Raw genomic sequence first — 55,303 nt, 5'->3', positions numbered from 1 at the left:
CCGAAGATCATCAGGGCGGCGGCGAAGGCGGTCCAGCCGGAGACCGCGGTGTGTGAGGAAGAACGGGCGGCCGCGCCGGCGTGGTGCCCGGCTCCGACATGAGTGGCCATGTCCAGCTCCTTTGTGAGAATCCCGCGTCGCCGACCTGATGTGCCAGGTCAGGCAGTGATCTCAGCGTGGCACCCCGGCCGTCGGCCGTCTGTGGGTCGTTCGGCCCCGGCGGCCGGGCCACATGGGTGCGCCTGAGCCCTCCCGGCCCGGCGCCCCAATGGGCCCATCAGGCCCTTGCCCCGAGCCGAACAGCCCCTCCCCGGCCCGCGCACCGTACGCGCAGTCTGGAGGCACCAGCAGCCGAGCGACGGTCGCCGGCACGCTGTCCGCGCGGCCGCCCTGGAGGGCACCATGACCACCACCGCACTTCTCGATGTGCTGCCACCGGACGGCCGGGACCGCCTCATGGAGTTCGCCCACGATGTCGCGTTCGAGGCGGGCGCCCGGATCTTCGAGGAGGGCGGCCTCGCCGACCACTTCTGGATCATCCATACCGGCTCGGTCAACCTCGACATCCAGGTGTGCGACCGGCTGCCGGCCCACGTCGGGATGCTGGGACACGGCGACCTGCTGGGGTGGTCGTGGCTGGTCCCGCCGTACACCTGGCAGGTGGGCGCCGAGGCCTCCTCTCCCGTACGCGCCCACGAATTCGACGCGAGGGCGGTACGCGCCCTGTGTGAGGCCGACACCGCGCTCGGTCTCGCGGTGACCCACCGGGTGCTCGACGTGCTCGCCCACCGTCTGCAGGCCACCCGCAGGCATCTGCTCGACCTCTACGGCCCGCCCGGCGCACGCATCATCCCGGCCTCGCCCTGACCCGTCAGCACCCTGACCTGACCCGTCAGCACCCTGACCCGTCCGCGCCGCGGTCACCCGCGGCCAGTCGTGGGCGTGGTCACTCAAGGCCCCCGACGGTCACTCGTGCACGCGTGCACGGTCACTCGTGCGGGACGACCGCGACCGGACACGCGGCGTGATGCACCACCGCCTGCACGACATGGCCGATCCGGGGCGTCAGCAGCCGCCGCTTGTGCCGCCGCCCGACCACCAGCAGCCCGGCGTCCGCGGCGTCGCGCAGCAGCGCCCGCGCGGGGCTCTCCAGCTCCACCCGGTCCACCACCCGCACGTCCGGAAACTTCTCCCGCCAGGGACGCAGCGCCTCGGACAGACCCCGTTGGGCGTCGTCCACCACGTCCTTCGCGATGATCGGATCCACCCCGCCACCACGGTTGTACGCATGCGAGGGAAGCCGCCTGCCGTGCACGGCACACAGGGGGACACCCCGCCGGGCGGCCGTGCCGAACGCGAACGCGAGCAGCGCCTCGCACGGCTCGTGCAGACTCAGCCCCAGCACCACGTCCCCGTCGCCCCTGACCGACGCGGAGTCCTGCCGGGCCCGCACGAGCACCGTCGGCGTCCCGATGTGCGCGATCAGCTGCAGGCCGACCTCGCCCAGTACGTACTTCTCCAACGGGCCGAGGTCGCGCGAGCCGAGGACCAGCAGGCCGGAGGTGCCGGCCGCGTCCTTGAGCGCCTCCAGCGGGTCGAGCGGGACCAGGACCTCCTCCAACGGCAGGTCAGGGTGGTGGGCCCGGACGGCCGCACTGGCCTCTTCCATGATCCGGTGCGGCCAGTAATTCTGGTCCTTCGCACCGGGAGCAGGCGTGGACGTCTCCGGCGCGAGCAGCGCCCATGCGTGCACCAGCCGCAGCCGGTCACCGCGCAGCCGGGCTTCCTGCGCGGCCCACAGCACGGCGGTCACGGACTCGGGAGTGCCGTCCAGGCCGACAGTGATGACGTCGTTCATGCGCTCGCTCCGTTCCTCGGGCGGTCCGAGCGGGTTCCTTTCCAGGATGATCGGTCCCGGGCGGGTTACGGCATGAGCCACCCGGCCCTTCCTGGGAGGAGAACCGGCCGCGCCCCAACGGCGCCACGGGTATCCGCGAAGCCGGTCCCCGTCCCCTCCGCGGACCGACCCTGGTCCCGCCTGACACGGACGCGAGGTCCTAGCGAACCAGCATGCCCCGGATGAAGGCGGCCTGGCCGGCGTGCTGGAGATTGTCGGCGACGACGCTGACGAGGCGGATGCCCAGGGTGACGGGGGGTGACCAGGCCCGGTCGATGACGCGTTTGAGGTCCTTGTCGTCGATTTCGGCGAGGTATTCGACGGTGCGGTCGTGCACGGCGCCGTGGTAGTCGCCGAGCAGCTCCGCGCTCGGTCCGTTGACCGCCGCGACCTCTTCGGGCGAGTGGCCGTATCCGGTGTCGCCGGTGGCGAACGGCAGCGCGAAGCGGTCGAACCAGCCCTGCGCGGTCCAGAGCTGCTCGGTGCCGGCGGCACCGGCGAGGTGATCGTCCTGGATGCGGGTGAGGTGCCAGACGAGCCAGCCGATCGAGTTGGTGTCCTCGTCGAGCCGCTCGGCGAGGTCGTCGGGGCCGAGACCGGCGACGACGTCGTCGACGATCTCCCGGATCCGCCCGAAGGCGTCGCTGAGCAGGTCGGTGCCGGCGGTCATGCCGTCTCCTCGGGCAGTGGTGAGCAGGGCGTGGATCGGCACCAGGCAAGCAGACGAGCGGGCGGTGGGCGGGGTGACACGCAGTTCAACGGCGGACAGCCGCTTCTGGGGAGCGCGCGCCCCTGACTGTCGTCATGGGAAGAGTCGGTCCGCGCCGTCCTGGCACCCTGCCGGGCAATCGTGTGCTGACGCGCGGCCCGGGTCGTGTCGACATCACCGCGGCGCGGGGCTGCCCGCGGTGCGGCGGTGTCAGCGGGTGAGCGCGCCCGCGACGTACGCGCGGGCGCTGCCCTCCAGCCGCGACTGGAGGGTGAAGAACAGGTCCGCGGCGCGGATGCCGATCCAGTCGGGCGGCAGCAGTTCCTGCGGCAGGCCGGGGTCGAGATAGGGCAGTTGCCGCCAGTCGGTGAGCACCTTGACGTAGTCGACGAACGCCTCCCGTTCGCCGGTCCTGGCGCGGCGCGCCCCGCCCTCCAGAACCGTGCCGTGCCGGCGGACGAACTCGCCGTAGAGCTCTTCGAGTTGGTCCAGGTCCCACCACTGGCGCACCTTGTCCGCAAGGCCGCTGAAGGCGAGATGGTCGGCGCGGAACAGGTCCGCGTAACCGTCCAGACCCAGGCGGCGCAGCATCTCGGCGGTGGTGTCGTAGAGATGCGCCGGGGCGATGTAGACCCCCGACGAGGTCGTGCCGAAGCCGAGGCGGTTGAGCCGGGAGCGCAGCAGATGACGCTTGCTGCGCTCGGATTCCGGTACCGAGAAGACCGCGAGCAACCAGCCGTCGGCCAGGGTCGCCCGCTCCTTGCGGAAGATCCGGTGGTCGCCCTCCCGCAACACCGCCAGGCCCTCGTCGGACAGGGCGTAGCCCGCCGTGCCGTCCCGCCGCTCGGAGTGCACGATCCCGCGCCGCTTGAGCCGGGAGATGGAGGAGCGTACGGCCGGTGCGTCGATGCCGAGGTCCGCGAGCAGGCTGATCAGGGACGCCACCGACAGCCAGCCGCCCTCGGTCCTGGAGTACAGGCCGTACACAGTCACGATGAACTGGCGCGGCTGCGCGGAACTCGCGGTCGGTTCACCCTTCGCGGGGTCGTCTGATGCTGCGGCGGTCGTCACGCGGGCAGGGTAGCAACGGCTCCGGGGCGCCCGGCAGGCCGGCGGCCGCCAGGGGCGGGAGGTCCGGACGGCCGGGTGACCGCGGCCCGCGCCTCCGCGTCCGTGCCCCCCTCGCGCATCAGTCGAAGGGCACTGACGAGTCCGGCCCCGCGTCGCCGCGAAAGCCTCAATTCCATTACTGCGAGAGGCAGTTGGGATGAGCTGCCGGTTGGCTCAGGTGTCCGCCGGCGGATTGCGCAGCACATACAGGCCGACGCACACGGCGAGCGCGATGACGCAGCCGGCGAAGGTCAGCCCCGCACCGCGCAGGCCCAGCGACAGGGTGAGCGCCCCCACGCCGACGACCGGCAGCGAAATGCCCAGATAGGCCACGAGGAAGAACGCCGAAATGGTGCCGCCCCGGTGCTCGGGCGGCGCCGCGGCACTCACCGCGGTCAGACCGGCACGGAAGGCCAGCCCCTGGCCGACGCCGCCGCACACCGCACCGATGACCAGCACCGGCAGCGAGGTCACGGCCAGCGACGTGCCCACCAGCAGCAGGCCCACCACCAGCACCAGGCAGCCGCCGGGCAGTGCACGCCGCACCCCCAGCCGTCCGGAAAGCAACTGCCCCAGGGTCGACCCCAGGAACACGGTGAACACGATGGCCCCGGTGACCGCCAGATTGTGCACGTCCAGCGTCTCGGCCACAAAGCTCGGCGCGACCGCCGTGAACAGCCCCAGCAGGGCGAAACCGGCGAACGCGGCGACGGCCGAAGCGGGGAAGACGCCCCGGACCTCCCGCGGCAGGGAAAGCCCCTGGAGCCGCAGCCGGGAGGGGCGCCCCGGCCGCCGGACGGTCTCCGGCAGCAGCCAGGTCACCACGCACGCCACCGCCACCAGCAACAGATGTGCCAGGAACGGCAGCGTCAGGGGAAAGGGGGCGTACTGGGCCAACAGCCCGGAGAGCAGTGGCCCGCACCCCAGGCCGCCCATGTTCGCGGCGGTCGCGGCGAACCCCGCGTGCGCCTCCTGGCCGGGCTTGGCCAGCTCCAGCACGGCGGCCGTCGCGGCACCGCTGAACAACCCTGCGGCGAACCCCGACAGCACCCGGCCCGTCAGCAACAGCGGCAGCCCGCCCTCGAACAGGAAGCACAGCGCGCTGGCCGCGGACAGGCCCAGCGCGCACAGCAGGACCGGGCGCCGGCCCATCTCGTCGGAGAGGTTGCCGGCGAGCAGGAGAACGGTGATGACCCCGAGGGCGTAGGCGGCGAAGACCACCGTCACCACCAGCTCCGAGAACCCGAGCTCGGCCCGGTAGAGCCCGTACAGCGGAGTGGGCAGGGTCGTGCCGGCCATACCGATGGCGAACACTCCGGCCGCCGCCGAATAGCCGAGGCGGTGCGGCGCTCTACTGCTACTGATCATGACAGCAACACTAGGTTCGCGCGCACCGCCCCGGGCCGGTGTCCTCAGGAACTCGCGGTCACCGGCGTGTTGCCCTTGTCGCCCACCGAGTCCTGCACCGCCGACTTCGGTATCGGCCGGTCGGCGCGCAGCGCCTTCCAGACCTTCTCCGAGGCGTTGTGCAGCGGCAGCACCCGGTCGGGGTTCTCGGGGTCGTAGGTGACCGGCATCGTGACCATGTTCATGTGCTGCGGGCTGATGCCCTTGAGGTCCTTGACCAGACTCAGCAGCTTGCCGGTGGACGCCAGACCGGAGTCGGCACTGACGGTCTTGGTCGCGGTGTCGGCGAGGTCGTAGAGCTTGGCGGGGTTCCCGAACAGCCCGATGCTGTCCACCTGGTGGGTCAGGGCCTTGATGAACGCCTGCTGGAGCTGGATCCGGCCCAGGTCGCTGCCGTCTCCCACACCGTGCCGGGTCCGTACGAGGCCGAGCGCCTGCTCACCCTTGAGGTTGTGCTTGCCGGCGGTCAGATCGAGGTGGCTGTTGGGGTCCTTGACCGGCTGACTCGTGATGATGTCGACGCCACCGAGCTGGTCGATCATCTTCTTGAAGCCGGTGAAGTCGACTTCCATGTAGTGGTCCATGCGGACACCGGACATCTTCTCGACGGTCTTCACGGTGCAGCCGGGGCCGCCCACTTGGTATGACTCGTTGAACATCGCCTGGTGCGCGCCGGGTGCACTACCGCCGTGCGGCTTGGGGCACTCGGGCCGCTGGACCATGGTGTCGCGCGGGATGCTCACGACGCTTGCCTTGTCGTGGTTCTTGTTGACGTGCAGCACCATCGTGGTGTCCGACCGGGCGCCGCTGACGCCCTTGCCGTACTTGCCGTGCGTTCCCGCCCGCGAGTCGGAGCCGAGCAGAAGGATGTTCATGGCGCCGTTGTGCGCCTCCTTGGGACGGTCCTTGCCGAGCGCCGCGTCGATGTTCACGCCCTTGAGGTTGCCGTTGAGGTGGGACCAGAGGTAGGCGACGCCCGTTCCTCCGAGCGCCACCACCCCCACGGCGACCCAGGCAGTGATACGCAGTGCCCGGCGCCGCGGGCGCCGCCCCTTGCGCGGTCCGGCACCGGCCGGCAGGGGGCCGGCAGGCTCCGGTGTGTGGTTCCCGCTCTCGTGCGGCATGCGTTATCCGTCCTTATCCGTCCTGTGCGTCGTTGCGCGTGATTCGCTCGCGGACGGCTCAGTAGGCGGAGTCGACGTTGTCGATCGAGCCGTACTTGTCGGCGGCGTAGTTGGCGGCCGCGGTGATGTTGGCGACCGGGTCGGTCAGCTTGTTCGGGGTGCCCTCGACGTGGTTGGCGTCAAAGGTCGGCTGGATGACCTGCAGCAGGCCCTTGGACGGGGTGCCGTTCTGGGCGTTCACGTCCCAGTCGTTCGAGGCATTGGGGTCGCCGCCGGACTCACGAATGATGTTGCGGTGAATGCCCTCGTAGCTGCCGGGGATGCCCTTGGCCTTCATGATGTCGAGCGACTCGCGGATCCAGCCATCCAGGTTGTCCGGATAAGTCTTCTTCTCGGCCTTCTTGGCGGCCGTATCGGCCTGCTTCGCGACACCGGCCGCGGAGACCTGGGCGGACGAGACGCTGTGCGACGCCGGCTTCTCGGCGGCGTGTGCGGGGGAGGGGGCGATGGAGAGAGCCGCGGCGGCCGCGCCGACGGCGGCGATACCGGCGACCGAGAACTTGCGGACGCGGGCGTTGCGGTTCGTGGTGGTGCTGGTGATGGCGGGCATGCGGAAGTACCTCTTCGCTAGGTGATCAAGGGAAATCCACGGGGGCCGGTGATGGCGCAGCGGTACTGCGCGACAGGGGCCGGAGCGGCAGGAGCGGGCGGTGCCCGCCCGGTCCGGCGTTCAGCTCCCCGGGACTGCAGCAATGGTTAGCGCCGTCCGAAGATGTCGGCAATGACCGCATGTACTACCCGCCTACGTAGCGGAGCCCGGGAGCCGCTGCGGACGGGCGACGCACGCTCCCGCCGCGCCTGCCGAGACCGCCTACTACCCGGCTTCGTACATGACGTACGCCCTATGGGCGGGCTCACAGCCACGGCCGGTTCCGCCCGCCCGGACACCCCTCGGAGTCGACACTCCGGTGTCGGCCCCTCACCCTCCGCGACGGCCGGTCCGGTCACGGTTCCGGGGGCCGTCGGGCCTGCCCTGCGGCCGCCGGAAAAGGGGACGACGGGCGCCATTTCCCGCTGCTAGCTTCGAGATCATGGACCCACTCGGCGAGAAAGAACTCCGCGCCTCGTTCGTCAACTGCTCCAAGGGCGAAGCGAGCAGGATCAACCTCCCCAAGCTCGCCGAGCTCCCCTGGGAGGACCTGGACTTCCTGGGCTGGCGGGACCCGGGCGCGCCCGACCGCGCCTATCTGGTCGCCCCGCGCGAGAGCGGCCCGGTCGGCGTCACGCTGCGCGTTCCGCAGAACATCCGCCGCAGCTTCACCAAGACCACCGTCTGCTCGCTGTGTGTCACCGCCCATCCCGGCAGCGGCGTCGCGCTGCTCGCCGCCCGCCGCACCGGCGCGGCCGGCCGCCAGGGCAACACCGTCGGGACGTATATCTGTGCCGACCTGGCCTGTTCCCTCTACCTGCGCGGCCGGAAGACGCCCGAACTGGCGAGCCGCTATGAGGAGCACCTGACGGTGGAGGAACGGCTGGCCCGTATGGCGGGCAACCTCGACACCTTCCTGGGCAACGTCCTCAAGACGTGACTCCGGCCGCCCCGGGTGGCGGGAGTCACGCGCGTCGGGGGCGGCCACGTCGCCGTGCCCGTGGCCGCCCCCGGTCCGTCAGGCGCCCGGAGGCACCCGCGACGGACGGCCCGCGCCCCGTGTGAGGCGGTAGCCGGCGATACCCGCGAGGGCCGCCAGCACCCCTCCCGCGGCGGTCCAGGCCCAGCGGTCGGACCACCGGCCCGAGGACCAGCCGCCGTCCGGCTCGGCCGCCGCCGGCTGCCCGGCGGGCGGGCTCGCCCCGTCCTGCGGCGCCGCGGTGGCCGCGCCCGGCACCAGGGGAGCGGCGAGCGCACCGTCCACGGCCTGCGCGCCACCCGCGTCGGCCACGGCGGCCGTCACCTTGGCGCGCACCGGCAGCCCCAGATCGGCCTGCGGCAGATCGACGACGGTCAGCCGCACGTAGTAGCTGCCCGGCAGCGGATCGTTCGACCAGGGCTCGGCCCAGGAGCGGACCGTGCGCAGCGTGCAGGACACCTCCACGGACGCGGCGTCCTTGGCGGCGGCCCGGGTCTGCGCGCCGTATGTGCATGCCTGACGGCGGCGCAGCCCGTCATACACATCGAGCTGCCAGGTGGCCGCCCCGTGCCGCGCCGCCTCGGGCAGCGTCACCTCGGCCTTGACGGTGGCGCGCTGCCCGGTGTCCACGGGCAGCACCCAGTACAGATAGTCACCGGTGGACGCACCGGCCGTGGCCGGCTGGTCCGGCTTGATGGCGGTCGCCGTACGGAAGGAGGTGCCCGCCTCGGTCGGTCCGGCGTCCTCCGCGTCCGCGCCCGTGCTCGTGCCCGCGCTCGGTGCGGGACTGCCGGCCAGGGCCACCCCCACGCCGCCGAGCAGACTCGCGCCGGCCACCGCGGCAACCGTCAACAGTCGTGCGATCCGCATCAGTTGGTCCTCCAAACAGCCACGCGCCAACGGGAGATCCAGCCCCACACGAGTCCGGCCAGCAGCCCGGTGAGCGCCAGCGCCCCCAGCAGCCACCAGCCACGCCCGAGGCCGAACGAGGCCGCATCGGAGGCGTCGTCGGGCCCGTCCACCAGGTCGACGGTCAGCTCGACGGGCAGACCGGGGTCCGTCTTGACGGAGGCCGGTGCCGAGAAGGAGTTGCTGACCTGGAGGCAGACCGTCTCCGCGCCGGGCGTGTCCTCGTCATCCGCGGACGCGAGCGGCGCCTTCGGATAGCGCAGCCCGGACGAGACAACATCGGTCCGGCCGTCACCCGCCTCCGAGCCGCGCACGATCTCCCGGCCGTGCACGGTCGACGCCCGCAACAGCACCCCGTAGTCGTCGTTGACCGCCCGGTCGGCGCCGATGCTCACCGAAGCGCGCAACTCCTGACCCGGCCGCACGTCGACCCGGTACCAGCGGTGTTCGGCGAACGTCTCCCGGTCGGTGTAGAGACCGGCCTTGAGCTTCGGGGCGTCCAGGCACTGCGCCGCGCCCTTCGTCGCCACCGGCGTCACCACAGGACGCGCCGCCCGGTCCACCAACTGGTGCACCCGGTCCCGGAGTTCGTCGGTGTGCTGCACGGAGGTGTAGGTGCCGCCGGTCGCCTCGGCGATACAGCTCAGCTGATTCCGGGTCTTGGCGTTCGGCAGCAGGCCGAGCGTGTCCACGGTGAGGTGGATGCCCTGCGCGGCGATGTCCCGCGCCACCTGGCAGGGATCGAGCGGCGCACAGGTGTCCTCGCCGTCCGTGATGAGCACGATCCGGCGCGTCGCGTCACCTCCCTGGAGGTCGCGCGCCGCGCCCTGCAGGGCGGGCCCGATGGGCGTCCAGCCGGTGGGGGCGAGCGTCGCCACCGCGGCCTTCGCCTCGGTCCGGTCCAGCGGGCCGACCGGGTAGAGCTGCCGGGTGTCCTTGCAGCCGGTCTTGCGGTCCTCGCCCGGGTAGTTGGCGCCGAGCGTACGGATGCCCAGCCGGACGTCCTCCGGCACGGCGTCCAGCACCTCGTTGAACGCCCGCTTCGCGGCGGCCATCCGGCTCTGCCCGTCGATATCGCGGGCCCGCATCGAGCCGCTGACGTCGAGCGTCAGCTCTACCTTGGGGGACGTGTCGGTGTCCGGTTCATCGGCGGTGGCGGATAGGGGGGAGAGCCCGACGGCCATCGCGGCGAGCAGCCCGCACACCCCGGCCGCCAACCGTTTTCTTATGATCATCGCCGGATCGTATGGAGAAAGCGCCCCACTTCCAAAACGGGGCCGACGGCGCACTCCCCGTGAGCCGGGGCGCGGGAAGGTGTGGCCGCAGTGCCACGACGCGCTCTTGCTGCCCGCCGTTCACCGCTTCGACAATGACGCACCATCACCGCCTGCCGAAACGCGGGCGGTCCGGAGGGGGAGGCGTACGGGGTGAAGCGCAAGAGGCGTGCCGCACTGTCCGTGGGAGCCGTCGTGTTCGCGACGGTGGCGTTGGCCGGGTGCGGCATCGAAGGCAGGATCGGGAACTACGACAGCGTGACCGTGTGGCCGTCCGCGGATCCGCGCGGCCGGGCACCGGTGGGCAAGCTGACGACCCTGACGACGGTGACCGTGGAGTGCCATGAGGCTGCCGACGTGGACGCCAACGGCTATGGATTCGGCGGGAGTTACCAGGTCTCCTACGACGGCGGGTCCGGCTACATCGACGACAACACCGAGATCATGAGCGACGACGGCGCGCTGACCCCGGACCGGGTCGCCGCCTGCTGAGCGTGCGCACCCGTTCCGCCGACGGACCAGCAGGACCGCACCGGTCGAGCTGACAGTGCGACAGGTTCCGCTCCGCGCAACCGATGACGCCGGGGGAGCGCCGGGGAACAGAGCGCGGGCGGCATGCTCCACGGGCCCGCGAACGGGGTATTACTCCAGTGAATCCCCTTCGCGTCTCCCGGAGCCGCACATGATTCACACCCGACCCCAGCCCGGCGACATCGGGCTCACCCAGATATCCGGCACCACGGGCCGGCTGATCCGGCTCGGCCAATGGCTGAACGGCAATGGCTTCGCCGACTACCAGCACGCCTTCCTGGTACTGCCCGACGACCAACTCCTGGAGGCGGAACCGGGTGGCGCCCGCGTCCGCCCGCTCGCCTCCTACGCCGACAGCCGCGTGCTGTACGTGTACCCACCCGAACTCTCACCCGCCATGCGCGCGGACATCTGCGCCGCGTCCGACCGGTACGTCGGAGTCCCCTACAGCTTCCTCGACTACGCGGCGATCGCCACCCACCGCCTCCATCTGACCGTGCCCGGCCTGCGCCGCTACGTCGCCGCCACCGGCCACATGATCTGCTCCCAACTCGTCGACCAGTGCTACCAGGACGCCGGAGTTCACCTCTTCGACGACGGCCGCTGGCCCGGCTATGTGACCCCGGGCGCGCTGCACGGTCTCCTGGCCGAGTGACCGGGTTCCGTCCCGGGCACGCCGCCGCGGAAGAGTGTGGACCGCCGGCGCGCCCCGAGCCTGCTGCGTAAGGGGGCCTGTTTCCCGAGTGCTGGTCACAGCCGTGCGTTGCGGACTGCGACCAGCACCCGGCCCCATGGCGGACGGGCGGACTCGCCGCCTCTCACCGCCCCCCCCGGAGTTCCCGTCCCCCCCCGCCTGCCGATATTCGCGCGACCGCACGGCAGCCGGCGGGCAGGATGCCGCCCATGGACCGTCCAGGCATCAGCGCCATCGCCCACACCGACCACCCCATCGCCGCCCCGCTCGGCGACGACTCGGTACACGCGCTTCTCGACCGGGCGCTCCCGCACGGCGACGCGCGGCTCCTCGACCTCGGATGCGGATCGGGCGCCTGGATGCTGCGCGCACAGACCTCCCGCCCCGACCTCCGCGCCGAAGGCGTCGACAACGCACCCGAAACCCTCGCCGCCGCCCGGCGCGCCCTCACCGACGCGGGATGTGGTGACCGGAGCGTCCTGCACGCCCAGGACGCGGCGGAGTTCACCTCCCCGCACCGCTACGACGTGGTCCTCAGCGTCGGCGCCACACACGCCTTCGGCGGCCTGCTCCCCACCCTGAAGGCCGCCCGCACACACCTCGCCCCGGGCGGCGGCGTCCTCCTCGGGGCATGCTTCTGGGAACGCGAACCCGGCCGGGCGACCCTCGACTCCGGCTTCGCCGCCGAGGACTTCGACGATCTCGCCACGACCGTCGACCGCATCACGGCCGACGGCTGGACCCCCCTCCACGGACATGTCAGCACCCTCCAGGAATGGGACGACTACGAGTGGTCCTGGACCGGATCCCTCTCCCGGTGGGCCCTGGAACACCCTGAGCACCCCGACAGCGGCCAGGCGCTCAAGGCGGCGGCCGACCACCGCGCCGCCTGGCTCCACGGCTACCGGGGCACCCTCGGATTCGTCACCCTGCTCCTGCACCGGACGACCCGGCCCTGAGCCCTGAGCGGGCCGGTGCTCCTTACCCGGTCACGGCCTGCGCTGCGACGAAGGCCGCGGCCGTTCCCGCCGGGACGGGGGCCCCGGAAGCGGCACGGGCCAGATGGACGGTGGCCGACTCCGCCAGGGTGCGGATCGCCGGGTGCCACGGGCGGTCGTGCGGGCCGGTCAGCACGAGGCGGCGCGAGGTCTGGGGGCGGAGCGGCAACAGGATCAGGTCAGGGGGAATCAGCGAGCGGGAGACCTCGGACAGCACGGTCACCCCGATGCCCGCCTGCACCATGCTGATCAGGGTCGCCAGGTCCCGTACCCGGTGGGTGGGGGCGAAGGACAGCCCGGCCAGGCTGTGGATCGTACGGATGCGGGCTTCGCAGCCGTTGGGTGAGATCAGGAACGGGTCGTCCTCCAGATCACGGATGTCCACATGCGGCTCACCCGCCAGGGGGTGGTCCCGGGGCAGCACGGCCCGGTAGCAGTCCGTGGCGAGCAGGGTGCCGGGGCCCGGCCCGGAGAGCCGGCCGGCGGTGGCCGGGGGAGGGTCGATCAGGATGGCGGCATCGGCCGTCCCGTCCTCCAGCCAGGCCGCGACCTCGGCGCTGTCACCCTCGAAGACCCGCACCGTGATCCGCGGCTGGTCCGCGCTCCAGTGCCGGAGCAGGCCGGGGACCAGCCCCTGGCAGACCGTGGGCGTGGCGGCCAGCCGCACGGTGCCGGCCATGCTCTCGGTGGCATCGGCCGCGATCCGCTCCACGGACCGGGCCGCCGACAACGCGATACGGGCGTGCGGCAGGACCCGCTCGCCCAGCCCGGTGGTCCGCACCGGTGTCGCACGGATCAGCAGCGGGCCGGTCATCTCGCGTTCCAGGGAGGCGACGGCGTGCGACACCGCCGACTGGCTCATGCCCAACTCGGCGGCGGCCGCGCTGAAGCCGCCCGCGTCGACGACGGCGAGGAAGGCCCGCAACTGGGGAAGATTCACGGACATGCGTCGGCCTCATATCCCTATGACAGGTATGCGTTGGATCCATCGTGCCAGGTCGGTGACGCTTGCTCCGTACCGCCGACCCCGGCGGGAACACCCCGCGCGTACCGAGGAGAGCCATGCCCTACATCCGGGTCACCGTCCCCGATCCCGACCTGCCGGCCGACGTCCGGCGCGCCCTCGCCGAGGGGCTGACGCGGCTGGCGGTCTCCGCCCTGCACAAGGTCGGCGCGCGCACCATCGTTCAGATCGACCTGATTCCGGCCGGGAGTTACTACATCGACGGCAAGCCGCTGACCGGCGGCCGCGACGCCCACGTCGAAGCCCGCCTCACTCTGGGCACGAACAGCGCCGCGGAGAAGGCCGCCTTCATCGCCGGAGCCGACGAGCTGCTGTCGGACCTCCTCGGCCCGCTTCCGCGTTCCGGCGTCGCGCTGCACGAACTGCCCGCCGAGAGCTACGGATACAACGGAGTGACCCAATTCGACTTCTACCGCCGGGCCGCGCCCCAGCAGTAGGAGCCGCCCCGGCCCGCCCGTCCCGCCGAGTGCTCAGGGGCCGCACCGTTCCTTCCTGGTCCCGAAGGCCCCGAGCACCGGATACCGCATCCGTTCCGTGTGCAGGCATCAGTACGATGCTTCACGACCGGATCACCGACGCCGGCACGGACACTCGGTACTTGTCGTGGCGGAAAGGGAGAGTTCCTCATGGTGCAGGCGGTACAGCGCGCGGTCCGGATCTTGCGAGAGATCGCGGCGGCGGGCCGCCCCACGGGGGTCACCGAGCTTGCCGAGCTGCTGGGGGTGTCCAAGCCGACCGTGCACGCGATGCTGCGCACCCTGGAAGCCGAGGGGCTGGTCGTCCACGACGGTGATTCCCACAAGTACCAACTGGGCCCGGGAACCGTGGCCCTGTCCAACGGCTACCTCCATACCCAGGAGCTGCGTACCCGCTCGCTCACCTGGGCCGAGTTGCTGGCGTCCCAGGCCGGCGAAGCGGTGTGGGTCGGTGTGCTCACCGACGATCACGTCATGGTGGTGCATCACGCCTTCCGGCCCGAAGGGGCCGTACAGGTACTCGAAGTGGGGGCGAGCATCCCGTGGAACACCTGCGCCCTGGGCAAGGCCATCGTGGCGTTCACGCCCGAGGAGGTGCGACGGCGGCTGCTCACCGGTGAACTCGCCGTACTGACCGGCACGAGCATCACCGACCCGGCGAGCCTCGACGAACAGCTCGCGCTGGTACGGGAGGTGGGCTACGCGGTGGAGGAGCAGGAGTCGACGCTCGGCGACGCGAGCATCGCCGCTCCGGTCTTCGATCGCTCGGGAGCGGTGGCCGGCGCCATCGGAGTCGTCGGCCCGGTGGAAAGGCTGCTCCCTGACCTGCCGCGCCGGCAGGAGGTCACCGTGGCGGTCAGGGAAACGGCACGCAATCTGTCGCGCGACCTCGGAGCGCGTCGCGGCACGGCCTGGCGGGCCGCGCTTCGGGGGTGAGGTCAGGCAACGTTGTCGGTGAATGAACGACGTTCGGTGATGCTGAACGCGAATAATGATCTGGCTTTGGCTGGAAAGCCTGCATCAACGACCTGGATTGTCTGCTCCGTCGCGTGAACGCCGCAACCGCCGGGCTGTGTTGACGGTTGACAGCCTCCCGATCACTCCCTAACGTCCGAGCATCGTTCTGCCATGCGGAACGTGGTACCGGGCACATCGCCGCAACGGTAGACAGCGCCGGGCTGCCACGGCTCCGGCGGCAGCCGGCTCCCTCACCACCCGCAGCGCAGGCACACGCACCCCCCACAAGGAGACCTGGTGGACATCACCCTCGCCGAGGCTTGGATCCAGGCAATCGCCACCGCCATCGACAGGCACAAGGACCACCTCACCCAGCTGGACTCGGCCATCGGGGACGCCGACCACGGATTCAATATGCACCGCGGCTTCTCGGCGGCCCGCATCGCGCTCGACGGTCTCGACGCGGCCACCGTCGGGGCGGTTTTCGTCAAGACGGGCATCACGCTGGTCTCCAGTGTCGGCGGCGCCTCCGGCCCGCTGTACGGCACGGTGTTCCGTGGGATGGGGGGTGCGCTGGACGTGCCACGGGCGGACGCCGGGCAGTTCGCGCACGCGCTCGCGGTCGGACTGGAGCGGGTGCAGAAGCTCGGCGCCGCGCAGCCGGGCGACAAGACCATGATCGACGCGTACCTGCCCGCTCTCGCCGACTTCCGTCAACAGGCCGAGCACGGCGCGGACTTCGCCACCGCCGCCGACGCGGCCGCTCGGGCCGCCCTGGACGGCATGGAGGCGACCACACCCCTGCGGGCCCGCAAGGGCCGCGCCTCGTACCTCGGCGCCCGCAGCATCGGCCATCAGGACCCCGGCGCCGCATCGACCGCACTGATCTTCCGCGCACTGGCCGATGTGGTGAGGGCGGCCTGACGACGGCGGCGCCGACGCTCGCTGAGACCCCCGCCCCCGCTCTCCCTTCGGGAGCGGGGGCGGGGGCATGCCTCAGCCGGGCGGACGGGCCCTCGCGGTGGCGTCAGGCCGGGCCGTCGCCCGGCTGGGCCAGCGCCGTGTTGTACGCCGTGTCGTCGCCCGTGACGGAGCGGCTGGTCGTGCCGTCCACCGCCACCGGGGTGTCGCCGGCCAGCGTGATCCGCTGCACCCGGCGCGCCAGGGTTCCGTAGTCGGCGACGGCGTAGTGCTGGGTGGCGCGGTTGTCCCAGAAGGCCACGTCGCCCGGCGCCCAGCGCCAGCGCACGGTGTTCTCCAGCGCCGTGACGTAGGACTGGAAGAGCTTGAACAGCTCGCGGGAGTCGTCCGCGTTCCAGCCGACGAAGCGGCGCACGAACCCGCCCAGCACCAGGGAGCGTTCACCGGTCTCGGGGTGCACCCGCACCACCGGATGCTCCGTGACGTACTCGGTCGAGGTGAAGACCTCACGGTGCCGACGGGCGCCCTCGCTGTCGTCGGACGGCTTGTACGAGGCGTAGTCGTACGCGTTGGAATGCAGCGCCCACAACTGGTCGGCCAGAGCGCGCAGTTCCTTGGGAAGCGCGTCGTACGCCGTCACGGTGTTGGCCCAGACGGTGTCGCCCCCGTACGGGGGCAGATCCACCGCGCGCAGGATCGAGCCGAGCGGCGGGCGCTGTACGAAGGTCACGTCGGTGTGCCAGTTGTTGGCGCGGTTCGTGGTGCGGCCGTAGTCCAGGTCGAGAACGGCGGGGGAACCGTCCAGCGAGGGCACGGTCGGGTGTGCGGCGGTCGGTGTGCCGAAGCGGCGGGCGAAGCGCTCCTGGCTCTCGGCGTCCAGCTCCTGGCCGCGGAAGAAGACGACCTTGTGCGCCAGCAGGGCGGCGCGGATCGCCTCGATGGCGGCTGTCGGCAGGTCCTGGGAGAGGTCGACGCCGCGGATCTCGGCGCCGATGTTCCCGCCGATCCTGACGACGTCGAGGGCGGCGGAGGTGACGGACGCCGGGGACGCCGGGGACGCCGGGGAGAGGTGCGTGGTGGTCATGGGAGAGGTCCTTCCGATAGGGGGGTGCGGGGGCGGGTGGGGAGGCGCAGGGGTGGTGGGCGAGGGGCCCGGGGGGCGTCATGACGGGTCGGTGCGCCAGCGGGAGAAGCGGCGTTCCAGCGTGACCAGGACCTGGTTGAAGACCAGCCCGAGGAGGGCGATGGTCACGATGCCCGCGTACATCTGCGGCACCTCGAAGTTGAACTGGGCGGCATTGATCATGTAGCCGAGGCCGGCTTTCGCGCCGGTCATCTCCGCGGCGACCAGCACCAGGATGGAGGCGGCGCCGGCCAGCCGGATGCCGGTGAAGACCGTCGGCAGTGCCGCCGGCAGCACCACCTTGCGGAACAGCTGCAGCGGTGAAAAGCCCAGTGAGCGGCCCGACTTGACCAGCAGGGCGTCCACACCGCGCACCGCGCTGACGGTGTTGAGCAGGATGGGCCAGGTGGAGGCGTAGACGACCAGGGAGATCTTCGAGCTCTCGCCGAGGCCCAACAGCAGGACGAAGACCGGCAGCAGCGCCAGGGCGGCGGTGTTGCGGAAGAGTTCCAGCAGCGGACCGAGCAGGTCGGCGGCCGTGCGGTACCAGCCGATCAGCACCCCCAGCGGAATCGCGACCAGTACCGCGATCGCCAGGCCGGTCACCGAACGGAGCAGGCTGGCCTGCAGGTTGTCCCAGAGCAGTCCGCTGCCGGCGGCCGTCAGCCAGGCCCCGACGACCTTCGAGAACGGAGGCAGGAACACACTGTCCACCAGGCCCGCCCGGGGAGCCGCCTCCCACAGAACGAGCAGCGCGGCGATGGCCACCGACCGCTTGGCGACGGACCCCGCGAGGCGCAGGACGCGCCGCACCCGGCCCGAACGCGGCGCCGCCGGTGCGGAGACGGGCACCGGCTCGGGTACGCCGGAGGGGAGGGCTTCTCGTGCGCGTGCCAAGGTCTCAGACATGAGCCACGACCTCCGACCCCGCGTGCGCCGCCTGCCGGACCTCGTCCTGGAGCTGCTCCCAGATGCGGTGCCGCAGCGCAGCGAACTCCGGGCTGGAGCGCACATCGCCACTGCGCCGGTCGCCGAGGTCCACGTCGATGACGTCCTTGATGCGTCCCGGGCGTGACGTCAGCACGGCCACCCGTTGGCCCAGATACACGGCCTCCTCGATGCCGTGGGTGATGAAGAGCACCGTCTTGCCGGTCCGCTCCCAGATCCGCAGCAACTCCTCCTGGAGCAGGTCCCGGGTCTGGGCGTCCAGCGCCGCGAACGGTTCGTCCATCAGCAGTACGCCGGGGTCGAAGGCCAGCGAACGGGCGATGGCCACCCGCTGCCGCATCCCGCCCGACAGCTCGTGCGGATAGCGGTCACCGAACCCGGCCAGGCCCACCAGTTCGAGGTATTCCTCGGCCCGCTCGCGGCGCTCCCGGCGCGGGACGCCCTTCGCCTCCAGGCCGAATTCGACGTTGCCGCGCGCATCGCGCCACGGCAGCAGCGCGTACTGCTGGAAGACCACGCCCCGGTCCAGGCCGGGCCCCGTGACCGGCGCACCGTCCACCAGAATCCGGCCGCTGCTGGGTGCGGTCAGGCCGGCCAGCAGATCCAGCAGGGTGGACTTGCCGCACCCGCTCGGTCCGACCACGACGGTGAACTCTCCGGGTGCGATCTCCAGGGAGACGTCCCGGAGGGCGGCCAGCTCGCCGCTCTCCCGCGTCGGAAAGGTCTTGCTGACGTTCTCAAAGACGATGGGGCTGCTCATGCCACTCCTGGGTACGGGTTGAACCGGTTGGTGTAGAGCCGGTCGAGGGGTGCGTCGCGGCGGTCGACGATGCCGCTGTCGGACAGCCGGTCCAGCCATACGGACAGCTCTCGCGGGGTGATCACGCCACCCCGGCGGGCGATGCCGTAGCCCTTCCAGAACTGCAGTGCCGCCGCGTCCTCCGTGCGCTTCCTGGCCCGCACGATCCGCTCGAACCGGTCGATGACCTGCCGGACCGGCCGGGTCTGGCTCCAGGCGATGGCCCGTGCCACTCCGGCGACCACGGTCCGTACGGTGTCGGGGTTGTCGTGGATGAAGTCGTTCCGCATGACCTGGCAGCCGCAGGTGAAGGTGCCCAGGACCTGGTAGTCGTTGAAGACCGGCCGGATGCCGCCGCGTCGCAGTGCGGTGTCACGCAGGACGCCGCCGAGCACGGCCACGTCCAACTGCCCTGACCGCAGGGCCTGTTCGGCGCTCACCGGGGGTACGACCACGATCTGTGCGGACTGCGCCACGTCCTGGCCCAGCCCGGCCGACCGCAGGCGCATCCGCAGTACGTCCTCGGCCTGCCCGCCCAGCGTGTTGGCGCCCACCGTGCGGCCGGCGAGATCGCGCACGGTGCGCACGGGGCTGTCCGTGCGGACGTAATAGCCCGACCACACCTTCGCGTCGATGCCGTAGTAGCCGAACAGCGACGTGATGGGGGCGCCCGCGGCCACCAGGCGGATGATCGCTCCGTTGAACGCCCCGCCGATGTCCGTGTCGCCGGTGACGGTGGCCTGGATGTCCTGCGGACCGCTGGTGCTGTTGCCGATCCACTCCAGCCGGACGTCTGCCAAGTAGCCCAGAGCAGCGGCGAGTTCGAGAGGGGTGACGACGCCTGCGGACCCCTGGTAGCGGATGGTGCGGGTCTGCGGCCGACGGCCGGCCCGCCCCCGGTCCTCCCCGGCCGCGGCGATGCCCGTGGCACCCAGGCCGGCCGCCAGCGCCACCCCGCCGATGCCGGCGGCCAGCGCCCGCCGGGAGAGCGTCACGCCGCCACCCCCGAAGCCGGTACCGGCAGCCCGTAGTGCTCGCGCAGGGTGGTCCCGGTGTACTCCTCGCGGAAGAGGCCGCGCTTGCGCAGCAGCGGCAGGACCTGTTCGACGAAGTCGTCCAGGCCCGAGGGGAGCACCGGCGGCATCACATTGAAACCGTCCGCGGCGCCCTGCCGGAACCACTCCTCGATGAAGTCGGCGATCTGCTCCGGAGTGCCGGCGAACACCTGGTGCCCGCGGCCGCCGCCGAGCCGCCCGATCAGCTGCCGCAGGGTCAGCCCCTCGCGTTCGGCCAGGTCCCTGATCAGCTCGAACCGGCTCTTCGCCCCGTTGACGGCGGTGACGGGCGGCAGTTCGGGCAGGGGCGCGTCCAGCGGATGGTCCGTCAGGTCGACGCCGAGCGTGGTGGAGAGCACGGACACCGCCCGCCGCGGGGTGATCAGTTCGTTCAGCTCCCGGTCCAGCGCCAGCGCCTCCGACTCCGTCGAACCGATCACCGGCACGATGCCCGGCAGCACCTTGATCCCCTCCGGGTCACGCCCGTGACCGGCCGCCTGCCGCTTGAGGTCGCGGAAGAAGTCCTGCGCGTCCGCCAGGGTCTGCTGGGCGGTGAACACCGCCTCCGCGTACCGCGCAGCGAACGCCGTTCCGTCCTTCGACGAACCGGCCTGCACCAGCAGCGGCCTGCCCTGCGGGCTGCGCGGGACGTTCAGCGGACCGCGGACCCGGAAGTGCCGCCCGGCGTGGCCGATCTCGTGCACCTTCGAGGGGTCCGCGTACGCCCCCGACTCCCGGTCCAGCAGGAGTGCGTCCTCCTCCCAGCTGTCCCACAGCGCCCGGGTGACGTCGAGGAACTCCGCGGCCCGTTCGTAGCGTTCGGCGTGCGCCTGGTTGGCGTCCCGGTTGAAGTTCTGGGCGGCCCGGTCGCCGGCGGAGGTGACGATGTTCCAGCCCGCGCGGCCGTGGCTGAGGTGGTCGAGGGAGGCGAACTGCCGCGCCAGGTTGAAGGGTTCGCTGAATCCCGTCGACGCGGTGCCGATCAGCCCGATGCGGGTGGTGACGGCGGCGATCGCGGACAGCAGGGTCAGCGGCTCGAAGTGGTTCACCAGCCCGTACTGGACGGGGCTGCGCACCTCCAGTCCGTCGGCGAGGAACACCGAGTCGAAGGCCGCGTCCTCGGCCGTCCGCGCCAGCGCCTGGAAGTGGGCGATATCGGCCACCCGCGTGGCGTCGGTGCGCGGATGGCGCCAGGCCGCCTCGTGGTGGCCCACGCCCATCAGGAAGAGATTGAGATGGAGCTGCCGTTCGGTTGTGGTCATGAAGGGATTCCTCGGGAGGTACGGGAGGGGAGTACGGAAGGCCCTGGGGGGCGGGGGCCGTTCCGGGTACGCCGCGGCGGCCCCCGCAACGGCCGGGAGGCGCGTACGGCAGGGGCGGGCAGCGGCGCCGTGGGCGGCGCGGGAGGGGGGTGGCGCAGGTCAGCGCGGGCAGTGCGGGTGTCGGCGACGACAACAGCCGGGAGTGGTGACGTGCCCGGCGCGCAGGGGGCGGCGGACACGGGGGTGAACCCCCGCGCGGGCCGGTGCGGCCCGTCGCCGTGCGGCGTTCGCCGCGGCCCTCACTGTCACGTCCATGCCCCGATTCTGTGCGGGCCGGGGGCGCCCGGCAATCATTTGCGACGCCGTGGAAGAAACCCCGGCCGGGAGCCGTGCCGGGATCGCCGTGGCCGCGCCGCGCCCCGGCCGCCGTCGCGCCGTCGCCGGGCTCATGCGGAAGCCGCCGTACGCAGCTCCATCGGGCGCCGGTACACGGCGTCCAGCACCACGGCGCCCGCCGCGACCGCGAGCACCCGCTCACCGAAGCTGGTCGCCACCACCACCTGTTCGGGGTCGGCGCACAGATGGGAGCGCGCGGCCACCTCCTCGTGCAGATCGGCCAGCAGTTCCGGATGCTGCACCAGGGCGGCCTCGGCCACCACCAGCAGCTCCGGGTTGATCACATCGAGCAGCAGCGCCGCCGCCCGGCCCACCAGCCGCAGCCGTTCCCGGAACATCCCGAGCGCCGCCGGGTGCCCGTCCCCGGCCCTGGCCAGCAGCAGCCGGAAATCCGCCGCCTCGATGAGGTCGTCGTCGAACGCCCGCTGCGCGAGGGCGAGTTCGGAGACGGTGGCCTGAAGGCAGCCGGTCCGGCCGCACGCACACCGCGGGCCCGGCACCCCCAGCGGCAGATGCGCGATATCGCCCGCGCCGGAACTGCGGCCGCGCAGCACACCGCCGCCGGTCGCGATGGCCGCGTCCACGACATTGCCGACGAACAACTGGACCAGGTCCGATGCCCCGCTCCCGGCGCCGAACAGCAGCTCCGCCCGCGCCAGCGCCCGCGCATGCCCGTCCACATGCACCGGCAGCCGCGTCACCGGGGCGAGCGCCCGGCGTACCGGCACGTCCCGCCAGCCCAGCAGGGCGTGCTCGACGACCGTGCCGCGTTCGCTGTCCACCCAGCCGCCGGTCACCACGCCGAGCCCCAGTACCGACCGCTGCCCCGACCGGCGGGCCAGGAAGTCCGGCAGATACGACCGGATCCGGCCCAGCACATCGGGTGCCGCCCGACGGTGCCGGATCCGCTCCTGCGCCAGTACCCCGCCCCGGAGGTCCAGCAGCGTGAAGGTGACCTGGTCCATGGCGATGTGCGCCCCGCACACGGCGTGGAAGCCGGTGTCCACCTCCACCGGCATCTGCGGCCGGCCGGCCCGCGGCGGACCGGCGGGTGGCGGCCGCTCCCGCAGCAGTCCCAGCCCGAGGAGTTCGGAGGTGTGCCGGGACACCGCGGCCGGACTGAGCCCGCTGGCCCTCGCCAGCGCCGTGCGGGCCAGCGGGCCGTCACGGAGCACGGCCCGCAGCACCGCGCCGGGACCGTCGCCGGGCACCGCCCGATTCTCGGGTGCCGGATGCGGCGGGGTGGGGGCGATCAGCGGCGGTGGATGTCCCGGGAGGCGGGCCGGTGCGGCAACGGTGGACATGGGCTGGCGGGGCCTCTCGCTGGGTCGGCAGGACGGGGTGCCGGCCACCGACCCGGGGGATCAGCGGCCGCGGTCCGTACAACAGCGTGAGGAGGCCATGCTCAGATGCTCGCAGCGTACGACGCCGCTGGTCAACGGCCTGGTGTTACGGCACCGTGGCAGTCCTGCGAACGGCCCGGAGACCCTGGCGGGCGTCCTGCACGTGCGCATCGGGTGCGCTCTCCCGCGATATCGGACCGCCCGGGACGTGCACCCGCGCGGCTCGCGGACGGCGGGTCCGGTGCGTCGGGCCGGTCCGGGGCTCAGTCCACCGATGCGGGGGGCCCAGGACCCGGGCGGTGTAGGCCTTCAGATCGGCCCGCACGAACACCGCACCGGCAGACCTCTTCCGCCACGGCCTGCGGCTCCTGCTGGACAAGGACATCCCCGCGTGGGTCGACCTGTGGGACGAGAACGGGATCTTCGAGTTCCCCTTCGCGCCGGACGGCCTGCCGACGCGGCTGGAGGGCAAGGCGGCCGTCGCCGCGTACACGCGCGGCTATCCCGACCACATAGACCTTCACGACTTCCCCTACGTCGAGATCCACCGGACCCTCGCCCCGGAGACCATCGTGGTCGAGATGCGCGGGGTGGGCCGCCTGGTGACCACCGACGATCCCTTCGACATGTCCTACATCGCCGTGGTCACCGTCGAAAGCGGCCTCATCACCCACTACCGCGACTACGGGAACCCGCTCGCGGTGCTGCACCCCGCCACCCACTTCGCGAGGAGCAACTGATGACCGAGTCCCAGGAGTTCGCCCTGGTCAGCGGGGCCACCGGGACCACGGGCAGCCGCGTCGCCGCCCGACTGGCCGCCGGGGGCCGGCGGGTCAAGGCCGCAAGCCGACGCGCCACCCCCGTCGAAGGAGCCGGTCCCGTGCGGTTCGACTGGGACGACCCCACGTCCTTCGCGGGCGCCCTCGAAGGAACGGACCGGGTCTCTCTCATCCCCCCGCCCGGCGCTCCGGACCCGGCAGCCGTCATGCTGCCCTTCCTCCGGCAGGCCCGCGGCGCGGAAGTCCGCCGGGCGGTACTGCTCAGCTCGTCGGCGATCCCGGCCGGCGGCCCCGCCGTGGGGCAGGTACACCAGGCCCTGCCCGCCTGTTCTCCGAGTGGGCGGTCCTGCGGCCCTCGTGGTTCATGCAGAACCTCACCGGCGACCACGTGCACGCCCGGACGATCGCCGCGGACGGGACCGTGCGTACGGCAGCCGGATCCGGCCGGGTCGGGTTCGTCGACGCCGACGACATCGCCGCCGTCGCGGCGCATACCCTGACCGAGCCGCAGGCCCCGAACACCGACCTGGTCATCACCGGGCCGCAAGCGCTGAGCCACGACGACATCGCCGCCGTCCTCACCCAGGTCACCGGCCGGACCGTCACCCACCACCGGCTGACCCACGAGCAGATGCGCGACCGCCTGGCCGCCGACATGCCGGCGGAGTTCGCCGTGATGCTCGCCGGCATGGACCGTGCCATCGCCGAAGGCGCCGAGGACCGCACCACGGACACCGTCCGGCGCGTCACCGGCCGCCCACCGCGGACCTTCCGCGCGGTGGCCGAGCGGGAGGCGGCCCGCCTGCGGACCTGACCTCCCACGGTTCCGCCGTGCGTGACCCCCGGGGCGTGCCCAGGCCTCTTCGCGGGCAGCCCGTACCCCTTCACCGGCCGTCAGCATCCGGGTCCACGGTCACGGCGCAACGCCGCGGCACCGGCCGACGCCCTCAGGCGGCACCGCGCAGCGCGTACGCCCGGACATCGGCATCCGGATCGGACGCCATCCCCGCGAGCGCCGCGCCGACCCCCGCCCACCCGTCGTGCGCCAGCAGCGCCCGAACGGCCGCCTTGCGGACATCCGCGTGCCCATCGGCGAGCGACAACAGCAGGGCGGGCACCGCACGTTCGCCCGCGGCGGCCGACAGCGCCGCCGCCGCGCCCGCCCGCACCTGCCATGCCGCATCACCGAGCGCGGCCACCGCCACCGCGTCGAACGGCGGCGGGCAGGTGGTCGCCGCCAACGCGCCGAGGGCGGCGGCCCGTACGAGGAGGTCGTCGTCGTGCACCAGGTCCGCCAGCCCGTCCGGGCCGCCGACCGTGCCCAGGCCGTGCGCCGCCGCCACCCGGACCTCACGCGAGGTATCGGCGGCGGCACGGGCCAGGCCGTCGGCCGCGTCGACGGACACCAGGGCACGTACGGCCTGGATGCGGACCTCCGCGACAGGGTCGGCCAGCGCGGCACCGAACAGGGCGGCATCACCCAGGCGCAGGGCGCGCAGCACCTCCAGCGCAGCCGACCTGACGCGCGGATCGTCCCCGCCGAGGGCGGCGACAAGCGGGTCTCGCAGCGCCGGTTCCGGCGGCAGCACCTCGACCAGTTCGCGCAGGGACGCGGCGGCCGCCGTGCGGACGGCCGGGTCGGGGTCGGCGAGGACCGCGGCCAGCGCCGGGCCGGTGCCGGCCGGCACGCTCTCGGTCAGCGTGCCGACGGCGGCGGCCCGGACCGCCGGGTCCCCGTCGTCGAGATAGGGGCGCAGAGCGGCGAGTTCGGGCTGCTCCTCGGCGAGGGCGAGCACCTCCAGGATGCGCGGGGAGTGGCCGGCGACGGCCTCGCGCGCGTCTCCCGGTCCGTCGCCGGCACCCGGAACGGCGACACCGGCGGGATCCGCGCCGCCGTCCGCGGCCGACCCGACCGGCGGGACATCCCGGCGTCCGGCCGTCGCCACCTGCTCCGGATGGACCTCCCCGATGTGCCGGGAGGCGCCGCCCACCGGGGCGTACTCCTCGATGGGGACGAGATACGGCTCGACCGGCCGGGCGGTGAACTCCATCGTTCCCGCACCGGACTTGCGCAGGTCCAGGTGGTGCAGCCAGTCGGTGTCGTCGCTGTGCGGGTGGTCCGTCCGCTCGTGGTAGAGGCCCCAGCGGGACTCGGTGCGGGCCAGTGAGGAACGGGCGGCCATCTCGGCGCAGTCGCGGATGAAGGTGACCTCGGCGCAGCGCATCAGCTCGTGCGGGGTGCGGGCGCCCATCGCGTCGATGTCGTCCCGCATCCGCTCGAAATGCTCGACGGCCAGCGACAGCCGGGCCCCCGACTTGGGCGGCGCGACGTAGTCGTTGACGAAGCGGCGGAGCTTGTACTCGACCTGCGGCTGGGGCGGGCCCTCGGGATGGCGCAGCGGACGGTAGATCAGCTCGTGTGCGTCGCGCAGCTGCCCGGCCGGCAACTCGCCTTCGTACGCGGTGAACCGTGCGGCGTCCGCCCCCGCCAGATCGCCGAAGACGAACGCGCCGATCATGTAGTTGTGCGGGACGCAGGCCAGGTCGCCCGCCGCGTACAGACCGGGCACGGTGGTGCGTGCGTGCGCGTCGACCCTTACCCCGGAAGCGGAGTGGCCGCCGCACAGCCCGATCTCGGAGATGTGCATCTCGATGTCATGGGTGCGGTAGTCGTGCCCGCGCCCGGCATGGAACGTGCCGCGGGTGGGCCGCTCGGTGGTGTGCAGGATCGTCTCCAGCGCGGCGACGGACTCCTCCGGAAGATGACTCAACTTCAGGTAGACCGGGCCGCGTTCGGAAGCCACCTCGGCGGCGAACTCGGACATCATCCGGCCCGACCAGTAGTCGGAGTCGACGAACCGCTCACCGTGCCGGTTGACCTGATAGCCGCCGAACGGGTTGGCGACATACGCGCAGGCCGGACCGTTGTAGTCCTTGATCAGCGGGTTGATCTGGAAGCACTCGATGCCGGTGAGTTCGGCGCCCGCGTGATAGGCCATGGCATAGCCGTCGCCCGCGTTGGTGGGGTTCTCGTACGTGCCGTAGAGGTAGCCGCTGGCGGGCAGGCCGAGCCGGCCGCAGGCCCCCGTCGCCAGGATCACCGCGCCCGCGCGGACCGTGACGAAGCGGCCGGTGCGGGTGTGGAAGCCCGCCGCGCCGACGGCCCGGCCGCCCGAGGTCAGCACCCGCACCGGCATCACCCGGTTCTCGATGCGGATCCGCTCGCGCATCTCCCGGCGCCGCAGCTGCCGGTAGAGCACCTTCTTGACGTCCTTGCCCTCGGGCATCGGCAGCACGTACGAGCCGGAGCGGTGCACCTGGCGCACCGCGTACTCGCCCCGCTCGTCCTTCTCGAACTTCACGCCGTACGACTCCAGCCGCTGCACCATCGCGAAGCCGCGGGTCGCGGTCTGCCGGACGGTGGACTGGTCGACGATGCCGTCGTTGGCGCGGGTGATCTCCGCGACGTAGTCGTCGGGCTCCGCGCGGCCGGGCACGACAGCGTTGTTGACGCCGTCCATGCCCATCGCCAGCGCGCCCGAATGACGCACATGTGCCTTCTCCAACAGCAGCACGGACGCGCCCTGTTCGGCGGCGGTCAGCGCGGCCATGGTGCCGGCGGTGCCGCCGCCGATGACGAGGACGTCGCAGGACAGTTCCTCGGCATCGTCGAGGGCGGGGATCTCCATGGTCGCGACGGGGTCGGTGGTCTGCATGGCGGTGTCTTACCTTTCCTGTCCGGCCGGTGCGTCCGGTCCGAGCGGTGCGTCGTGCCCGAGCGACGCGAGGATCTCGCGGCGCAGCGCCACCGTCGCGGGGTCGAAGTGCGCCTCCCGGGCGCGGGGCAGCGGGACGTCCAGCACCCTGCCGCTGCCGAGCAACGCCACCCGGTCGCCGAGGAACAGCGCCTCGTCCACGTCGTGCGTCACGAACACGACGGTGGCGTGCGTGCCGCTCAGCGCCGCGACCAGCAACTGCTGCATTCCGGCGCGGGTCTGCGCGTCCAGCGCGCCGAACGGCTCGTCCATCAGGACGGCTCGCGGCTCCCCGGCCAGCGCGCGGGCGAGCTGCGCGCGCTGGCGCTGCCCGCCCGACACCCGGTGCGGCAGCCGCCCGGCGTGCTCGCCCAGCCCGACCCGCTTCAGCCAGTCCCCGGCCCGCGCGCGGCGTTCGGCGCGCGGCATGCCCCGGATGGCCAGCGGGAGTTCGACGTTGGCGCGCAGACTGCGCCAGGGCAGCAGCGCGTCCTCCTGGAAGACCAGGGCCCGCTCGGCGCCGGGGCCCTCGACGGGCACGCCGTCCTGGCTGACCCGTCCCTCCAGCGGGGGCAGCAGCCCCGCCAGGGTGCGCAGCAGCGTCGACTTGCCGCAGCCGGACGGTCCGACGACGCCGAGGATCTCGCCGGGCGCGACCTCCAGATCCAGGCCGTGCGGCAGGACGGGCGCGCCCGGACGCCCGAGCACGGCACCGCTGAGGGACAGCCGCAGCCCGCGGGCGGACGCCCGGTGCGGCTCCGCCGCGGCGACGTCGGCACGGGTACCGGTGTCGATGCCGGTATCGGTATCGGTATCGGTGTGGGTGTCGGTCATGGCCGGGCTCGCTCTCCGCCGAAGGTGCCGGTCCGCCGTCCCGGTTGCCACCGCACCCGCCCGGGGCGCGGTTCGGGGTTCCCGGCCGGGCTACGGGGCAGCCACCGCGTCACCCGGCGGCCGGCCAGTTCCACCGCGGTGGACGTGAACCAGCCGAGCAGCCCGATGGTCGCCATACCGACGAACACCCCCGGGTAGTCGACGATCGTGTAGTCCTGCCAGGTGCGGTATCCCACGCCGTACTCGCCGGAGATCATCTCGGCGGAGATCACGCAGATCCACGACACCCCGATCCCCACGGACAGACCGCCCAGGATCCCCGGCAGCGCACCGGGCAGCACCACCGACCGCAGCACCCGCCACCGCCCGCCGCCCATCGTGAGCATCGCCTCCTCCCACACGGGTGTCAGCGCCCGCACCGCGTGCCGGGTCGAGACGGTGACGGGGAAGAAAGCCGCGGCGAAGGTGATGAAGACGATGCCCTGCTCATTGCTGGGGAACAGCAGGATCGCCACCGGCACCAGCGCGATCGCCGGGATGGGGCGCAGGATTTCCAGCAGCGGCCCCAGCAGATCGGAGACCGCGGCCGAGCGCGCGAGCGCGGTGCCCACGGCGACCCCGAGGACGGCGGCGAGGGCGAAGCCGCCGAGGATCCGCGTCAGACTGTCGGCCAGGTCCTGCCAGTACGTGGCGGTGCCCAGCCGGCGGCCGAACTCACCGGCCGTCTCGGTCACCGTCGGCAGCTGCGAGAAGCGCAGCCACCAGGTGACGTGGAACTGTGTGAGCAGCTGCCATCCGACGAGCGCGGCGAGCACCGAGGCGGTACGCCGCGCGTAGCGGGACCACGGCCGGCTGCCCGCCCGGCCGGCGGCGGAGGGAGGGGCGAGGGCCACGCCGCGGGTGGCGGTGGGCGCGCTCACCGGGCCGCCTTGAGCGCGGCGGCGTAGCTGACGGTGCGCGCCCCAACGTGCCGTGCCGTCCACGCCTCGGCGGTCGCCGCGGTCGCGAACGGCAGCAGCCGCTCGCCGTCACGGACCCACACCGACCTGTCGGCGAACCAGCGGGTGCCGGTCGTCGTATCGGCCACGTAGGCGGCCCGCACCGTGCCGGAGTGTGCGGCGGCGAACCGCAGCAGGGCAGCGGGACCGTCGAAGGAACGGGTGCGGTCGGCACCGCGCAGCCAGACCTCGTCGGCCGACGGATGCGCGGTCGAGCGCACGGCCTTCGGGTAGCGGTCGCCGTACGCCCGCCGGATGTACTGATCGTCGACGAACGCGTCCACATCGACCGGACCGGTCAGCTTCGCCGACCGCAGCACCGAGACGTCCTTCTTCAGCGCGGTGACCAGGCGCGGCTTGAGTGTCGGATCGAACGTGGCGACACCGCCCGCGCCGTTGTAGAGGTAGACCACCTCGGGCGGCAGCCCGGTGGCCTTCGCGACCTGCTGCGCGGCGGCGACGGGGTGGCGTTGCAGATAGCGGGTCGCGTCCTGCTGCGCGGCGAGGAACGCCCGTACCACGGCGGGACGTTGGCCCGCGAAACGCTCGCGGACCGTGACACCGTGAAAGGTCGGCAGATCGAGCGCACCCCCGTCGTACAGTGCCTTCGCCTTGCCCTGGAAGGCGAGCAGCCCCGGCCAGGCCACGAACTGCGACAGCGCGTCGGCGCTGCCCGACTGGAGGGCCGAAGCGCCCACCGCCGGCTGCTGGTTGAGCTTGTGGATGTCCTGCTCCGGATCGATGCCGGCCTTCCGGAGAGCCCGGACGAGGGTGCCGTCCGACGCCGATCCGACACTGCTGGAGACGTTCCGGCCGCGCAGGTCGGCGAGCGAGCGGAGCCGCGACGAGGGCTTGGTGACGATGGTGTTGAGTGCGCCGCGCAGGTTGTAGCCGGTGACGGAGATCAGCCGGGTGGGGGCGTTCAGCTGCTTGCCGCGCGCGGCGTTGATGAGCAGCGGGAAGTCGCCCATCGAGCCGATGTCCACCTTTCCGGCGACCATCTGCGCGGTGATCGGCGCACCCGTCGCATAGTCCTGCCACTTCACCGTGTACGACTTGCCGTCCCGCTTGCCCTGCGCGCGCAGTTCACGCTCCAGATAGCCGAGCGAGCGCAGCAGGGTGCCCGCGGTGACGGTGTTGATGGTCTTGGACTGGTAGCCGACGGTCACGGTGACATGCCGGCCGTCCGAGGCGTCCGCGGAGCTGCCGCAGGCGGCGAGCGTCGACAGCAGGGCGGTGGACAGCGTGGCCGCGAGCGCGGCACGGCCGGCCGGGCGCGCGGCGGGGACGGACGGTGCCGGCACGGACCGGGGCCGTACGGACGACGGGGACGGCATGGGCGGGAGACCTCTCATCGCAGCAGGTAGGGCATGTTGACGGTGACCGCGCCGGTGGGGCAGCGGGCCGCGCACGGTCCGCAGTACCAGCACTCGTCGACATGCATGTACGCCTTGTTGCTGTTGGGGTCGATGGCCAGCGAGTCCAGCGGGCACATGTCGACGCACAGCGTGCAGCCGTCGATGCACAGGGACTCGTCGATCGTCACGGGCACGTCGGCGCGTTGCGGCGTGAGCGGCATGGGGGTCTCCAGGACACGGGTCGGGGGAGGGGAGAAACGGTGCGCGGGTGCGGGCTCGCGCGGGCTCAGCGCGTGCGGTGCAGCAGGCCCTGCATGGTGATGCGGTCGCCGCGGAACCGGATGAACTCCAGGTCGACGGGCGCGCCGTCGGCGAGATGGGTGAGACGTTCGAGCATCAGGACGGCCGTACCCCGCGGAGCTTCGAGCACGGCCGCCGAATGCGCGTCCGCGTTCACCGCCTCCACGGTGATCTCGGCGGAGCCCAGGGGCTGCCCGGCGGTCTCCTCGATCAGCCGGAAAACGTCGTTGTTCTCCAGATCGGCGTCGAGCAGCGGCAGACCGATGGTCATCGGGATGTAGGTGAGGTCGAGCGACAGCGGCACGCCGTCGAGCCGCCGCAGCCGTTCGATGTAGAGCACGTCGGTGCGTGGCGCCAGCCGCAGCCGGTCGGCCACCAGGGGCGACGCGGCGACGGGCGCGATGGTGCGCACCTCATTGGTGACCCGGCCGTGCGGGCGCAGGGTCTCCGCGAGCCCCATCAGCCGGTCGAGTCCGTGCGGATACTTGCGGCACACCACCACCGTGCCGACGCCGGGCTGGCGCGCCACGAGGTGCTCGGCGCGCAGCAGGTCGAGCGCCTGGCGGACGGTGTTGCGGGACGCGCCGTGGTCGGCGCCGATGACGTCCTCGTGCGGCAGGACACCGCTGGGGAAGCCGCCTGCCAGCACCTGGTGGCGCAGCAGGTCGGCGAGCTGCCGGGCGCGGTCGGCGCGGAGCCGGCGACGGCGCGCGGCCGCGACCGGACTCGTGTGCTGACGGGTGCGTTCGGCTGGCATACGAAGGACCCTACCGACGCCCTCGCGCAGGTGGTGTTGCCGCAGTGTTGCGCCACTTGAGGCGCCGTCGGAAAGGCTGTGACCTGCGCTTACGGTCCGGGAGTAGGAAGTTGTGCCACTCCCGCCGTCACAGATCGGCCTCCTCGCCGATGTACAGCCCCGCGAACGCCTTCGCCGCGGATTCGGAGCCCAGCAGCCGCCGCAGCCGAGCGGTCGCCGTGCCGGCCCGGAACCGGTCGCCGGACGAGGCGCCGTGCATCACCTCGGACAGCCACTGCGAGAACTCCTGGTACTGCCAGACGCGCCGCAAACAGGCCTCCGAATAGCTGTCGAGGCCGAGATCGTCGCCGTGGAAGTGCTGGATCAGCCCATCGGCGAGCAGCAGCGCGTCGTTGATGGCGAGATTCATGCCCTTCGCTGCTATCGGCGCGACCAGATGCGCCGAGTCGCCCGCCAGATGGAGGCGGCCGTAGGACATCGGCTCCACCACGTAGTTGTGCATGTCCAGGACGACCTTCTCGATCAACGGCCCTTCGGCGAGCGGCGGGGCGCCGGCCGCGCCCAGCCGGGTGCGCAGCTCGTCCCACACCCGCGCGTGCGGCCAGCTCTCCGGGCTGTCGCCGGGCGGTACCTCCAGGTAGTAGCGGGTGACCTGCGGGCCACGGGCCATATGGGCGCCGAACCCGCGCTCGTGGATGCCGAAGACGACCCCGTCGGCGGACGGCGGGGCCTGGGCGAGGAGCGCGAGCCAGGCGACGCCGTGGTCCTGACGTGTGACGACCGCGCGCTCGGTGGGGATCGCCGCCCGGCTCACCCCGCGCGCGCCGTCGCAGCCCGCGACGAAGTCGCTCTCGACGCGGTGCCGGGCGCCGCTCACCGGATCGGTGTACGACACGGCGGGCCGGTCCCCGTCCAGGTCGTGCAGGCGCACCTCCTGGACGCCGAAACGCGCGTCGCCGCCCGCCCCGTCCACGTATGCCGCGACGAGGTCGGTGACCAACAGCGGCTGCGGGTAGACGAAGTGCCGCCGCCCGGACAGCTCGGCCGTGGGGATGACGTGCCGCTGCCCCTCGAAGCGGAACTCGAACTCGGCCTGTGTCTCCGCCCGTTCGAGCAGCCGGTCCGCCAGCCCGTGACCGGCCAGCGCCCGCACGGCCCATTCCTCGATGAATCCGGCGCGCGGCCGCTGCTCGATGAACTCCCGGCTCTCCGCCTCCAGTACCACGCAGGCGACACCGGCATGACGCAGCACATTCGCCAGCGTGAGCCCTGCGGGTCCGGCACCGATGATCGTGACGGCGGTACGCGTCACGGTGGAGGGGGAGGTCACGTCGAGGAGTTCCCTTCGAGGTGGGGCGGATGATCGTTTCGAAGTATGGCGGCCGGGCCTGGCACCCGTACCGGCACCCCGGCGGTGGCGGCCGTACGGGACCGCCGGGGGACGGCCGTTGCGCACCCGGCGCGGTCGCCCGCACCCGGAGCGTGACGGCGCGAGCCGCTGACCTGGGCTTCCCCGTCCTTCGGGAGGCAGGTCCGCGCGCGTCGCTTTAGCGTGAAAGGTGGACCGATGCTTGCCCGTCGTCGAAGCAAAGGGATGATGCGGGATGACTGCTTTCGCAGACAGCGGGGCGAACGCGCAAGGGGGCGGCGCCGCAAAGGACCGTGGCCGCACCACCGTCGCCGATGGCGTGGTCGCCAAAATCGCCTATCTGACAGCTCAGGACGTGGACGGCGTGCACGCCCTCGGAAGCGGGTTCTCCCGGTCCGTCGGGAATCTGCGCAAACGCGTCCCGGGTAGTGGCACGACCACCCACGGCGTCAAGGTGGAGGTCGGCGAGAAGCAGGCGGCGATCGACCTGGACGTCATCGTCGACTACGGCGAGGCCGTCCATGAAGTCGCCAGCGACGTACGGGAGAGCGTGATCTCCGCCGTGGAGCGGATGACCGGGTACGAAGTGGTGGAGGTCAATGTCGCGGTCAGCGATGTGAAGCTTCCCGATGAAGAGGACGAGAACGAGGACAAGGGCGAAAGCTCCTCCTCGCGGCGCGTCCAGTAGGCCACGACGGCCGAGGTGACCCGGCTGCCGTTCGGGCGCTGCCCGAGCCGTGGCCGGGCAGCCGTAGGCTCGGCCTCCGTGACCACATCAGGAGGCACAGCGATGGCGCAGAACGCCGACGCCCACGCCCGGGTCCTGGCCCTGCTGTGCGACCGGCTCGCCACCGCCCCCGACGCCCGGCAGCGGGTGCTGTGGCGGCTCGCCGAACCGGGACGCGGCCTGGATGCCAACCTGGTCCGCCTGCCACCGGACGGCGGCGTTGACGCACACAGCGACGATGCCCTCGACGTGCTGCTCGTCGTCCTCGACGGCAGCGGACACCTCACCACTCCCGAGGGGCGCCAGGAACTCGTCCCCGGCGCCGTCGCCTGGCTCCCCAGGACGTCCTCCCGGTCGTTGCGCGCAGGCGCAAGCGGCCTCGTCCACCTGACCGTTCATCGCCGACGCCCCGGACTGTCCATCGGCGGCCCCCGGACGGACGACGCGACGCACACCCACCGGACCGAAACCACTCGGACCGAAGCTCAGGGGCCCGACGCTCAAGGGGTCGACGCTCAGGGGTCTGACGCCAACTCCCTTACGCCGGGCCGTTCCTGCCCGTCCTGCGCACGCCGCAGCCGGGAGCCCGATGCGCGCTTCTGCAGTGGCTGCGGCCACGCGCTGGCCGCTTGACCAGGGGTGCATGGACACGTGGACGCATGGGCGCGCGGGCGCATGGCCGCGTGGACGATGGGCGGGTCGGCGACGGATGCGGGTGGCCCTGGGGCGCCGTGCTCAGTCCTTGCGCCGTCTGTCCTTGGATCCCGGGTCTCCGGAGCCCTCGGTGCCGCCGCGAGAGCCGCGGCCCTTCGCCTCGGTCGCCCGCAGCTCCTCGCACCATCGGCATGCGTGGTCGTCGTGGCTCCGGTCAGGGGTGTTGAGCCAGTAGGCGCCCAGGAGTTCCGCACTCGCGCCGGTGCGGTATTCATCACGCTTGTGTGCATGTGAGTGCTTCATGCCCGCCCAACGCAGGCACCGAATGGACCGATATGGGCGATGATCAATCCTTGACACCATTGTGACCGCATTGCCCTCTTTGGGTAATTCTGACGCAGAAAGGAAACAGGCTGTGTCGGAACTGCTCCCTATGTAGCGGAGTGTGTATGGCTGCCCCGCTGACGCCCGCTGACGCCCGCTGACGCCCGCTGACGCCCGCTGACGCCCGCTGACGCCCGCTGACGCCCGCTGACCCCCGCTGACGACGGACGGAACTGCCGACGCGCGAGCCTCACCCCTGCACGGGACCTGCCCTCGTACGACCGGAGAGTCATCGACCCCGCCCACCCCGAGCACCCCGCGGACACCGCCCGGCATCCCGCTATCCCGCCCACCCGCACGCCTCCGTACAGTCGTTGCCGAGATCTGGAGGAACGACATCACCACGACATCCGGCAACCACACCCTGGAAGACCTGGCCAACAGGCTCCCGGGCAGTCAACTGATCGGCGACGGGGACATACTCGCCGGCCTCAGCTACGACGAGGCCGAGTGGGCCCCTGTCGGCAGGCCGCTGGGGGCGCTGCGCGCGGAATCCACCGCGGAAGTGCAACAGGCGGTGCGTGCCTGCGCGGAGCTGTCGGTACCCGTGGTGACGCGCGGCGCCGGCACCGGACTGTCGGGTGGGGCCAACGCCACCGACGGCTGCCTGATTCTCGACCTGTCGCGGATGAACCGCGTCCTGGAGATCGACCGGGCCAATCTCCTCACCGTCGTGCAGCCCGGCGTGGTCAACGACGACCTCAAGGCCGCCGTCGCCGCACACGGCCTCTGGTATCCGCCGGACCCCGCCAGCGCGCCCTGGTCGACGATCGGCGGCAACGTCTCGACCAATGCCGGCGGCCTGTGCTGTCTGAAGTACGGCGTGACCCGGGACTACGTCCTCGGCCTCGAAGCCGTGATGGGCGGGCCCGCGGGCCCCTACGGCACCGCGGTGCGGCTCGGCCGCCGTACCACCAAGGGCGTCAGCGGATACGACCTGGCGGGCCTGTTCGTCGGCTCGGAGGGCACGTTCGGTGTGATCACGGAGATCACCCTGCGGCTGCGGCCCGCCCAGCGGGAGGCCCCGCGTACGGTCGTCGGCGCGTTCAACAGCCTCGTGGACGCGGGCCGCGCCGTTGCCCTGTGCACGGAGCGGGGCATGCAGCCCGCGGCGCTGGAGCTGCTCGACCGGTCCTGCATGGAGGCGGTGGAGCAGTGGAAGCACCTCGGCATCGAGCCGGGCGCCGCCGCGCTGCTGCTGGCCCGGATCGACGCACCCGGCGAAGCGGGCACGGACGAGGCGAATGCCATGGCCCAGGCCTTCGCCGAAGCCGGTTCGCTGTGGGCCGAGCAGTCCACCGACCAGGTGGAGGCCGAAGCGCTCTTCGAGGTCCGCCGGCTGGCCTACCCGGCGCTGGAGCGGCTGGGCCCGGTACTGACCGAAGACGTCTGCGTCCCGCGCTCCGCCGTCCCCGAAATGCTGGCGAAGACCGAGGAGATCGGCCTGCGCCACGGTGTGCGGATCGCCACCATCGCGCACGCCGGGGACGGCAACCTCCACCCGCTGCTGATCACCCCGCCCGGCGATGAAGCGGCCCGGCGCGCCGCGCAAGCCGCCTTCGACGAGCTGCTGGACACCGCGATCGCCATGGGCGGCACCGTCAGCGGCGAACACGGCATCGGCCTGCTCAAAAGGGCCGGTATGCGACAGGAGCTGGGCCCCGCCGTCTGCGAGATGCACCACGCGGTCAAGCGGACGCTGGACCCGCTCGGCCTCTTCAACCCCGGCAAGGTCATCGGCGACCCCGACACTCCCTGACCGGGGCGGCGTGTGACCGGACCGGCGCGGCACCGGGACGGCGCGGCACCGTTCCGGGGGACAAGCGGGATGACGGGCCGTCAGGTCCTGCGAGGTGGGCGAGTCCGAGGCGCCGGGGCTGTTTCACGTCCCTTCCGCTGAGGGCCACTTCCGGCTCATCGCCGCATTCGAGACTCTGCAGTGATGGCTGCCGGCCCCGCCGGGCCGCCCCGACCACTGGAGTCGCTGTGACCGCTCTCGCTCCCGCGTCGTTCCCGTACCCTTCCGCCCCGTCCCGTACCGGTGCCGGTACCGCCTCCGGGGCCCACGTGCTCGCCGACCCCGGTGCGGAGGCCGGGGCCGCGGACGTGCCGTTCGGCCGGCGGTTCGCCCTGCGGGCTGCCGCCGCCACGGCCGTGGCCGTGCCGCTGGCGGCGTACGCAACCGGGACCGCGCAGGCGGCCGACAGCGGGCCGGGCCGGGACCTGCGGGTGATGTCCTTCAATCTGCGCTACGCGGCGGACACCCGGCCGAACTCCTGGGCCGAGCGGCGCCCCGTGATGCGGGAGCTGCTGCGCCGCGCGGCTCCGCAGCTGCTCGGAACCCAGGAGGGGCTGTACGGGCAACTGCGCGACATCGCGGAGGACCTCGGCCCGCACTACGACTGGGTGGGCACGGGACGTGGCGGCGGAAGCCTGGACGAGTTCGCGGCGGTCTTCTACGACGTGCGCCGTCTCGCGCCGGTCGGGTACGACCACTTCTGGCTGTCCGGCACGCCGTATCTGATCGGCTCCACCACCTGGGGAAACACCGTCATCCGGATGGCCACCTGGGTCCGCTTCCGGGACCTGCGGGACGGGGCGGAGTTCTATGCCCTCAACACCCACCTCGACCACGCCCACCAGTACTCACGCGAGCGCTCGGCCGCCCTGATCACCGAACGGCTGGGCGCGCTGGACCCGGCACTGCCACGGATCGTGACCGGCGACTTCAATGTCGCGGCCCACAAGAACCCCGTCTACGACGCGATGCTCGGCGGCGGCCCGCTCGTCGACAGCTGGGACGCGGCCGAGGAGCGCAGCCGCCAGTACGCCACGTTCCACGGCTATGCCCCCTTGGTGCCGGACGGCGACCGGATCGACTGGATCCTGACCTCACCCGCGGTGCGCACCCGCCGCGCAGTGATCAACACCTTCTCCCGGCACGGTCGGTTCCCGAGCGACCACCTACCGGTGCAGGCTTGGCTCGACTGGTGAGCGGGAGGAGCGTGAGCCGACGGACCGTGAGCGGGAAGAGCGCGAGCGCGAACCCGCGCACAGGACGTCAGTGCTGGTGAGCGTGGGTGTGAGCGTCGGCGTGGGGATGACTTCGGGTGTGCGGTTCGGCGTGGGCGCGCGGCGGCCGGTGGGACGCGGCGGAGCCGCGCACCTGAAGGCCGTCGAGGAGTTCCTGGGTCGCGGCGGCCACGGCGGCCACGGCCTGGTCGAACACCTCGCGGTTGTGCGCGGCCGGTGCGCGGAATCCGGAGACCTTGCGGACGTACTGCAAGGCCGCGGCCCGGACGTCCTCGTCGGTGACCTCGGGCGTGATGGGCGGACGGAGCGTCTTGATACTGCGGCACATGACTCCAGTCTGCTCCTGTCCGCTCCCGATGGCGGGATGCTCGCTCAGGGCGATGGCGGGACGCTCGCGCCGGGACGGTTCAGGTGAGCCCGGTGACCCGCATCGTGATGTTGAGGCGACCGCTGGTCAGACCCGACGCGGGGTCGCACGTACCCGGGCGCACCTTGGGCACGCCGTGGTACGCGAACCGGGACGGGCCGCCGAAGACGAAGAGATCGCCGGACGCCAGTTCCACATCGGTGTAGGGCTTGGTGCGCGTCTCCGTATTGCCGAACCGGAAGACGCAGGTGTCGCCGATGCTGAGGGAGACGACCGGTGCGCCGGACCGTTCTTCCTTGTCCTGGTGCATCCCGAGCTTGGCCTGGTCGTCGTAGAAATTGATCAGCGCGGTGTCCGGGGCGTAGTCGTCGCCCGCGGACACGTCCTGATACGCCTCGACCACCGCCCGACGGCCCAACTCCACCATCCAGTCCGGAAATTCGGGGACCCGGGCGCCGTTGACGTCGTCCGCGGTCCGGGTATACGCGTACGGCTGCCAGTGCCAGCCGATGCACACCGTCTGGACGGACATCACACCGCCGCGCGGGAGCTTGGTGTGCCGGATCGGGACCGGCCCCCGAGCCCAGCCGCGGCAGGCCGTCACCAGCTCGCGCTGCTGCGGCAGGGAGAGCCAGCCGCGGACGTGGACGGCGCCGGGTGCGAGTTCCCGCCGACCGCTGCCCGCGCTTCCCGCGGCGTCCCCCGCATGTCCCTCGTCCTCGAAGCCGGGAAGTGGCGTGCTCATGATCCTCGTGACCTGCTTCGCTCGTCTGACCTGCTTCGCTCGACTGTCCGTCCCTGGACGCGCCTCCTTCAGCGCCCCCCTTCAGCGTGCCACGGTGTGCGTCACCCACCCCCGGTCGATGGTCCAGCTGCCGCCGTCCGACGCGACGCCCTGCATGCCCTGCAGGGTCGCGGCCCCGGCCAGGGCGGGCACCCGGGAGTCACCGAGGGGCGCGAAACCGTACGTACGGGAGGGGTCCCAGTCGGTGCTGTGGCGCAGCCGGCGGCTCATCTGCGCCCACCCGAGAGGCGCCGCGGCGACCACCCACGCATCGGGCGCCCCGTCGGTGAACCGACGGGCAGCGCGCAGCCAGGACGCGGCGTGCTCGGGCCAATCGACCACATCGAGCACCGGCCGGCCCGTCGCCCGCCATGCCGCCGCAAACGCCGCCGCGGCCGAGCGGGACGCCGCGTCGCGGCTGTGGCCGACGACCACGGTGCCGACGGGGCCGTGCCGCCGAGCCGTCAACAGGCCGATCAGCGAGCGGAGTTCGGCGTGCGTATAAGGCCTGGGGGAGGGGAGCTCGCCATACGCGGCGGCTTCCTCCGAGGAGATCAGGGGCGAGCCGCTCGAGGCTTCCGGGTCATTCATGACGATCACGCGTCGCCTCCGTACGAAGGGAGAGGGGAGGGGAGGGAGGGGAGGAAGACGGCGGAAGGGGGCCGGTCGGGGTGACGCCAGTCCTTCGAGTCTGCGGACTCCGGAGTCCGGCCGCTGGCGGAAATCCGACACCGTGGTTGTTGCGTCAGCTCGATCCGGACGGCCTGGTCGGATCTGTCCCCGTCACCGTCGCCGCCGTCGTGTGGGAAATGGCTGGTTCGCGAGTGTGCGCCTGCGGGTCGCGGTGAGGCGTCCGGTGTCGGCCACGCGGCTCTTTAGAGTGCGTGGAACGCCGGCGAAGTGGACGAAGAAGTGGACGAAGGGGATGTCTCGATGAGCATCGTGGTCACCACACCGACCGGACACGTGGGATCGCGCGTGGTGCGGTTGCTGCTCCAGGCCGGCGTCCGTCCCCGCGTTCTGGTCCGTGACCCGGCCCGCCTGGATGAGGACACCCGTGCGCGGGTCGATGTGCGCCGGGGTGACCTGATGGACGCCGGGTTCGTCCGTGACGCGGTGGCCGGGGCGCGGTCTGTCCTGTGGGTCGATCCCACGCCGCACTCGGCGGCGGATCCGACCGAGACCTCGCTGCGGACCGCGGCGCCGTTGGCGGAGGCCGCCCGGGCCGGCGAGGTGGCGCGGGTGGTGCTGCTGAGCAGTATCGGGGCGGAGAAGCGGCACGGGGTCGGACACATCGACGCACTGGGCGGCATCGAGGAGCTGCTCGATGCCACCGGGGCGGATGTGCTGCATCTGCGGTGCGCGTACTTCTTCACCAACCTGCTCATGGACCTCGAAGGGCTCTCCCAAGGCGTCTTGACCACGCCGTTCCACCCCGATCACCCGATGCCGTGGGTCGACCCGCGCGATATCGGCGATGTGGTCGCGGCCCGGCTGCTGAGTGACACCTGGCGCGGCCGGTCGGTGCAGGCCGTCCACGGGCCCCAGGACCTCACCTTCCATCAGGTGGCGCAGATCCTCACCGAGGCGCTCGGGCGCCCGGTCCGGCTCAACCTCGTCAGCGACGACGCGGTGCGGGACGCGCTGCGGACGGCCGGGCTGCCGCCTACGGCGGTGGAGGGCATCGTCGGGATGGCCGCCGGATCGCGCGATCTGGTGCCCGAGCAGCCGCGCGACCTGCTCACCACCACCCCCACCCCGCTGGGTGGGTGGGCGCATGCTCAGCTGCGTCCGCTGCTGGAAGGGTGACCCACGCCGGTAGCGTCGTCCACGACCCTGGAGCACTCTTGGGGTGAGCATGGGAGCCTGACGGCTCGTCAAGCATTCCCTGGCCGCTGTGCGACACGGTCCAGGGTCCCTAAGCCGCCTTCACCACTTCGGCGCGGACCGCGAGCGTCCAGGTCTCCAGCAGCACCGCGTACTCCGTCATGTCCTGCGCCGACCACGCCATTCCGCGACGGGCGCGGACGAAGCGCCGGATCGATTCGTTGGCTTGGGAGGCAGAAACGGGCGCACCTACAGGGGCGGGAGGAGTTGGGGACATGTGAGACATGCTAGGGGCTGTCACTGACAACGCATCAACTCGTGCGCTCGCCAACTGGCCTCCCACCCCGCCCCCATGGCGCGTCCCGCCTCCGTCCGTAGCTCTCTGACCAGCGGCGACCGTCGATCCCCGGGCCGCGCCGCGCTTTCTCCATGTGTCCAGTCCCACACGCTCCGCAGTCGCCGGTGCGAGCCCGCGAGCGCCTGGCGTCCGGGCGGTCCGCGAAACGCCGTCGTGCGCGGGAGGGCAGGCGTATCCGTGCGCTCGGGGCCTCGCGCCCGGAGCCTGCCGCACGGTCCCCCGATCGAGTGGCGCATCTCTTCAACTAGGCCTCATACAGGGCCTGTTGGCGGTCAACCCGAGGCTCCGGGCGAGGGTGTTCGGGCGTCGTTGTCAGTGGGGGACCGTAGCGTGGTTCCTGTCACTATCCGAGCTGCTGGCGCTTCTCGGACCCGCCCCGCCTTCGTGACAGCGCACGAGGGCGGGGCTCCCGATGGCGACGATGCCGGCCGAGCGGGCCCCAGCCGATCTGAGCGGGCCGAGCGGACCGTTAATCAGATCGTTCCGGCCGAGGGAGTGTTGTAGTCTCCAGCCACAAGTTCTTGCTTGCACCTCCCGGTGCGCAGGCCCCGGTTCCTTCCTCTGAGAAACCGACCCGGAGCCACTTCTGATCTCGGGAGGCACGGCATCGGGGTGTCCGGTGCGCAGGAAACGGATACTTCTCCTTCCTAGAGAGAGACCCGGGTTCGAATCCCGGCTGCCGGTCCCTGACCGGAGGTAGCTCAGCGGCCCAGAGCGCTTTGTTCCCGTTTCCCCAATCGATCTCGGGCACCCCTTTGCTGCGGCCTCCCTTCCACGGGGGAATTCATTTCATGGGCCGCTTCAACATCCGTACGACCCGTTCGCCGGCCGGTTCGCCGGTCACCACGACCGGCGAGCGCACCGCCACCCACGAGGGCGCCACCGGCCACCTGCGCACTGCCAAGTCGGAACTGTTCCTGCTGGCAGTGGCCAATATGGTCGGCGCCGACACCTTCTACGAGAAGGGCGGCGACCGGGACGACCGCTACACGCAGCTGATACGCCGGCTCGCGGTCGAGGACGGCGCCTGGACGGCCGGCCTGCTGGGCTGGCTGCGCGGTCCCGGCGCCATGCGGACGGCGGCGATCGTCGGGGCGGCGGAATTCGTCAAGGCCCGCCTCGAAAAGGCCGACCTCGCAGCCGAGGAGATATCCGGGGCCGTGTCGAACCGCGCCGTTGTCGCCTCCGTACTGAAGCGTCCCGACGAGCCCGGCGAACTCCTCGCCTACTGGACCGGTCGATACGGCCGGCGTATTCCCAAGCCTGTGAAGCGCGGCATCGCCGATGCCATCGGTGAGCTGTATACCGAGCGGTCGCTGCTGAAATACGACACCAACGGCCACGCTTTTCGCTTCGGTGACGTGATCGAACTGGTCCATCCTTCGCCCGCCGCCACCTGGCAGGGCGACCTGTTCCGGCACGCGATCGATCGCCGTCACGGACGGGGCGACGAGCCGCCGGCCGCGCTGGAGCTGCTGTGCCGGCGTGCCGCGATGGCCGGTTGGACGGCCGAGGAGCGCCGCGCGCTGCTGCACCGGCCCGATGCCGCCGACTTCCTGCGCCGGGCGGGCATGACCTGGGAGGCGCTGGCGGGCTGGCTGCAGGGGCGGATGGACCGGGCCGCGTGGGAAGCCGTCATCCCGTCCATGGGGCTCATGGCGCTGGTGCGCAACCTCCGAAACTTCGACGAGGCCGGGGTGTCCGACGCGGTCGCCGCGCAGGTGGCGGCCCGGCTCGCGGACTCCGAGCAGGTCGCCCGCTCGCGTATGTTCCCGTTCCGGTTCTGGGCCGCGTACAAGCACGCCCCATCCCTGCGCTGGGGTCACGCTCTGGAGCAGGCGCTGGGCCACGCGCTGAGCAATGTGCCGCGGCTGCCCGGCCGGACGCTGATCCTGGTGGACCGGTCACCGTCGATGTTCCCCGGCTACTCCTTCTCGACCGCCAACCGATCGGACATCCCGCTCGCCGAGCAGGCCGCCGTCTTCGGCGCCGCACTCGCCGTGCGCGCCGAGGCGCCGACGCTCGTCGAGTTCGGCATGCGCAGCCGACGGCTCGACGTGCCCAAGGGGATGAGCGCGCTGCGGCTGATCGAGAGGTTCGACCGCATCGACGGCACGGACATCCCGTCCGCCGTCAAGGAGCACTACGACGGCCACGACCGCGTGGTCGTCGTCACGGACGAACAGACCCGGCCCGGCTGGCTACCGTCGAACTGCCACGGCCACTGGGGCGGAATGCGGGAAACCGAGATCGACGACCTCGTCCCGCGGCACGCGCCCGTCTACATGTGGAACATGGCCGGCTACAAGGCCGGCGCGGCACCCTCCGGCGGCGCGAACCGTCATGCTTTCGGCGGCCTGACCGACCATGCCTTCAGCATGGTGCCGCTGCTGGAGGCGGGCCACGACGCGCGGTGGCCTTGGCAGTGAGGTGAGGCGGGCCACGACGCGGGCGTGGACTCGGCCGTGAGCGACCTTGGCTGTGCGGGAGGTGGCCGGGAGGTGAGGTGGCCCGGCGGTGCGGTGGCCGGGCCGTGAGGTGAGGCCTTGCCGCTGGTGAGGGAGGCGGGGCGCAAGGCGCCCAGGGGCAGGAGAGCGTTCCAGGAGGGGCGCGCCGGGCAGGCCGGTCGGTGGGCAGCCATTGCGGTGGACCCGTGACGCGGACCGGCGTGGAGCGGACGGGTGGGGCGGACGGGCTGGCAGGTTGATCGCCCACGGCATGCCGCCCACGACGTCGTGGGAGCCGATCGCCACGGCGTGACCGTGCAGCCCTGCCCTCCTCGCCTCGCCTCGGGGCTCCCGCTCCCAAGGGGATGACGCTCGGATGCCGACGCCCACCCTCACTCCCGCGGCTCTCGACCGGGCCGCCGCCCTGACCCGGGCCGAGACGCGAGCCCCGGCACGCACCCCGGCTCCAGCTCCGTCGGACCCGGACTGGGCCGGGATCGTTGGCGGCTACCGGCGCACCGCGCCCGCGGACCCGGGCGCCAGGCGTCTGCTCACCGCCACGGTGGACGAACTCGTCGAGGAATCGCTGCGCGCCCTGCCCGCCCACGGCACCCGGCCCACCGTGGACGTACATCTGCCCGGCCGGCTCTCCCGGGTCCTCCCCGACTGGGCGCACCGTCATCGCGTCGACCTTTCCCACCCGCCGTCCACGCAGCTCGCGGTCGCCGCGGAGATCCTGCGCGTATGGGGCTGGCAGCAGCGGCCGCATCACCTCCGCAACCGGCGTGGCCGTCGCTGTATCTGCGGCGCCCTCGTCACCACCGTCGCCCTCGGGGTCGGCACCGAGGACAACGCGGCCCGCGCCGCGGGTCACGTCCTCGGCGAACTGCGGAACCGGGGCTGGGGCGCCTTGATCGGCGACTGGAATCAGGTCCCCGGTCGTACCGCCGACCAGGCCCTCGATCTCGTCGTCGCCGCGCAGGGAGTCGCGGCACGGGCCGGTGAGTGACGAAGCCGGCCGTCCGGGCACGGCGGAACCCCTGGCGGCCCACAACCGGCCATCCCTCCTGCCGGCCCCGTGAACGACTACTGGCTCATGAACGACGCAGCTGCCCGTATTGCTGCTCCAAGTAGGCCCCGGACTCGTCTCCGTCCACTCCGTCCTCCCCGTCCCTCTCCTCCCCGTCGGCTCCGGCTCCGGCCTCGGTCGCGTTCTCGCTCTGGCCCGCGGCTTCGGTGTAACCGGCGGACCAGGGGACGGGGCAGGGGGAGGAGTGTTCGGGGTCCGGGCAGGCGACGCGGGTGAGTTCCGCGCGGAGGTCGTCCCGCTCTTCTTCCGGGGCGAGCAGACCCACGCGGATCTCGTGGAGCTGCCGGGCGCCGGGGTCGGCGCCGCGGTGTTCGATCCGCCATTGCCGGGGGAGCGCGTCGTAGAACTCGGCCAGCGGCATGCCGCCCGGTGCGGTCGACTGCCCCGGTCCGGCGACGCTGAGGCGATAGGGCCATGCGCGGTCGTCCAGCAGCCGGGTGCACGCTTCGACGAGGCGCTGTACGTCGTCGGGGGTTGCGTAGACGCCGAGTTGGATCTCGTAGAGGTGCGAGGCGGCGGGGTGCGTTTCGGGCGGGGTTTCGGACGGCATGGGGGCGGCTCCTGGTTCGGGCGGGGAGCGAGGGCGGATGGCCACGACACTTACGGTGACTCATTTCGGCGCCTGCACGTTGCCCCGCCGGGCCCGCGCCCCCTACCGGCGCGCAGTGCCGTCTCCGCATCGGCGATGAGTTTCCGCCGTGGAGCGAGTCGGTACACGTGCAAGGCCCGGTTGTACAGCGAGAGGTGGGAGCCCCATGTCCTTCACGCATGTCCTTGCGGTCGCGCCCGTGCGCGAGATCGACACCGCGGTGGCCTGGTACGAGCGGCTCCTGGGGAGGCCGGCCGATATGCGGCCGATGCCGGGGCTGGCCGACTGGCACATTTCCCCGACCGCCTGGATCCAGGTCTTCCAGTCGCCCGAGCACGCCGGGTCGTCGCTGCTCAACCTGGTGACGGATGACTTGGACGCGGCGCTGTCGGATCTCGCCGGACGTGGTCTGACGGCGGGGCCGATCCAGCCCGGTGCCGAGCGTGTGCGGTTCGCGGCGCTCCATGACCCCGACGGCAATCGGGTCACGCTGATCGAAAGCCCGGTGTCGTAATGCGCCGGCCACGGGGCCGGAGGCGGTCGCGACCGCCCCCGCCCCCGTGGCCGACCGCCCGTCAGGGCCTCGCGGGCCGGTCGTGCTTCAGGTCGTCGAAGACCCGCTTCGCCCGCTTGGTGTCCCAGAGGACGGAACTGCCCTTGGACGTGGGGAAGGCGGCGGAGGCCACCGGGACGTTGATCTGCCGGCCGCGGCCGTTCGTGATGCCCTGCATCGCCCGGAACATCGACGCGAGGTCCTTCAGGCCCGTGTCCCGGTCGACGATTAGGGTGTCCAGCCCGGCGTTGAGCGCCGGGTAGAGCGCGAACGGGTTGAGCACGGTGCCCGGCGCCGCGGCCTGATGCGCGAGCGCGGACAGGAACTTCTGCTGGTTCCGGGTACGGCCCAGGTCGCCCCGCTTCTCCTGATGGCGCTGGCGGACGAAGGCGAGCGCCGAGGCGCCGTCGAGCGTGTGGCAGCCCTTCTTGAGGTCGGCTCCCGAGCTCTTGTCCTTCAGGTTCCGGTCGAGGCACATCCGCACGCCACCGACCGCGTCGACGAGGTTCACGAAGCCCGCGAACCCGACCTCGACATAGTGGTCGATCGTCAGCCCGGTGTTGTGCTCGATGGTGCGGGTGAGCATCTTGGGGCCGCCCATCGAGAAGGACGCGTTGAGCTTGTTCTTCGCCGGTCCGAAGTGCTTGCCCGTCCTCGGACTGGTGAAGCCCGGGACGGTCAGCCACGAGTCGCGCGGCAGGCTCAGCATCGTGCTGCCGGACGCACCGGTGTGCAGCAGGATCATCGAGTCGGTGCGCCGGCCGCCGGCCGTACCGGTGTGCAGGTCCCGCCTCTCCTTGTCGGTGAGACCCTCACGGCTGTCGGAACCGACGATGAGATAGTTGGTGCCCTTCCCCGGCCCGGGGTGCTCCCCCAGGTCGCTGAGATCGACCTTGCTGTTGAGTTTGCTGTCGGCCCAGGCCAGGGTCCCGGCGGGGATGGCCAGGAGCACGACGAGCACGGCGACGGCGATGCGGCGGACCGGCCGCTTGCGTTTACGGCTACGGGGCCGGCGCCCCGGGGCGGGACGGGGCACCCCGCCGTGCGGCGGCGCCACGGTGTCGTGTGCGCCGAACTCCCCGTAGCCGTCGTGGTGTCGGGGCGGTGGTGCCTCGGCGGGCGATGGCGGTTGCGGGACGTTCAGCACCCGCCCGGCGGCCCCGTCGTACGCATCGCTCCCGTACGCCCCACCGCCCGCTTCACGGATCCCCCTTCCGCTGTCGGCTCCTTCGGCTCCTTCGGTTCCTTCCGCCGAGCGGTCGTGAGAGCCGCCCGGAAACGCTGCGGATGTGTCATTCGATGCCCACCTGCCCAGCGGGTTCCTCATGGTCCAACTCTCCTCGGTCATTTCGACGGCAAACTGCCCGAATACGGGACGGGCTCTCTGAGCAGATGCTGGTTGGCCGTGCCGGCGCGGTGCATGCGGTGCCACTTCAGCCGGGTGCCGAGCAGCGCGGTGACCACCGACTGGATGACCACGAGATACAGCAGCTGCCGGTAGACGAAGAGCTGAAGCGGCAGCGCCCACAGTGCGCTCAGCTTCTCGCGGTCCAGCCGCAGCGCGTATCCGGCGGTGACCAGCTGGATGACGAGGAAGCCGAGCCAGACACCGATGGCCTGCAGGGAGTCGCCGAAGCACACTCCGTACAGGGCGAAGATGTCGACCATCGGGGCGAACAGCGGCAGCACGATCTGGAACAGCGCGAGGTACGTCAGTCCGCGACGGCCGAACCGGCCGGCCGTGCCGACCTCCACCAGTGCGTGCCGGTGCTTCCACATGGACTGCAGCGTCCCGTAGCACCAGCGGTACCGCTGGCGCCACAACTGGTCGAGGGTGCTGGGCACTTCGGTCCAGGCGATGGCCGTCTCCTCGTAGACCACGCGTCTGCCGGCCCGCCAGAGGGCCATCGTGATGTCGGTGTCCTCGGCGAGCGTGTCGTCGCTGACACCGCCGATGGACACCAGCGCGTCCCGCCGGAAGGCACCGATGGCACCAGGAACCGTCGGCATGCACTCCAGCACCTCGAACATCCGCCGGTCCAGGTTGAACCCGAGGACGTACTCCAGGTGCTGCCATCGGCCCAGCAGGCGGCGGCGGTTGCCGACCTTGGTGTTGCCGCTGACCGCGCCGACCACCGGATCGGCCAGCGGCTGGATGAGCCGGTACAGGGCATCCGGCTCGAAGACGGTATCCGCGTCGATCATCACCACGATGTCGCAACGCGCGTAGCGCAGACCGGTGCTGAGCGCCCCGGGCTTGCCGGAGTTGGGCTGCTGCACCACCGTGACCCGCGGATCGGTGATGGAGCGCGCGATGTCCGCCGTGCGGTCCGTCGAGCCGTCATCGATGACGATGATCTGGAGGTCGCGGTGGGTGGAGGCGAGCAGCGAGTGCACCGTCGCCTCGATACCGGCCTCTTCGTTGTGCGCGGGGACCAGCACCGTGACCGGCTCGGTCACCTCGTGCAGCCAGGGCGCGCCGGAACGGTACCGCTGCTGGCGCCGCACGTGGACGCGCGCGAGGAACGCCAGCATCGCCAGCCGGAGCATGCCCAGGCCACCCGCGATGCCCAGAGCCCAGGTCATCGAGCTCGCGAAGGCGTGCCCGACGGACTGGGTCCAGATCAGTGCCGTGCCCTGGACACGCTCGGTCCAGGTCGCCGGGGTGGTGAGCGAGGGCCGCCCGAGGCCCGCGGTGACGGTGCTGAACCGCCCCACTTGCGGGTTCGCGAGCAGCTTTTTCGCCTCCTGGTATCCCAGGGCGGTGTGGCTGTACTGCCGCACCACGCCCAGTGGTGGTTTGCGGGAACGAGGGGTGGCGGCGACCAGGAGGTATCCCTGGTCGGTGGCCCGCCGGGCCGCTGTCCACTCGGCGCCGCACATGGTGTCGGCGGCGGTGGTGTGCGGCAGCCGCAGCAGCCCGGTGTTGACGCCGGCGGAGCCCGCGAGAGCGGACTGCGTCAGCGACAGTTCCAGACGTGAGCGGACGGATGACGCGGTGCCCAAGTCGCCGCCGGTGTAGGTGTACGAGCCGATTTCGTGGCCCTCGTCGCGGATGCGCTGCACCAGCTCCGGATGGCGGGCCGCCTGCGTTCCGTAGAGGAAGAAGGTGGCGTGCGCGTGGTGTGCGTGCAGCAGATCCAGCAGTCGCGGGGTCCATTGGGGGTCGGGCCCCCCGTCGAAGGTCAGCGCGGCGGTCCGGAGCGGCATCTGCGCGGTTTCGACGTTGTCGTCGGTGATGCGCAGGACCGGGGATCCGTTGTCCGCGGACTTCGGTATGGGGCTCGTGCACGCACGCCTCGTCCGAGCGCCGTCGACCTCGTGGGTGGTCCAGCCTTCGAAGAGCAGCGAAGCGGCGACTATGGGGAGGATGAGCAACAGCAGTAACCAGTGCCAGCGTGGGGGGCGGCGTTGCGCGTGCCGTCCCTGACCTGCCATCGCCACGATGGTCCCTTTCTGTCGAGACACGCGCCACGTGCGAGGCGTGCCGGTGGGCACACACGCCAGGGGCGGTGTGCCCACCGGCACGCCTCGGGTCGGCGCCGGGGGCGAGCTCGCGCGCTCAGCGGGCGGAGCTCACCTGTCCGGCGTGGTTCACGGGGCGGGGGAGGTGTCGGTGGGGGTCCGCGACGTGTGGTGCGAAGCGGGCTCAGGGGTGGCGGAGTGGGCGGGTAGGCCGGCGCGGCCCTGGACACCGTGCTCATGACGAGCGGTGCCGCCGGGCAGCGGATCGGCCTTTCCGGGTGCAGGTCTTTCGCCGGGCTGCAGGAGTCCGCCGAACACGACGGCGAGAAGCACCAGATATCCGATGCAGGTGCAGCCTACGGTCAACGCCATATGCCCCAGGAGTCGTCTACGTCGACCTGAGTTGTCAACAAATACGGGACGATTCCCTTGTTTACCGGGGCGAGTGCTGTGGGGGGTAGCAGTTCGCATGGAGCGTGAGTGTAGCTATCCCTTGTCAACGAGAGTAGAGACGATCAATGAGCGCCTTCTCTCTTTGATGACGGGCAAATGCCACAGGAGGCGACAAGATTCCTGATCGGCGAGGATGCACTCACTCGCCGACATACTTATTCATCAGGTGCCCCAAGAGGGTTTCCAGGGCGCGCGGTTGGCGGCCGGAGGCGGGCCCTGCGGGGGCCGGCCCCTGAAGTGCGGCGTCGTGTCCGGGCGTCGCCGTCGGCGGCCTGTCACATTCCCGGGCCGGGATCCGTCACACAGATGTAACGACGGAAATCCGAGGGAGAACGATGATGAAGGCACGGATGCAGAACCCCGCGGTGATCATCCCCGAGGCCATGTCGGCCGTTCAGGCCGTGCTGCGGTCCACCCGGCAAGGAGGTGTGCCCCAGGAGACGCTGGAGCTGGTCCACTTGCGGGCGAGTCAGATCAACGGCTGCGGATTCTGCGTCGACATGGGCGCCCGCAACGCGAAGAAGGAGGGGGAGACGGACGAGCGGCTGTTCGCGGTGGCGGCGTGGCGGGAGGCGCCCTACTTCACCGACGCCGAACGCGCCGCGCTGGCGCTGACCGAAGCCGCCACCCGGCTGGCCGACCGGTCCGACCCGGTGCCCGACGAGATCTGGGACGAGGCCGCCGACCACTTCGACGAGCGGCAGCTCGCGGCCCTGATCCTCATGATCGGCCTGACCAATCTCTTCAACCGGATCAATGTCACCGTGAAGCAGCCCGCGGGCGTCGGCTGGTAGCCGTACGACCCGCGACACGCGCCGCCCGCACCGGAGGCCGGAAGGCCCTGGTGCGGGCGGCGTTGGTCCCTGCCGCGTCCCTATCCGGTGGTCAGGGCCGGCAGCAGGATGCGGGCGGCCGAGGTGCCCAGCCCGGTGGGGCCTGCGGGCCGGGCCGGGGACCCGGGCGGATGCCGCAGGTCGGCCTCGTTGTAGCGGCGGCACTCCTGGTGCCAGGTGAGGATGCCGGCGAGCCAGTTCTCCAGCTCCTTGACGTACCCGTCCAGGGCCGCGCGGGCCTCGTCCGGCAGCTTGAAGTCGTCGTAGAGCACCGGGAGTTGGCTGGCCGCGACATGCTGGAACTCGCGCATACGGGATTTCATCAGGTCGTCGATGACGGCCAGTGCGGTCGGGTAGTCGCAGTCGAAGAAGTTCTGCACCACCAGGATCCCGTTGTGCACCTCGCCCTCGTACTCGATTTCCTTCTGGTACGAGAAGACGTCGTTCATCAGGGCTGCGTAGTCGGCGGCCGCGTTCTCCAGGGAGCGCAGCGGGCCGGTGCGGTAGATCTCCGGGGGGACCTGCCGGCCGTGCCCGATCCGGCTCAGGCCCATTGTCAGTTCGGACCCGAAGGTCGACCGGCGCATCTCGATGTAGTCGACGGGGTCGGGGATGCGGTGATGAGCCTGGTTGTCCAGTTCCCAGAGCCAGCTGGCCGTCATCTTCTCGATGGCGATGCGGAAGTCGCGGCGGTTGTCGGGGGACATCGGTCGCGCCGTACGGGACCACAGGTCCGCCAGGGAGCGTTCGAGCGCACTGACCGGCGCGGGCGCGCTGTCGGACGGATCCACCGGCATCAGGGCGGACAGACGGGCGGTACAGACCTTGGCGCCGGCCAGGTCACGGGTCCGGCCGAAGACCGCGGGGTAGTAGTCGTCCGCGTACGTGCCCCAGGTCAGCCAGTGCGATCCCAGGTCGAGTTGTTCCTCGGTGGCGTCCGGGTGCAGGCCCGCCGCGCAGAGCGCGAAGTCGAATCCGACCAGCGCCGCCTCGTCCCAGATGTCGGAGAGCGGCACGCCGGGCTGTGGCCTGAGCAGGCCCATGCGGTGCGACCAGGTGACGACGTTGCGGCGGGCGGCGTCCAGATGCGGGCTCAGAGTGGTGGTGAAGGGCATGTCGAAGTCCGGGAGCCGGGACGGGCCGACCTTCTGGTGCGGCACATGCGTCTGGCTGCGGACGCGTCGCCGGCCGGCGGCGGCGAAGGCGGACGTGAGATCCGCCGCGGACGTCCCGAATCCGGTGGGCGTGAACGGCGAGAGGTGGGCGGACGACGAGGGTGCCGGGGTCGAGGCGGAGAGGAACGGCACGGAGGCGTCGCCGGCCGCCTTCCCGCCGCCGTTCATATAGCGACTTGAGCGCATATGCCATTCATGGCCGCCGGCCTGCCAGTCCTGCAGCCCCTTCGCATACGTCAGCACGTCGGCGCAGGAGTGCGGATCCAGCCCCTTCTCGGCAAAAAGCGCCGGGAGTTCCGTGAAAACGGTGTTCTCGAATTGCTGGAGCCGCGAGGTGATCAGGTCGTTCACGGCATCCGCGGCCTCCTGCGTCGAACAGCCCAGGAATGTCTCCAGGACCAGGACGCCATTGCTCAACTCGCCTTCCTCCTCCGTCTCACGCTGGTAGGAGAAGAGGTCATTGCGCAGATGAACGCCGTCGGAGAAGGTGTCCTTGAGAACCCGCAGCGGCCGGGATTCGGCAACGGCCGCGGGCACTTCGGCGCCCGTCGCGTATTCCACCAGACCGGCCGACCACGGTGCGCCACCGACTTTGCGGCGCATCTCGATGTACTCGACGGGATTCGGGACGCGGGCGATATTGATATTCGAGAGTTCCCACAGTGATTCATTGAGCAGATGCTCGGTGCTCTCGGCGAACCGCGCCCGCCACTCCACGGACATGGCGGGCACCGTGCGCGCCCACAGATCCGCCAGACCGGCCTCGACCGGGTTGACCGGCTCAGGGACGGGCGTCGCCAGGTCCATCGGCATGAAGGCGGGCAGCCGGTCGAGGTATTCCTTGCCGCCCTCCCGGTCGAGCGTCCGCTTGAACTTCTCCAGAAAATGGTCGTCGAAGAAGAAGACCCATACGTACCAGTCGGTAACGAGGGAGAGCGCCGACTCCGGGGTGTCCGGGTGGGTGTAGGAGCACAACAGGGCGTAGTCGTGGGCGTCGAGATCCCGCTCCTCCCAGATTCCCGAGCCCTCCAGCATCCCCATGTCCCGGGCCCATTTCTTCGAGTGGGTCCGCGCCGCTTCGAGATGCGGGTTCAACCGCGCCGGATAGGGCGTATAGAAGTTCGGCAATTCGAATGGCTGTGTCACTGTTCCAATGCCTTCCTCGGTATCCGCGTGCCGGTATGTCCGGGGGAGGAGGAGGCGCTGCTCCGCCCCCGGACCGCACAGCACTACCCCGGCACCGGTCATGTCAGGCGCCGCGGCAGCCGTTTTCCCTGGAAGGTGGGCCTGCTGCCGGTATCGGGCAACGGGGCGGCGTGGAGGTGCTATTGGGGCGACCGCGGAGCCGACGACAGGGCCCGGTGAGAGGGGGCCCGCCGGGCGGGAGGGGCCGTGCGTACCGGCGCCGGCGCCGCGCCACGGTGTGCGCGGGGGCGGCCGGCGCGGTTCCGACATTCGGCCCGATGAGGTGTCCCGACAGGCGACCTGGCACGATGCTCTACCGGTGCGGAAAGCGCCACGACCGTAGTCTTGAGTGATGGAGGAAGATCAGCGTGAGCCCCACTGTTGCTGAGGAGCGTGATCAGCCGCCGATATACGGGAGTCTGGTGGAGGAGTTCGGCGACGTGGTCGCCGAGGCTCGCAAGACGGCTGAGAAGATCCACGGCGAGGCCGATGACTTGCTGGACTGGACGAGCATCCGCCGGTCCCCGGACCCCTTCGGCAACTGATCGCGCGGCGCGGGCCCCAGGGCCGCCCCGGGACACCTGCCATGTCCCGGAGCGCCGGCCGCGGCGCGCGGAGCCGCCGGGGGCGGTGTCAGACCGCCCCGCCGCCCGGGGAGAGGCGTACGGAGAGCCGCTCGGGGCCGCGGGTGAACACCCCGGATTCCGCGGGCGCCGTGCCCTGGGCGAAGGCGATGTCGGGGAACGCGTCGAGCAGCTGGTTCACGCCGATCTCCACCTCGGACCTGGCCAGCAGCGCGCCCACGCAGAAATGCCTGCCGAGGGCGAACGCCAGATGGTCGGCGGCCGCGCTGAAGGCGTTGGCCGCGGTGAGGTCGGTCCGGAAGATGTCGAACGTCTCCGGGCGGGCATACCGCCGCTCGTCGCGATTGGCACCGCCGATCAGGCAGGTGACCGTGGCGCCCGCAGGGACGGTGCCGCCGCTGAGGGTGACATCCGCATCGGGCTGCCGCATGATCATCTGGATCGGCGGGGTGTAGCGCAGCGTCTCGGCGAAGGCCACCGGGACCAGGCTCCGGTCCGCGCGGACGGCGGCCAGCTGGTCGGGGTGCGCGAGGAGGTTGCGGAAGATTCCGGCGATGGCCTTGTCCGTCGTTTCCCCGCCGGCGGCCAGCAGCAGACTGACGAACGCGGTGATGTCCCGGTCGTTCATCCGGGTCCCGTCGACCTCAGCGGTGCACAGCGAGGACAGCAGGTCCTCCCCGGGGGCGGCGCGCCGCTCCTGGATGATCGGCCGCAGATACGCGGTGAGCTCCTGGCTCGCCCGCAGGCCGGCTGCCGCGACATCGGGGTCCTGTGCGAGGTTCGCCAGAAAGCCGACGACCGACGCGTACCAGCCGTGGAAACGGTCGTGGTCGGAACGGTCCAGGCCCAGCATGTCGACGATGACGTTGACCGGGAGGCGGGTCGCGAAGCGGGCGACCAGGTCGGTCTCCGTACTGTCGCGGAAACCGTCGATCAGTTCACGTGCGTTGCGCTCGATCACCGGCAGGAACGTCTCCCGCAGCTGCCGGCCGCGGAAGGCCGGCGCCACCAGGGCGCGCCGTACGGAGTGTTCGCGGCCGCTCATCTGGGGCAGGGTCCGGCCGCCGTGCACCGGTTCGAGCTGCCAGTTGTAGTTGTCGCTGGTGAACACCGGCTCGCGGAAGGCCCGTTCGACATCCTCGTAGCGGGAGAGGAGGTAGCTGTCGGTGCCCTTGTGGTGCAGCAGCGGGTAGTGCTCCCGCAGGATTGCGTAGGCCGGGTAGGGGTCCGCCTCGAACTCCGGGGAGAGGATGTCCGGCGGCTGCGGGATGGTGGTCACGGAGCGTCCTCGGCTTCCCTGAGCGTGAATCCGGAATCGGAGGGTGCGCGAAGCCGCCCGGGGTGAACGGGCGGTATGCGGTGGCTGACAGGCAGTGACGCCGACGCTATGGCACCGACCGTGTGTCAGTCCAGGGGGCGCGTACTGCCCTTCGCACCACCGGAGTTGACGCCCGTTCTCCCGCGCGGCGGCGCGAGGATCCCGCTGAGCCAGGAGCTTGCCGTGGCGAGGGCGTGGGCAGCTTCGGGAAGTTGGCCGAGCGTGCCCAGGAAGCCGTGGAAGGTGCCCCGGTACGTCTCGACGCGCGCGGGGACGGCGGCTGCCCGCAGGGCCCGGCCGTAGGCGACTCCCTCGTCGCGCAGCGGGTCGCACTCGGGAAGGACCAGCAGGGCGGGCGGCAGACCGGTGAGGTCGGGGGCGAGGCCCGGGGAGGCGTACGGATGCGCCCCGTCGCCCTGCGGACCCAGATACTGCGCCCAGTACCAGCGCATATGGGCCGTGGTGTGGAAGAAGCCGGTCGCGTACGCGGTGGCCGACCGGCCGAGGAGCCGGTGGTCCAGGGCGGGGTAGAGGAGGAGCTGGGCGGCGAGCGGTGGGCCGCCGCGGTCGCGCGTCATGAGAGTGACGGCGGCGGCGAGATTCCCACCGCTGGAGTCGCCGGCGACAGCCACCCGGGCCGGGTCGCAGCCCAGCTCCGCGGCGTGCGCGCAGGCCCACCGGGTGGCCGCACAGGCGTCCTCGACGGCAGCGGGGAAACGGTGTTCGGGGGCCCGCCGGTAGT

General features: G+C 71.7%; 54 protein-coding genes and 1 pseudogene (2 of these 55 cut by a window edge). 20 read left to right on the top strand and 35 right to left on the bottom strand.

Features of this window, described 5'->3' with window-relative positions; all coding sequences use genetic code 11:
• Positions 1–110: the 5' end (the start) of a hypothetical protein gene (locus tag ACIRQ7_RS08585; RefSeq protein ID WP_401468341.1), read on the bottom strand. Its footprint begins 328 nt before the window's first position; the window shows 110 of its 438 coding nt (coding positions 1–110); the start codon lies at positions 108–110; its stop codon lies beyond the left edge, outside the window.
• A gap of 292 nt (positions 111–402) precedes the next feature.
• Between ACIRQ7_RS08585 and ACIRQ7_RS08580 the strand changes: the two genes are divergently transcribed.
• On the top strand, positions 403–867 hold the full coding sequence (locus ACIRQ7_RS08580) for a Crp/Fnr family transcriptional regulator (RefSeq protein WP_404260964.1): 465 nt from the start codon (positions 403–405) through the stop codon (positions 865–867).
• Positions 868–988: 121 nt separating this feature from the next.
• Here the strand turns inward: ACIRQ7_RS08580 and ACIRQ7_RS08575 are convergent, their stop codons facing one another.
• The 6 genes from ACIRQ7_RS08575 to ACIRQ7_RS08550 all read right to left on the bottom strand — a co-directional run bounded on the left by ACIRQ7_RS08575 (position 989) and on the right by ACIRQ7_RS08550 (position 6,857).
• On the bottom strand, positions 989–1,858 hold the full coding sequence (locus ACIRQ7_RS08575) for a universal stress protein (protein ID WP_401468347.1): 870 nt from the start codon (positions 1,856–1,858) through the stop codon (positions 989–991).
• Positions 1,859–2,057: 199 nt separating this feature from the next.
• Entirely contained in the window at positions 2,058–2,567 is a 510-nt protein-coding gene (locus tag ACIRQ7_RS08570) for a DUF664 domain-containing protein (RefSeq protein ID WP_404260962.1), read from the bottom strand.
• 249 nt (positions 2,568–2,816) lie between these two features.
• Positions 2,817–3,677 carry a PaaX family transcriptional regulator C-terminal domain-containing protein gene (locus ACIRQ7_RS08565; RefSeq protein ID WP_401468353.1) on the bottom strand — a complete coding sequence of 287 codons (861 nt, stop codon included), beginning with the start codon at positions 3,675–3,677 and terminating at the stop codon, positions 2,817–2,819.
• 213 nt (positions 3,678–3,890) lie between these two features.
• A complete protein-coding gene (locus ACIRQ7_RS08560) occupies positions 3,891–5,084 on the bottom strand; it encodes an MFS transporter (protein ID WP_404260960.1) in 1,194 nt (397 codons plus the stop codon).
• Between the two features lie 44 nt (positions 5,085–5,128).
• Positions 5,129–6,247 carry an LCP family protein gene (locus ACIRQ7_RS08555; RefSeq protein WP_404260958.1) on the bottom strand — a complete coding sequence of 373 codons (1,119 nt, stop codon included), beginning with the start codon at positions 6,245–6,247 and terminating at the stop codon, positions 5,129–5,131.
• Positions 6,248–6,305: 58 nt separating this feature from the next.
• Positions 6,306–6,857 (bottom strand): transglycosylase SLT domain-containing protein, encoded by a 552-nt coding sequence (locus ACIRQ7_RS08550; RefSeq protein WP_401468362.1) that lies wholly within the window; start codon positions 6,855–6,857, stop codon positions 6,306–6,308.
• Positions 6,858–7,338: 481 nt separating this feature from the next.
• Between ACIRQ7_RS08550 and ACIRQ7_RS08545 the strand changes: the two genes are divergently transcribed.
• Entirely contained in the window at positions 7,339–7,836 is a 498-nt protein-coding gene (locus ACIRQ7_RS08545; RefSeq protein WP_404260956.1) for an FBP domain-containing protein, read from the top strand.
• A gap of 78 nt (positions 7,837–7,914) precedes the next feature.
• Here the strand turns inward: ACIRQ7_RS08545 and ACIRQ7_RS08540 are convergent, their stop codons facing one another.
• Both ACIRQ7_RS08540 and ACIRQ7_RS08535 read right to left on the bottom strand, forming a co-directional pair.
• Positions 7,915–8,745 (bottom strand): hypothetical protein, encoded by an 831-nt coding sequence (locus tag ACIRQ7_RS08540; RefSeq protein ID WP_404260955.1) that lies wholly within the window; start codon positions 8,743–8,745, stop codon positions 7,915–7,917.
• Complete coding sequence (locus tag ACIRQ7_RS08535; protein WP_404260953.1) at positions 8,745–10,019, bottom strand: VWA domain-containing protein; 1,275 nt, start codon at positions 10,017–10,019, stop codon at positions 8,745–8,747. The genes ACIRQ7_RS08540 and ACIRQ7_RS08535 overlap by 1 nt, the downstream gene beginning before the upstream one ends.
• Before the next feature lie 192 nt (positions 10,020–10,211).
• Between ACIRQ7_RS08535 and ACIRQ7_RS08530 the strand changes: the two genes are divergently transcribed.
• The 3 genes from ACIRQ7_RS08530 to ACIRQ7_RS08520 all read left to right on the top strand — a co-directional run bounded on the left by ACIRQ7_RS08530 (position 10,212) and on the right by ACIRQ7_RS08520 (position 12,242).
• On the top strand, positions 10,212–10,550 hold the full coding sequence (locus ACIRQ7_RS08530) for a hypothetical protein (protein ID WP_401468374.1): 339 nt from the start codon (positions 10,212–10,214) through the stop codon (positions 10,548–10,550).
• Positions 10,551–10,740: 190 nt separating this feature from the next.
• Positions 10,741–11,244 (top strand): hypothetical protein, encoded by a 504-nt coding sequence (locus ACIRQ7_RS08525; protein WP_401468377.1) that lies wholly within the window; start codon positions 10,741–10,743, stop codon positions 11,242–11,244.
• Positions 11,245–11,492: 248 nt separating this feature from the next.
• Positions 11,493–12,242, top strand: coding sequence for an SAM-dependent methyltransferase (locus ACIRQ7_RS08520; RefSeq protein WP_404260950.1), 750 nt, complete (start codon positions 11,493–11,495; stop codon positions 12,240–12,242).
• A 22-nt stretch (positions 12,243–12,264) separates the two neighbouring features.
• Here the strand turns inward: ACIRQ7_RS08520 and ACIRQ7_RS08515 are convergent, their stop codons facing one another.
• Complete coding sequence (locus tag ACIRQ7_RS08515; protein WP_404260948.1) at positions 12,265–13,227, bottom strand: LysR family transcriptional regulator; 963 nt, start codon at positions 13,225–13,227, stop codon at positions 12,265–12,267.
• Between the two features lie 116 nt (positions 13,228–13,343).
• On the opposite strand from ACIRQ7_RS08515, the gene ACIRQ7_RS08510 reads away from it, so the two are divergent.
• The 3 genes from ACIRQ7_RS08510 to dhaL all read left to right on the top strand — a co-directional run bounded on the left by ACIRQ7_RS08510 (position 13,344) and on the right by dhaL (position 15,662).
• A complete protein-coding gene (locus tag ACIRQ7_RS08510) occupies positions 13,344–13,742 on the top strand; it encodes a 4-oxalocrotonate tautomerase family protein (RefSeq protein ID WP_404260946.1) in 399 nt (132 codons plus the stop codon).
• Positions 13,743–13,931: 189 nt separating this feature from the next.
• Positions 13,932–14,717: an IclR family transcriptional regulator gene (locus ACIRQ7_RS08505; RefSeq protein WP_401468389.1), complete on the top strand. Its 786-nt coding sequence runs from the start codon at positions 13,932–13,934 to the stop codon at positions 14,715–14,717.
• A gap of 315 nt (positions 14,718–15,032) precedes the next feature.
• Entirely contained in the window at positions 15,033–15,662 is a 630-nt protein-coding gene (dhaL, locus tag ACIRQ7_RS08500; protein ID WP_404261356.1) for a dihydroxyacetone kinase subunit DhaL, read from the top strand.
• A gap of 103 nt (positions 15,663–15,765) precedes the next feature.
• Here the strand turns inward: dhaL and ACIRQ7_RS08495 are convergent, their stop codons facing one another.
• From ACIRQ7_RS08495 to ACIRQ7_RS08470, 6 genes are all read right to left on the bottom strand, one after another.
• A complete protein-coding gene (locus ACIRQ7_RS08495; RefSeq protein WP_404260944.1) occupies positions 15,766–16,743 on the bottom strand; it encodes a TauD/TfdA dioxygenase family protein in 978 nt (325 codons plus the stop codon).
• Positions 16,744–16,821: 78 nt separating this feature from the next.
• Positions 16,822–17,691 (bottom strand): ABC transporter permease, encoded by an 870-nt coding sequence (locus ACIRQ7_RS08490; RefSeq protein ID WP_404260942.1) that lies wholly within the window; start codon positions 17,689–17,691, stop codon positions 16,822–16,824.
• A complete protein-coding gene (locus ACIRQ7_RS08485; RefSeq protein ID WP_401468401.1) occupies positions 17,684–18,490 on the bottom strand; it encodes an ABC transporter ATP-binding protein in 807 nt (268 codons plus the stop codon). The genes ACIRQ7_RS08490 and ACIRQ7_RS08485 overlap by 8 nt, the downstream gene beginning before the upstream one ends.
• On the bottom strand, positions 18,487–19,524 hold the full coding sequence (locus ACIRQ7_RS08480) for an ABC transporter substrate-binding protein (protein ID WP_403673824.1): 1,038 nt from the start codon (positions 19,522–19,524) through the stop codon (positions 18,487–18,489). Before ACIRQ7_RS08480 ends, ACIRQ7_RS08485 begins: the two co-directional genes overlap by 4 nt.
• On the bottom strand, positions 19,521–20,846 hold the full coding sequence (locus tag ACIRQ7_RS08475; RefSeq protein ID WP_404260940.1) for an LLM class flavin-dependent oxidoreductase: 1,326 nt from the start codon (positions 20,844–20,846) through the stop codon (positions 19,521–19,523). The genes ACIRQ7_RS08480 and ACIRQ7_RS08475 overlap by 4 nt, the downstream gene beginning before the upstream one ends.
• 446 nt (positions 20,847–21,292) lie before the next feature.
• The gene (locus tag ACIRQ7_RS08470) at positions 21,293–22,453 is read right to left on the bottom strand and encodes an ROK family protein (protein WP_404260938.1); all 1,161 of its coding nucleotides are present in this window, start codon (positions 22,451–22,453) and stop codon (positions 21,293–21,295) included.
• Between the two features lie 491 nt (positions 22,454–22,944).
• Between ACIRQ7_RS08470 and ACIRQ7_RS08465 the strand changes: the two genes are divergently transcribed.
• Positions 22,945–23,325 (top strand): nuclear transport factor 2 family protein, encoded by a 381-nt coding sequence (locus ACIRQ7_RS08465; RefSeq protein WP_404261354.1) that lies wholly within the window; start codon positions 22,945–22,947, stop codon positions 23,323–23,325.
• Positions 23,325–24,178, top strand: a pseudogene (locus ACIRQ7_RS08460) (NAD(P)H-binding protein). Before ACIRQ7_RS08465 ends, ACIRQ7_RS08460 begins: the two are co-directional and overlap by 1 nt.
• A 133-nt stretch (positions 24,179–24,311) precedes the next feature.
• Here the strand turns inward: ACIRQ7_RS08460 and ACIRQ7_RS08455 are convergent.
• The 7 genes from ACIRQ7_RS08455 to ACIRQ7_RS08425 all read right to left on the bottom strand — a co-directional run bounded on the left by ACIRQ7_RS08455 (position 24,312) and on the right by ACIRQ7_RS08425 (position 32,696).
• A complete protein-coding gene (locus ACIRQ7_RS08455) occupies positions 24,312–27,053 on the bottom strand; it encodes a fumarate reductase/succinate dehydrogenase flavoprotein subunit (RefSeq protein ID WP_404261352.1) in 2,742 nt (913 codons plus the stop codon).
• A 36-nt stretch (positions 27,054–27,089) separates the two neighbouring features.
• Positions 27,090–27,953 carry an ABC transporter ATP-binding protein gene (locus tag ACIRQ7_RS08450; RefSeq protein WP_404260936.1) on the bottom strand — a complete coding sequence of 288 codons (864 nt, stop codon included), beginning with the start codon at positions 27,951–27,953 and terminating at the stop codon, positions 27,090–27,092.
• Positions 27,950–28,873: an ABC transporter permease gene (locus ACIRQ7_RS08445; RefSeq protein WP_404260935.1), complete on the bottom strand. Its 924-nt coding sequence runs from the start codon at positions 28,871–28,873 to the stop codon at positions 27,950–27,952. The genes ACIRQ7_RS08450 and ACIRQ7_RS08445 overlap by 4 nt, the downstream gene beginning before the upstream one ends.
• A complete protein-coding gene (locus ACIRQ7_RS08440; protein ID WP_404260933.1) occupies positions 28,870–30,255 on the bottom strand; it encodes an ABC transporter substrate-binding protein in 1,386 nt (461 codons plus the stop codon). The genes ACIRQ7_RS08445 and ACIRQ7_RS08440 overlap by 4 nt, the downstream gene beginning before the upstream one ends.
• 47 nt (positions 30,256–30,302) lie before the next feature.
• Complete coding sequence (locus tag ACIRQ7_RS08435; protein ID WP_404260932.1) at positions 30,303–30,530, bottom strand: ferredoxin family protein; 228 nt, start codon at positions 30,528–30,530, stop codon at positions 30,303–30,305.
• 65 nt (positions 30,531–30,595) lie between these two features.
• Positions 30,596–31,366: a GntR family transcriptional regulator gene (locus tag ACIRQ7_RS08430; RefSeq protein ID WP_401468434.1), complete on the bottom strand. Its 771-nt coding sequence runs from the start codon at positions 31,364–31,366 to the stop codon at positions 30,596–30,598.
• 127 nt (positions 31,367–31,493) lie between these two features.
• Positions 31,494–32,696, bottom strand: a complete 1,203-nt coding sequence (locus ACIRQ7_RS08425) for a 4-hydroxybenzoate 3-monooxygenase (protein WP_404260931.1) — start codon at positions 32,694–32,696, stop codon at positions 31,494–31,496.
• A 274-nt stretch (positions 32,697–32,970) separates the two neighbouring features.
• Between ACIRQ7_RS08425 and ACIRQ7_RS08420 the strand changes: the two genes are divergently transcribed.
• Together ACIRQ7_RS08420 and ACIRQ7_RS08415 are read left to right on the top strand one after the other, a co-directional pair.
• A complete protein-coding gene (locus tag ACIRQ7_RS08420; protein ID WP_404260929.1) occupies positions 32,971–33,423 on the top strand; it encodes an Asp23/Gls24 family envelope stress response protein in 453 nt (150 codons plus the stop codon).
• 78 nt (positions 33,424–33,501) lie between these two features.
• On the top strand, positions 33,502–34,095 hold the full coding sequence (locus ACIRQ7_RS08415) for a cupin domain-containing protein (RefSeq protein ID WP_404260927.1): 594 nt from the start codon (positions 33,502–33,504) through the stop codon (positions 34,093–34,095).
• A 102-nt stretch (positions 34,096–34,197) separates the two neighbouring features.
• On the opposite strand, the gene ACIRQ7_RS08410 is transcribed toward ACIRQ7_RS08415, so the two are convergent.
• The gene (locus tag ACIRQ7_RS08410; RefSeq protein WP_404260926.1) at positions 34,198–34,419 is read right to left on the bottom strand and encodes a hypothetical protein; all 222 of its coding nucleotides are present in this window, start codon (positions 34,417–34,419) and stop codon (positions 34,198–34,200) included.
• Positions 34,420–34,864: 445 nt separating this feature from the next.
• On the opposite strand from ACIRQ7_RS08410, the gene ACIRQ7_RS08405 reads away from it, so the two are divergent.
• Positions 34,865–36,259 carry an FAD-binding oxidoreductase gene (locus tag ACIRQ7_RS08405; protein ID WP_404261350.1) on the top strand — a complete coding sequence of 465 codons (1,395 nt, stop codon included), beginning with the start codon at positions 34,865–34,867 and terminating at the stop codon, positions 36,257–36,259.
• 407 nt (positions 36,260–36,666) lie between these two features.
• Positions 36,667–37,494 carry an endonuclease/exonuclease/phosphatase family protein gene (locus tag ACIRQ7_RS08400; RefSeq protein ID WP_404261348.1) on the top strand — a complete coding sequence of 276 codons (828 nt, stop codon included), beginning with the start codon at positions 36,667–36,669 and terminating at the stop codon, positions 37,492–37,494.
• 67 nt (positions 37,495–37,561) lie between these two features.
• Here ACIRQ7_RS08400 and ACIRQ7_RS08395 read toward each other — a convergent pair whose 3' ends face one another.
• The 3 genes from ACIRQ7_RS08395 to ACIRQ7_RS08385 form a co-directional block, all read right to left on the bottom strand.
• On the bottom strand, positions 37,562–37,861 hold the full coding sequence (locus ACIRQ7_RS08395) for a DUF2277 domain-containing protein (RefSeq protein WP_404260925.1): 300 nt from the start codon (positions 37,859–37,861) through the stop codon (positions 37,562–37,564).
• A gap of 79 nt (positions 37,862–37,940) precedes the next feature.
• Positions 37,941–38,645 (bottom strand): alpha-ketoglutarate-dependent dioxygenase AlkB family protein, encoded by a 705-nt coding sequence (locus ACIRQ7_RS08390; protein WP_404260924.1) that lies wholly within the window; start codon positions 38,643–38,645, stop codon positions 37,941–37,943.
• 81 nt (positions 38,646–38,726) lie between these two features.
• Positions 38,727–39,275 (bottom strand): hypothetical protein, encoded by a 549-nt coding sequence (locus tag ACIRQ7_RS08385; RefSeq protein ID WP_404261346.1) that lies wholly within the window; start codon positions 39,273–39,275, stop codon positions 38,727–38,729.
• A gap of 342 nt (positions 39,276–39,617) precedes the next feature.
• On the opposite strand from ACIRQ7_RS08385, the gene ACIRQ7_RS08380 reads away from it, so the two are divergent.
• Entirely contained in the window at positions 39,618–40,493 is an 876-nt protein-coding gene (locus ACIRQ7_RS08380) for an NAD(P)H-binding protein (protein ID WP_404261345.1), read from the top strand.
• A gap of 109 nt (positions 40,494–40,602) precedes the next feature.
• Here the strand turns inward: ACIRQ7_RS08380 and ACIRQ7_RS08375 are convergent, their stop codons facing one another.
• The gene (locus ACIRQ7_RS08375; protein WP_404260922.1) at positions 40,603–40,788 is read right to left on the bottom strand and encodes a hypothetical protein; all 186 of its coding nucleotides are present in this window, start codon (positions 40,786–40,788) and stop codon (positions 40,603–40,605) included.
• An 872-nt stretch (positions 40,789–41,660) separates the two neighbouring features.
• Between ACIRQ7_RS08375 and ACIRQ7_RS08370 the strand changes: the two genes are divergently transcribed.
• Positions 41,661–43,298, top strand: coding sequence for a TROVE domain-containing protein (locus tag ACIRQ7_RS08370; protein ID WP_404260921.1), 1,638 nt, complete (start codon positions 41,661–41,663; stop codon positions 43,296–43,298).
• 394 nt (positions 43,299–43,692) lie between these two features.
• Entirely contained in the window at positions 43,693–44,325 is a 633-nt protein-coding gene (locus ACIRQ7_RS08365) for a hypothetical protein (RefSeq protein ID WP_404260920.1), read from the top strand.
• A gap of 85 nt (positions 44,326–44,410) precedes the next feature.
• Here the strand turns inward: ACIRQ7_RS08365 and ACIRQ7_RS08360 are convergent, their stop codons facing one another.
• A complete protein-coding gene (locus tag ACIRQ7_RS08360; protein WP_404260919.1) occupies positions 44,411–44,956 on the bottom strand; it encodes a hypothetical protein in 546 nt (181 codons plus the stop codon).
• A gap of 205 nt (positions 44,957–45,161) precedes the next feature.
• Between ACIRQ7_RS08360 and ACIRQ7_RS08355 the strand changes: the two genes are divergently transcribed.
• A complete protein-coding gene (locus ACIRQ7_RS08355) occupies positions 45,162–45,509 on the top strand; it encodes a VOC family protein (RefSeq protein WP_401468467.1) in 348 nt (115 codons plus the stop codon).
• Between the two features lie 61 nt (positions 45,510–45,570).
• On the opposite strand, the gene ACIRQ7_RS08350 is transcribed toward ACIRQ7_RS08355, so the two are convergent.
• The 3 genes from ACIRQ7_RS08350 to ACIRQ7_RS08340 all read right to left on the bottom strand — a co-directional run bounded on the left by ACIRQ7_RS08350 (position 45,571) and on the right by ACIRQ7_RS08340 (position 49,385).
• Entirely contained in the window at positions 45,571–46,509 is a 939-nt protein-coding gene (locus ACIRQ7_RS08350; RefSeq protein ID WP_404260918.1) for an LCP family protein, read from the bottom strand.
• A gap of 383 nt (positions 46,510–46,892) precedes the next feature.
• Positions 46,893–48,986: a bifunctional polysaccharide deacetylase/glycosyltransferase family 2 protein gene (locus ACIRQ7_RS08345; protein ID WP_404260917.1), complete on the bottom strand. Its 2,094-nt coding sequence runs from the start codon at positions 48,984–48,986 to the stop codon at positions 46,893–46,895.
• Between the two features lie 156 nt (positions 48,987–49,142).
• Positions 49,143–49,385, bottom strand: coding sequence for a hypothetical protein (locus ACIRQ7_RS08340; RefSeq protein WP_401468476.1), 243 nt, complete (start codon positions 49,383–49,385; stop codon positions 49,143–49,145).
• A 419-nt stretch (positions 49,386–49,804) separates the two neighbouring features.
• On the opposite strand from ACIRQ7_RS08340, the gene ACIRQ7_RS08335 reads away from it, so the two are divergent.
• Entirely contained in the window at positions 49,805–50,260 is a 456-nt protein-coding gene (locus ACIRQ7_RS08335) for a carboxymuconolactone decarboxylase family protein (protein WP_401469266.1), read from the top strand.
• Positions 50,261–50,340: 80 nt separating this feature from the next.
• Here the strand turns inward: ACIRQ7_RS08335 and ACIRQ7_RS08330 are convergent, their stop codons facing one another.
• The gene (locus ACIRQ7_RS08330; protein WP_404260915.1) at positions 50,341–52,620 is read right to left on the bottom strand and encodes a family 2 encapsulin nanocompartment cargo protein terpene cyclase; all 2,280 of its coding nucleotides are present in this window, start codon (positions 52,618–52,620) and stop codon (positions 50,341–50,343) included.
• A gap of 407 nt (positions 52,621–53,027) precedes the next feature.
• Here ACIRQ7_RS08330 and ACIRQ7_RS08325 point away from each other — a divergent pair, with 407 nt between their 5' ends.
• Positions 53,028–53,204: a hypothetical protein gene (locus tag ACIRQ7_RS08325; RefSeq protein ID WP_401468479.1), complete on the top strand. Its 177-nt coding sequence runs from the start codon at positions 53,028–53,030 to the stop codon at positions 53,202–53,204.
• Positions 53,205–53,292: 88 nt separating this feature from the next.
• On the opposite strand, the gene ACIRQ7_RS08320 is transcribed toward ACIRQ7_RS08325, so the two are convergent.
• Both ACIRQ7_RS08320 and ACIRQ7_RS08315 read right to left on the bottom strand, forming a co-directional pair.
• Positions 53,293–54,522 carry a cytochrome P450 gene (locus ACIRQ7_RS08320; protein ID WP_404260913.1) on the bottom strand — a complete coding sequence of 410 codons (1,230 nt, stop codon included), beginning with the start codon at positions 54,520–54,522 and terminating at the stop codon, positions 53,293–53,295.
• Between the two features lie 125 nt (positions 54,523–54,647).
• Positions 54,648–55,303, bottom strand: the 3' portion of a protein-coding gene (locus ACIRQ7_RS08315) for an alpha/beta hydrolase (protein ID WP_404260911.1). The gene runs 409 nt beyond the window's last position; only the last 656 of its 1,065 coding nucleotides appear in the window; its start codon lies beyond the right edge, outside the window — the gene reads right to left on this strand; it ends in the stop codon at positions 54,648–54,650.

The sequence above is a fragment of the Streptomyces sp. NPDC101393 genome (genome assembly GCF_044767385.1).
GTDB lineage: Bacteria > Actinomycetota > Actinomycetes > Streptomycetales > Streptomycetaceae > Streptomyces.
The sequence above is the reverse complement of the archived record's forward strand: the minus strand, read 5'-3'. Positions and strand labels throughout refer to the sequence as shown.

What these genes read in the sequence shown, in the direction of transcription:
- ACIRQ7_RS08490 (WP_404260942.1), bottom strand. Translation starts at nt 17,691, where the DNA reads ATGTCTGAGACCTTGGCACGCGCACGAGAAGCCCTCCCCTCCGGCGTA.
- ACIRQ7_RS08385 (WP_404261346.1), bottom strand. Translation starts at nt 39,275, where the DNA reads ATGAATGACCCGGAAGCCTCGAGCGGCTCGCCCCTGATCTCCTCGGAG.
- ACIRQ7_RS08395 (WP_404260925.1), bottom strand. Translation starts at nt 37,861, where the DNA reads ATGTGCCGCAGTATCAAGACGCTCCGTCCGCCCATCACGCCCGAGGTC.
- ACIRQ7_RS08430 (WP_401468434.1), bottom strand. Translation starts at nt 31,366, where the DNA reads ATGCCAGCCGAACGCACCCGTCAGCACACGAGTCCGGTCGCGGCCGCG.
- ACIRQ7_RS08545 (WP_404260956.1), top strand. Translation starts at nt 7,339, where the DNA reads ATGGACCCACTCGGCGAGAAAGAACTCCGCGCCTCGTTCGTCAACTGC.
- ACIRQ7_RS08535 (WP_404260953.1), bottom strand. Translation starts at nt 10,019, where the DNA reads ATGATCATAAGAAAACGGTTGGCGGCCGGGGTGTGCGGGCTGCTCGCC.
- ACIRQ7_RS08510 (WP_404260946.1), top strand. Translation starts at nt 13,344, where the DNA reads ATGCCCTACATCCGGGTCACCGTCCCCGATCCCGACCTGCCGGCCGAC.
- ACIRQ7_RS08420 (WP_404260929.1), top strand. Translation starts at nt 32,971, where the DNA reads ATGACTGCTTTCGCAGACAGCGGGGCGAACGCGCAAGGGGGCGGCGCC.
- ACIRQ7_RS08365 (WP_404260920.1), top strand. Translation starts at nt 43,693, where the DNA reads ATGCCGACGCCCACCCTCACTCCCGCGGCTCTCGACCGGGCCGCCGCC.
- ACIRQ7_RS08555 (WP_404260958.1), bottom strand. Translation starts at nt 6,247, where the DNA reads ATGCCGCACGAGAGCGGGAACCACACACCGGAGCCTGCCGGCCCCCTG.
- ACIRQ7_RS08485 (WP_401468401.1), bottom strand. Translation starts at nt 18,490, where the DNA reads ATGAGCAGCCCCATCGTCTTTGAGAACGTCAGCAAGACCTTTCCGACG.
- ACIRQ7_RS08520 (WP_404260950.1), top strand. Translation starts at nt 11,493, where the DNA reads ATGGACCGTCCAGGCATCAGCGCCATCGCCCACACCGACCACCCCATC.
- ACIRQ7_RS08380 (WP_404261345.1), top strand. Translation starts at nt 39,618, where the DNA reads ATGAGCATCGTGGTCACCACACCGACCGGACACGTGGGATCGCGCGTG.
- ACIRQ7_RS08360 (WP_404260919.1), bottom strand. Translation starts at nt 44,956, where the DNA reads ATGCCGTCCGAAACCCCGCCCGAAACGCACCCCGCCGCCTCGCACCTC.
- ACIRQ7_RS08340 (WP_401468476.1), bottom strand. Translation starts at nt 49,385, where the DNA reads ATGGCGTTGACCGTAGGCTGCACCTGCATCGGATATCTGGTGCTTCTC.
- ACIRQ7_RS08575 (WP_401468347.1), bottom strand. Translation starts at nt 1,858, where the DNA reads ATGAACGACGTCATCACTGTCGGCCTGGACGGCACTCCCGAGTCCGTG.
- ACIRQ7_RS08475 (WP_404260940.1), bottom strand. Translation starts at nt 20,846, where the DNA reads ATGACCACAACCGAACGGCAGCTCCATCTCAATCTCTTCCTGATGGGC.
- ACIRQ7_RS08525 (WP_401468377.1), top strand. Translation starts at nt 10,741, where the DNA reads ATGATTCACACCCGACCCCAGCCCGGCGACATCGGGCTCACCCAGATA.
- ACIRQ7_RS08515 (WP_404260948.1), bottom strand. Translation starts at nt 13,227, where the DNA reads ATGTCCGTGAATCTTCCCCAGTTGCGGGCCTTCCTCGCCGTCGTCGAC.
- ACIRQ7_RS08390 (WP_404260924.1), bottom strand. Translation starts at nt 38,645, where the DNA reads ATGAGCACGCCACTTCCCGGCTTCGAGGACGAGGGACATGCGGGGGAC.
- ACIRQ7_RS08335 (WP_401469266.1), top strand. Translation starts at nt 49,805, where the DNA reads ATGAAGGCACGGATGCAGAACCCCGCGGTGATCATCCCCGAGGCCATG.
- ACIRQ7_RS08540 (WP_404260955.1), bottom strand. Translation starts at nt 8,745, where the DNA reads ATGCGGATCGCACGACTGTTGACGGTTGCCGCGGTGGCCGGCGCGAGT.
- ACIRQ7_RS08580 (WP_404260964.1), top strand. Translation starts at nt 403, where the DNA reads ATGACCACCACCGCACTTCTCGATGTGCTGCCACCGGACGGCCGGGAC.
- ACIRQ7_RS08505 (WP_401468389.1), top strand. Translation starts at nt 13,932, where the DNA reads ATGGTGCAGGCGGTACAGCGCGCGGTCCGGATCTTGCGAGAGATCGCG.
- ACIRQ7_RS08495 (WP_404260944.1), bottom strand. Translation starts at nt 16,743, where the DNA reads ATGACCACCACGCACCTCTCCCCGGCGTCCCCGGCGTCCCCGGCGTCC.
- ACIRQ7_RS08345 (WP_404260917.1), bottom strand. Translation starts at nt 48,986, where the DNA reads ATGGCAGGTCAGGGACGGCACGCGCAACGCCGCCCCCCACGCTGGCAC.
- ACIRQ7_RS08370 (WP_404260921.1), top strand. Translation starts at nt 41,661, where the DNA reads ATGGGCCGCTTCAACATCCGTACGACCCGTTCGCCGGCCGGTTCGCCG.
- ACIRQ7_RS08435 (WP_404260932.1), bottom strand. Translation starts at nt 30,530, where the DNA reads ATGCCGCTCACGCCGCAACGCGCCGACGTGCCCGTGACGATCGACGAG.
- ACIRQ7_RS08450 (WP_404260936.1), bottom strand. Translation starts at nt 27,953, where the DNA reads ATGACCGACACCCACACCGATACCGATACCGATACCGGCATCGACACC.
- ACIRQ7_RS08550 (WP_401468362.1), bottom strand. Translation starts at nt 6,857, where the DNA reads ATGCCCGCCATCACCAGCACCACCACGAACCGCAACGCCCGCGTCCGC.
- ACIRQ7_RS08355 (WP_401468467.1), top strand. Translation starts at nt 45,162, where the DNA reads ATGTCCTTCACGCATGTCCTTGCGGTCGCGCCCGTGCGCGAGATCGAC.
- ACIRQ7_RS08560 (WP_404260960.1), bottom strand. Translation starts at nt 5,084, where the DNA reads ATGATCAGTAGCAGTAGAGCGCCGCACCGCCTCGGCTATTCGGCGGCG.
- ACIRQ7_RS08455 (WP_404261352.1), bottom strand. Translation starts at nt 27,053, where the DNA reads ATGGAGATCCCCGCCCTCGACGATGCCGAGGAACTGTCCTGCGACGTC.
- ACIRQ7_RS08570 (WP_404260962.1), bottom strand. Translation starts at nt 2,567, where the DNA reads ATGACCGCCGGCACCGACCTGCTCAGCGACGCCTTCGGGCGGATCCGG.
- ACIRQ7_RS08375 (WP_404260922.1), bottom strand. Translation starts at nt 40,788, where the DNA reads ATGTCCCCAACTCCTCCCGCCCCTGTAGGTGCGCCCGTTTCTGCCTCC.
- ACIRQ7_RS08410 (WP_404260926.1), bottom strand. Translation starts at nt 34,419, where the DNA reads ATGAAGCACTCACATGCACACAAGCGTGATGAATACCGCACCGGCGCG.